This is a genomic window from Paraburkholderia sp. BL9I2N2 (assembly GCF_004339745.1).
GTDB lineage: Bacteria > Pseudomonadota > Gammaproteobacteria > Burkholderiales > Burkholderiaceae > Paraburkholderia.
The window spans coordinates 172,143-229,262 of record NZ_SMGP01000001.1 but is presented as its reverse complement, the minus strand read 5'-3'; the positions used below and the strand labels follow the sequence as shown (position 1 = coordinate 229,262).

Below are 57,120 nucleotides of genomic sequence, written 5' to 3'. Positions count from 1 at the left end.
CTGAAGACGCTCAAGCAGAAGGCCGAACAGAAGCTGGTGCAGTTTCCCGGCCTGTTCGACCGTGACGCGATGCTGGCGAGCCGCACCATGTACGAGTTCGACAACGTGGTCACAGCGCCGCTGCACGGCTTTCGCGATACCGACGACTACTGGAGCACAGCGACCACGCGTCCGCTGCTGCCGCACATTCAGGTGCCGACGCTGGTGCTGAACGCGCGCAACGATCCGTTCCTGCCGGCTGAGGCGTTGCCGTCGCGGCATGAAGTGTCGGCGGCCGTGGAACTCGACCAACCCAAGCACGGCGGCCACGCCGGCTTTATGACCGGGCCGTTTCCGGGCCGCATCGACTGGCTTTCGCGGCGCGTGTTCGGCTATCTGGAGCGACACCTCGATCATGGATGACATCGTCAAGCAGGCTTTGGCCAAGTGGCCGAATGTACCGAGTTGCACAGGGTGGCTGATGCTGGACAGGCGCGGCAACTGGCGCATGCGCGACGAGGCCGCGCAGGCGAGCGGTTCGCCCGGTGTGCCGATCCGCCACGAAGCGTTGCTCGGGTTCATCAACCGGAATTACGACGCCGACGAGCGCGGCCAGTGGTTTTTTCAGAACGGCCCGCAGCGCGTGTATGTCGAGTTGGGCTATACGCCGTGGGTGGTGAGGTTGTCGGCCAATGCCGATGCTGGCGGCGCGCTCGCCTTGCAGGATCAAGCGGGCGGCGCGTTCGAGCCCGCAGCCGTATTGATCGATGAAGAAGGCGGGATTCTGTTTACCGATAGCGCGACGCCGCCGAGAATCGCCGTCTTGCACGACCACGATCTCGAGGTGTTTTCCGACCATGCAACGCTGGCGGACGACTCCATGAGCGGGGAGTTTCGCTGGAACAATCAGGTTGTGTTGCCGCTGCAGGCTGTGCGGCGAGGCGATGTTGCTGCGCGGTTCAAGTTTGTGCCGAGTCCGGCAGCCGCTGGCGCTTAAACACTAGGCTGCGCGCTGGGCTAACTCTTCTCGTCCAGCCGCTCCTCCTTATAGCGGCTCTCCATCTCATGCAGCCTCGCGTCGACGGTCGCGAGGTCGTAGTAGCCGATCGTCTTCAGATCTCGCGCGTCCTTCAATTGCCGGATCGCCGAAGGCCACGCTCCCTCGAGCGCGAATTTCTCGGCCATCGCACGATGCTGTGTCAACGCATCGCCCGTGCCCGCGCTAGCCTGGGCGAGATACAGCCACCAGGCCGGTTGATCGGGCTGGGCGCGAGTCTCCTTTTGCGCAAGCGACTGAGCACTGGCAAAGCGGCGCAAGGTCAGCAAGGTGCGGATATGCATGTCGATTGCGGCGTTCGATTGCGGCCAGCGCTTCTGCGCCAACTCGGCCAGACGCGCGGCCTCGTCGTCGCGGCCGGCGCGCCGCGCGATGTCGGCGGCCAACACGTCGAGGCTCGGCGAACTGCGCGCCGTGCCGCCCTCGGCCTGCTCGCCCGTCGCGAACGCGGCGCGGGACGACGCCAGCGACGCTGCCGCGTCGTCATAACGCTCAAGCAGCATCTGCCCATACGCGATGCCGTACCAGTTCGCCGCGACGTTGACCGCCGTGCGGTCCTCGATCTCTGAGCGCAAACGCGAAATCTCGTCGCCGTACTCGCTGCGCGAACGGTCCTGCAGCAGGCGCGCGCGCGCTCGCACAAAACCATATTCGGCCGATTGATGCGGTTGCCGGTAAGGCGCGCGGCGCGCACGGTCCTCCATGTCGGCAATCCGTTCGCCCGTCAGCGGATGGGTGCGCGCATACGCTGGAATGCCCGTGTCGCTCATCGCGGCACGATCGAGGCGGCCGAAGAAGGTCGTCATCGCGTAAGGATCGTAGCCGGCGCCGGCAAGCAGCAGAAAGCCGACGCGGTCGGCCTCGTGCTCGGCGGAACGTGAGAAACGCAACTGGTTGTCGACCGCGTACGCCTGGCCGCCGATCGCAATCGCGCTGCCCAGGTCGCCGCTGTGCGCGAGAACGCCGGCAAGCACGCCGAACAACAGGCCGGCGAGCGCCGCATAGGTGCTGCGTTCGCCGGTCGTGATCATGCGCGAGATGTGCCGTTGCAGGACGTGTCCCATTTCGTGACCCAGCACCGATGCCAACTCGGACTCGGTCTGTGTGGCCACGATCAGGCCGGTGTTCACGCCGATAAAACCGCCAGGCAGCGAGAAGGCGTTGATCTGCGGGTCGCGCACGGCAAATAGATCGAAGTCCGGACGATATCCGCCGATGTACAGCGCGCTCGCCGCCGCGGCAAGTTTCGCGGCAACCGAGTTCAGATAGTCGCGCACCAGCCAGTCGTCGAGATAGTCGGGGTCGCGGCGCAACTCGCGCATCACGCGTTCGCCGAGTTTGCGCTCGGCCTGCGGCGTGAGCGAGCCCGAGCCGCCGCTGCCCAGATCGGGTAATTGCTGCGTGACGATCGGTGCACGCCAATTGGTGTTCACACCGGTATTGCCGGAGAAGCGGCTCTGCGCGCCGCCGTACACGCCGAACACGCCTTGCGCGATCTCGGGCGGCACGAGCGGATCGGCGTAGGCATCGGCCGGGCCGCTGACCAGCGGTGGTTCGGCGGGCAACGTGTTGAGCGCCATGCTCGATACGCCGTGCGATTGCGCGAACGCGCCCGGCGGCGCTGCCAGCGCGACAGACAACAACGCAGCAAGGAACCGTTTCGCACGCATCGCGAGGTCGATATGACGAAGTCGGAAAGCGACGCCCGCCGCTCGGACTAAGATAGCGGGCATAGGGCAATTGTAATCAGTCGTCGCGGGAATTCATGTGATTCGCGTCATTGCGATTCGGGCGTCCCCGGTGATGCCTCGCCGCCCACGCCGACGGCGGGTGATGACTGACCACGTTTTTGCCCGCGCAAACGCAGTGCCGCCGCCGTGCGGCTTTACCGCACTGCTATGATAGGCGCCCTCTGAAGGAGCCCAACCATGCCTGAACTCACTCATTTCGACGCTGCCGGCCAAGCGCATATGGTGGACGTCGGCGGCAAGCAGGAGACCAAGCGCATTGCGATTGCGCGCGGCTCGATTCGCATGCTGCCGGAGACGTTCGCGCTGATTCGCGACGGCAACGCCAAGAAAGGCGACGTGATCGGCATCGCGCGGATCGCCGCCATTCAAGGTTCGAAGCGCACCGCCGATCTGATTCCGCTGTGTCATCCGCTGGCGCTGACGCGCGTCAAGGTGGATTTCGAACTCGATGACACGCTGCCGGGCGTGCATTGCACGGTTCAGGTCGAAACGCTGGGACGAACGGGCGTGGAGATGGAAGCGCTGACCGCCGTGCAGGTCGGGTTACTGACCGTGTACGACATGTGCAAGGCGGTGGATCGCGGCATGACGATCACCGATGTGAAGGTGCTGGAGAAGCACGGCGGGAAGTCGGGGGACTGGGTGGCGGATTGATGACCGTTTGCGTCATCGCCCCGCTCCATCTTTAACGCTTTGAAGCAAACGCGGCGGCTCACTCCTCGTCGCTGTCGTCGTCCTCATTGACGTCGTCCGACGGTATGCCGTAGCGCTTGACCAGTTCCGCCTTGAAACCGGTCAGCGTTTTCTGTTCGTCGCAAAGCTCGTACAGATAGCTCAGTTGCGACGGCCAGTCCTTCAGTTCCGTGGCGAAGATTTTCAGGCGTTCGACCGTATCGAGTGCCGCCGCCTGATCGCCGCTCAACGCCTGCAGCACCGCATACCGACGCAACACGGTTTCGCCCGGCAGCAGCGCCATCGCCTGTTTGTGCATGGCGAGCTTGTGTTGCAGATCCATCGAATTCATCGGCAAGAGCGTCGCGAGACCGTACTCGCCCCACGCCTGGAACAGGAACGACGGGTCCGCACGATACTGTTCGGCAGGACGCTGGCCGTAGTACAGCACCTCGGCGCGCGCGTAGTCGCGATAGACCGGATACAGTGCGGCCAGCCCACCGAACACCACCACGGCAAACGCGCCGAACGACAGGCGTGCCGGCACGAGGCGCAGCGGCCGCGTTTCCAGCAGGCCGAACACGAACATCGCCGGCAACAGGAAGAACATGTACTGCTGCGGATATTCGACCAGCGCGTGCATGACCAGCACGCCGATCAACGCAATGCCGAACACGCGCGCCGAGCTTTGCGGCGCGCGCACTACGCGTATGAGCCAGGTAATCAGCCCGAACAGCACGATCGCGAGGCCGATCAAGCCGGTCTTCGCCAGCAGGTCGATAAAGATGTCGTGCGAATTGTTGGCAATCTCGACGCCGCCGAGCGTCTTCGCGAACTCGTACTGATAGCTCGGAAATTCGCCCCAACCGACGCCCAGCAACGGATGCGTCTTGAACATCGTCCAGCCGTACTTCCACAGCGCGAGGCGCGGCGCGATCTGGCCTGCATCCTGAAAGCGTTCCGCGGCGGACTGGCCGAGCTCCAGGTGATAGTGAACGTTGGCCCAGCGGATCAGCGCATTGATCACGAAAAACAGCACGGCCAGCGCGATCGGAATGATCCATTCGCGATTGCTGCGGCGTAGCTGCAACTGATTGCGGGTCTGCGCGAACGCCATCCAGAAACCCGCCACGACGATCACGCCCATCTGCAGCCACGGACCACGCGACACGGTCAGCGCGAGGCCGACCGCGAAAATCGTCGACACGAGGAACCAGATGCTGATGGCAATCCGCCGCGTCTGCACGAGGAACAACGCCCCCGCCATCGCAAACGCGATATAGGTGGCGAGGTGATTGGCCTGCGCCATATTGCCAAACGGCCGGCGCTCGACGGTCACGTTATAGGCGACCACGAGCGGCGACACGCGCACTTCGAGGTGAAACAACTGGATGATCTGGCAGAACACCGCAAACAGCCCGCCGACGATCAACGCCCCGGCCGCCCAGCGCAACGCGGTCTCGTTAAGCTTGGCGCGCGTGAAGCCGTAACCGGCGTGCGTCGCCATGAAGGCCGCCAGCAGATAGCCGCCGCCGAGCCAGTTCATCGACGGCTGCGACACCGGCAACACCACCGACTGCGCCACCAGCAGCAGCCCGAACAGCAACGGCACCAGCGCGACCACCGGCGACGCGAACGTCACACGCGGCTTGGCGCTCGCCACCAGCAGCACGACGCCCGCGCCGGTCAGCAGATACAGCGCGAGCGCGGTGAATTCAGCGTAAAAGGTCGGAATCGGATACGTATGGTTGACAACTGCATAAGGCAGCACCAACGCGAGGGCCAACAGAATGAAAGACAGATAGCGCGCGAAAGGGGTGGGCATCGAGGAACCGGTGGGCGTCAGCAACCGGCGCACTATACAAAAAAATTCTCCCGCTGTGCGCCGGCCGGGCTGAAATATCCCGAAAATCAGCCTTTTACGTGTGGACGGCTGCGACGCCGCCCCGCTCTCGCGGTCATCGCGCTCATGTCGCAGTCGTTCATGAACGGCACTCCGGTGGGGCGAGATTCGACGGCAAAGTGGGCGCGTCGGCGGGTGCCGGCCCGGCGCCTGGCGCCGGCAGCGAGGACGCCGCCTTGCCGCCCGCGAAACATTCCCACGTAAGCGCGCCGGCCTGCACCCCGCCCTTGCTCAACGCGATGCGCGCAGTCGGCCCATCCACGTTGTCAGGCACCGATGGCACGAGCGTGAGCGTGTTCGAGCCCGCGGGCGCGACGCGCGTCGAGAAGGCGACAGTGATCTGGCCGGTGTCGTCGTCGACCCGAATGGACTCGACGTTGCGGGTGGCGGGCGGCGACGCATAACCACCGCTGAACGCGTTGCCGCTCGCGGCGTTTTCGGACACGGCCAGCCGCGCGGACGCCGCCAGCGACAGCCCTTCGCCGACGCGGCTGCGAGCCAGATAGTCCTGATACGCGGGAATCGCATACGCGGCGATCACGCCGACGATCGCCAGCACGATCATCAGCTCAATCAGCGTGAAACCGAAGCCAAGGCGTCGGCAGGCGCGCGCAAGCCGCGCGGACCAGCCCGCTCGGCACAATTCTGAGCGCGTGGACAGTGAGGACTGGGAGTAAGGGGAATAAGGCAAAGTGACGATCATCGGCAGGCTCCTGAAACGAAAAACGCCTGCCCCACGGATCGGGAACAGGCGTTTCAATCGTAGCCAGCGGCATTCGCGTCAGACAGTCAGCCGAACGGCCAACGCTGCAGCGCGGTTCGATTCAAGCCGGCGGCGGCTCCTGTCTCAAGCCGCCGCGCGATGGGCGTTGCGGCGCTTGAGCAGGTAACCGAGTACCACCACGAACAACGCGCCCGCGATGCTCATGCCGTATTCGGCCCACGGCGAATCGAGGATCGGCCAACGGTCGCCGGCCGGGTCGTTGATGATCAGGCCCCCCGCGATCCAGCCCAGCAACGCGGCGCCGAGCGTAATGACGATCGGAAAGCGGTCGAGCAGCTTGAGAACCAACTGGCTGCCCCAGACGATCAGCGGAATGCTCACCAAGAGGCCGAAAATCACCAGCGCGAGACGGTGCTCGGGATCGGCGGCCTCCGCCGCGCCCGCGATCGCGATCACGTTGTCGAGGCTCATCACCGCGTCCGCGACGATGATGGTCTTGATCGCCGACATCAGCTTGTCGGCCGGCTTGATGTTCTCATGCGGGTCGTGCGCCGGCGCCATCAGACGCACGCCGATCCACAGCAGCAGCAGGCCGCCCGCGAATTTCAGCAACGGCACATCGAGCAGGGCGACCGCGAACGCAATCAACGCCACGCGCAGGACGATGGCGCCCACCGTCCCCCACAGCACGCCCTTCGTGCGTTGGGACGGCGGCAAATTGCGGCAGGCCAGCGCGATCACGACGGCATTGTCGCCACCCAGCAGAATGTCGATGACGATAATCTGAATGACGGCGCCCCAATGGAGCGTGGCGAAGAACTCGAGCATGATTGAAAGAATAAGAAGAAATCCGACGCGCGGCCAATAAAAAAAGCGGAGGAGTCTACACTCCCCCGCTTTTTGAACCGCACGCTCACGAAAGGGCTTCGTAAGCGTATCAAAAAACGCGCCGTGACAGCGCGCGAATTTCGATTTACAGCATTGCCTTCAGAAGACGCGCCATTTCCGACGGGTTCTTCGTGACCTTGATGCCACAAGCGTCCATGATTTCCAGCTTCGCTTCAGCGGTGTCAGCACCGCCCGAGATCAGCGCGCCGGCGTGGCCCATGCGCTTGCCCGGAGGCGCCGTGACGCCAGCGATGAAGCCGACCACCGGCTTCTTCATGTTGCCCTTGATCCACTCAGCAGCGTTCGCTTCGTCCGGACCACCGATCTCGCCGATCATGATGACGGCGTCCGTTTCCGGATCGTCGTTGAACATCTTCATCACGTCGATGTGCTTCAGACCGTTGATCGGGTCGCCGCCGATACCGACTGCCGACGACTGGCCGAGGCCGATCGCCGTCAATTGGCCGACTGCTTCGTACGTCAGCGTGCCCGAACGCGACACGACGCCGATGCGGCCCTTGCGGTGGATGTGACCCGGCATGATGCCGATCTTCAGTTCGTCCGGCGTGATCGTGCCCGGGCAGTTCGGTCCGAGCAGCAGCGTCTTGCGGTTTTCGGCACGCATACGAGCCTTGAGCTCGATCATGTCACGGACAGGAATGCCTTCCGTGATACAGATCGCCAGGTCCAGATCGGCTTCGACCGCTTCCCAGATCGCAGCAGCAGCGCCTGCCGGCGGAACGTAAATCACCGACACGGTCGCGCCCGTTTCAGCCTTGGCTTCAGCGACGCTAGCGTAGATAGGAATGCCTTCGAAATCTTCGCCGGCCCGCTTCGGGTTCACGCCTGCAACGTACGCTTCACGGCCGTTTGCATATTCACGGCAAGCACGCGTGTGGAACTGACCGGTCTTGCCGGTGATGCCCTGCGTGATGACCTTGGTGTCTTTGTTAATCAGAATCGACATGTATTGACCTCTGTTCGTTTGGCGTCGCGCTGTTGCGCCGCGCGGCGGGATGTTCTCCGCCCGCGTCGCTCACGCGCCGCCATTCGTAATCCTGGTTAATTCTGGCAAAAGCCCCGCGGACTCGGCTTACGCCTTGCCCGAAGCAGCCGCGACGACCTTCTGAGCCGCTTCTTCCATGCTGTCCGCCGCGATGATCGGCAGGCCGGATTCAGCGAGCATCTTCTTGCCGAGGTCTTCGTTCGTGCCCTTCATGCGGACCACGAGCGGCACCTTCAGCGAGACGGCCTTCGACGCCGCGATCACGCCTTCCGCGATCACGTCGCAGCGCATGATGCCGCCGAAAATGTTGACCAGAATCGCGGTCAGGTTCGGGTTCTTCAGCATGATCTTGAACGCTTCCGTGACCTTCTCGGTCGTGGCGCCACCGCCCACGTCCAGGAAGTTCGCCGGTTCGCCGCCGAACAGCTTGATGGTGTCCATCGTTGCCATTGCGAGGCCAGCGCCGTTCACGAGGCAGCCGATGTTGCCGTCGAGCGAGATGTACGCGAGGTCGAACTTCGAGGCTTCGACTTCAGCCGGATCTTCTTCGTCCAGATCGCGATACGCGACGATTTCCGGGTGACGGAACAGTGCGTTCGAATCGAAGTTGAACTTGGCGTCCAGTGCGATAACCTTGCCGTCGCCGGTCAGGATCAGCGGGTTGATTTCGGCCAGCGAAGCGTCGGTTTCCCAGAACGCCTTGTACAGGCCTTGCAGGATCGCGCGCGCTTGCGGGATCGATGCGTCGGGCACGCCGATTTTCTTCGCGAGGTCGTCAGCTTCGGCGTCCTTCAGGCCGGTCGACGGGTCGACTGCAACCTTGTGGATCAGCTCGGGCGTCTTTTCCGCGACTTCTTCGACGTCCATGCCGCCTTCGCTCGATGCCATCACGACGATCTTCTGCGACACGCGATCGATCACGAGGCCGACATACAGTTCCTTCTTGATGTCAGCGCCTTCTTCGATCAGCAGACGATTCACCTTCTGGCCTTCCGGGCCGGTCTGGTGCGTGACGAGCTGCATGCCGAGGATCTGGTTCGAGTATTCACGAACCTGTTCCAGCGACTTGGCAACCTTCACGCCGCCGCCCTTGCCACGGCCACCCGCGTGGATCTGAGCCTTCACGACCCATACCGGGCCGCCGAGCTCTTCCGCGGCCTTGACCGCATCATCCACCGAGAAGACCGGCTTGCCGCGCGGTACCGCGACGCCGAATTTCCGCAGGATTTCCTTACCCTGGTACTCGTGAATCTTCATGCGTGATTCCCTTCAGTCTGAGAGTTGGATTGAACTTCGTTTCCGCTGCCGTCGTTCATGCCGGACGCGTTGCCGCCCTCGCCTGTCTGGCGGACTGCCCCGTCGCCTGACGATGCCGCGCGATCCGCTGTATACGGAGCGCGGCCATACCAGCGCGGATAAAACTGCTGCACCGCCTCGCCGTCGAAACGCAGCGCGTGGCAGCGTCCCAGCTGGAATGGCGGTTTATCGTTGGAATGCTCGCCTGTGCTGTTAGACGATCCGTCTCCTGAACCTGCGTTCGCGCCCGACGCGCCGTCACCGGTGTTCCACACTTCGCCGGCGAATGCCTGAATCGCGGCGGTCGGCAGGATCGCGCACAGCTCGGTGAGATGCGTGCAACCCGCCGTGCCGCCCAGCAAACGGGCAGACTCACGACGGAAGTTTTGGCGGAGATTGAGCCCGATGAGGGCACGGTAGGCGGGATTGCTGACTTGGCACAAACCAGGATAGGGCACCCAGTCGGACGACGCCTCGGCGTCGACGACATTGAGCTTGCGATCGATGGTGATGCGAAGCCAGAGTTCATGGATCGGCTGACCATTGGGCCGGACGCCCGACGCAAGCACCACATCGCGCGGTTTTTCGTCGGTCAAGCACGCTTCCACATCCCACAGGCCATCGGCTCGCTCATAGGCTTCCGCTCTGATTGCGCGACGATGGCGCAACTGACGGGACACTGGCGGGGAGAGCGGCATGCGGGAAGGAAAGGCCGGATTGGAAAACCCACGAATTTTAGCATACTGGGTATTTGGGACAGGTCCGATTGCGCACGGCCGCGCCGCAGGCGGCTGAGCGCGGAAGTCGCTGTCTTAAAGGGCTTGCGCGCCAATAAAGCCGCCGCGCTTACTCGCCCGCCCAGTCTTCGTCGATTCCCTTGAGGATTTTGCCGATCGTGGCGCCCGAAAATCCGCGCGAGGCCAGAAAGCGCGTCTGCTTCGCCCGTTCGGTGGGCGTTTCGGGAAGCCGGCCGAATTTCTTCTGCCAGACGGCGAGCGCACGAGCCAGTTCCGTTTCGCGCAATTGCGCGCTGGCTTCTTCGACGAGCGTCTGGTCGACCGAATGCTGCTTCAATTCGCCGACGATCCGGCTCGCGCCCAATCGCGACGAGCGCCGATGAATCAGACTTTCGGCGAAACGCGAATCGGACAGCCAGTTTTCGGCTTCGAGTGCGTCGAGCAAGGTGTCGAGCGAGTCGGTTTCCTCGACGAACGGCTTCAGCTTGCGCGCCAGTTCGGTGCGGCTGTATTCACGGCGGGACAGATAGCCGAGCGCGCGGCCTTTTAGCGACCGTGCCGGACGTTGGGATTTTTTGGCTTCGTCTTGCCCGGGTTTCGCTTCGCCTGGGACGCGACGCGAGCGAGTGTAGGTGGTTTCGGAGGGATCCGAGCCTACGGGCGGGGAGGATTCAAACTGCGCGCGCTGCGGATTGCGGCCCGCAGCGCGGTCATGTGCGTCGAACGATTCGAATGGATCGAACGACTCGTCGTCTTCATCACGCGGGCCGTCCGCGTGGCGTCCGGAATCGGACAACGGCCGGCCCTTGCGTATCACGTGATGGTTACTCTTCTTCGTCCGCGACTTCAGCGCCTGCGCCGGTCACGGCTTCAGCCATGGCATTCACGCCCAGCGATTCACGGATACGGTTTTCGATCTCGCGGGCGATATCCGGATTTTCGCGCAGGAATTCACGCGCATTGTCCTTGCCCTGACCGATACGTTCGCCGCTGTAGCTGTACCACGCGCCGGCCTTGTCGACGATCTTGGCCTGCACGCCCAGGTCGATGACTTCGCCCTGACGCGAAATACCTTCGCCGTACAGGATGTCGAAAATCGCTTCGCGGAAGGGTGGAGCAACCTTGTTCTTCACCACCTTCACGCGCGTTTCGTTGCCGATCACTTCGTCGTTCTTCTTGATCGAACCGATACGGCGAATGTCCAGACGCACCGACGCGTAGAACTTCAGCGCGTTACCGCCCGTGGTGGTTTCCGGGTTGCCGAACATCACGCCGATCTTCATACGGATCTGGTTGATGAAGATCACGAGGCAGTTCGTGCGCTTGATCGTGCCGGTGAGCTTGCGCAGCGCCTGCGACATGAGACGCGCTTGCAGACCCGGCAGCGAGTCGCCCATTTCGCCTTCGATTTCAGCCTTCGGCACGAGTGCCGCGACCGAGTCGATCACGATCATGTCGATCGAGCCCGAACGCACCAGCGCGTCGGCGATTTCGAGCGCCTGTTCGCCGGTGTCCGGCTGCGAAACCAGCAGGTCGTTCACGTTCACGCCGAGCTTGCCCGCGTACTGGATGTCCAGCGCGTGTTCCGCGTCGATAAACGCCGCCGTGCCACCGAGCTTCTGCATTTCGGCGACGACCTGCAACGTCAGCGTGGTTTTACCGGACGACTCCGGGCCATAAATTTCGACCACCCGGCCACGCGGCAAACCGCCGACGCCCAACGCGATGTCGAGGCCGAGCGATCCGGTTGAGACCACCTGGATATCTTCGACCGCCTCACCTGCGCCGAGCCGCATGACCGACCCTTTGCCGAACTGCTTTTCGATCTGCGCGAGTGCAGCAGCGAGTGCCTTGCTCTTTTCAGCAGTCAGTCCAGCCGAGCCTTTCTTGCTTTCTTCCATGAATCGTCCTTTGCTATGATGAACGGCGTCTGAGGCGGATGTGCAGCCCCGAGTTTCAACCTACTCGTGAAGGACAGCACACGAAACCCAGACACTGTATAAAAAAACAGTAGTTTTGGCAAGCACGATTCTCATGCGAACGCGCATTTTTACTGTCGCGCTGCCCAACTACCCACAATAATTTTCGGAGACCGCTGTGCGCCGGGGGACACCCCGCGGTGCCGGCAAGGCCAGGCTTGCGCACCATGCGAATTCTGATTGCCGAAGACGACAGCATACTCGCGGACGGTCTGGTTCGATCACTCCGCCAATCGGCCTATGCCGTCGATCACGTGAAGACCGGCGTCGAGGCCGACACTGCGCTGTCGATGCAAACGTTCGACCTGCTGATTCTCGATCTGGGCCTGCCGCGCATGTCCGGCCTCGAGGTGCTGCGCCGCCTGCGCGCGCGCAATTCCAACCTGCCGGTGCTGATCCTGACCGCCGCGGACAGCGTCGACGAACGTGTCAAGGGTCTCGATCTCGGCGCCGACGATTACATGGCCAAGCCCTTCGCGCTGAACGAACTCGAAGCACGCGTGCGCGCCCTGACGCGGCGCGGCGCGGGCGGCGGCCCGACGGTGGTGCGCCACGGCTCGCTGTCGTTCGACCAGGTCGGCCGGATCGCCTATGTCAATGAGCAGGTGATCGATCTGTCGGCGCGCGAACTGGGTTTGCTCGAAGTGCTGCTGCAACGGATCGGCCGGCTGGTCTCGAAGGAACAGCTCGTCGATCACCTGTGCGAATGGGGCGAGGAAGTCAGCAACAACGCAATCGAGGTCTACGTGCACCGCCTGCGCAAGAAAATCGAACCGAGCGGCGTGCGCATCATCACCGTGCGCGGTCTTGGCTACTGCCTCGAGAAAGCGGCGTCGCCGGCGAGCACGAGCGCGAACGCCACGACGACGCCCCCGCCCGCCGAGCCCGAGCCGCCCGCCTCGCCGCCGTCCGGCGCGATGCCGGCGAGCCATCACTACAAATAGAGGTCGCCCATGTCCGCGCGCGCAGACCGCGCTACGGCGCACGCGGCGGACCTCGACGAGGCGCGCGACGAGCGCTACGCCAATCCGTTCGCCCCGCCCGACGAAACCGAAGCCGCCGCCGAGGCGCGCCCGCGTTCGCTATTCGGCGAGATCCTCGACTGGATGCTGGCGCCGCTGCTGCTGCTTTGGCCGATGAGCCTCGCTGTCACGTATCTGGTCGCCAAGTCGATTGCAAACGGCCCGTTCGACCGCGCGCTGGAAACCGACGCGTACGTGCTCGCGCGCCAGATTCATCCGGTCAATGGCGTGGCGGAACTGACGCTGCCCGACTCCACGCGCGACTTTCTGCGCGCGGACAATGTGGACAGCGTGTTCTATCAGGTACTCGGCACGCGCGGCGAACTGGTGGGCGGCGAGCGCGACATGCCGCTGCCGCATGAGGAAGACCGGCCGCAGCCGGGGCTCGTCGAATTTCGTGACGACGTGCTGCGCGGCAACGATATCCGCGTCGCCTATACGACCGTCGAGTTTCCGCAGACGCCCGGCGCGCAGCCTGTGCTGGTGCAGGTCGCCGAAACGCTCGACAAGCGCAGCCAGCTCGCCAACGACATCATCAAAGGCGTGATCCTGCCGCAGTTCGTGATCCTGCCGCTCGCGATCCTGCTGGTGTGGTTCGGGCTCTCGCGCGGCCTCGCGCCGCTGCACGCGCTGCAGGCGCATATCCGCGCGCGCCGCCCGGACGACCTGTCGCCGCTCGAGGCACGCCGCGCGCCGCCGGAAATCGAGCCGCTCGTCACCTCGTTCAACGATCTGCTGACGCGCCTCGAACAGAACATGGAGCTGCAAAAGCGTTTTATCGCCGATGCCGCGCATCAGATGAAAACGCCGCTGGCCGGCCTGCGCACCCAGGCCGAACTGGCGCTGCGTCAGGACGCCTCCGCGGAAGTGCATCGCTCGCTGGAGCAGATCGCCACCAGCTCGGAGCAGGCCGCGCGGCTCGTCACGCAACTGCTGGCGCTGGCGCGCGCGGAGAACCGCATGTCGGGGCAGATTTTCACGCCGGTCGAGGTGACCGAAGTCGCGCGCCACGCCGTGCGCGACTGGGTTCAGGCCGCGCTCGCCAAGCAGATGGATCTGGGCTACGAAGCGCCCGAGGAGCCCGTCGAAGTGGACGGCAATCCGGTCATGTTGCGCGAAATGCTGTCGAATCTGATCGACAACGCCATCCGCTATACGCCGCCGGGCGGGCGCATCACCGTCAGGGTCAGGCATGATGCGCCGGCGCGGCTCGTGTATCTGGAAGTCGAGGATACCGGGCTTGGCATTCCGGTCGCCGAGCGTTCGCGGGTGATCGAGCGCTTCTACCGGATTCTCGGCCGTGAAGGCGACGGCAGCGGCCTCGGACTCGCGATCGTCCGCGAGATCGCGACCATGCACGGCGGCGAGCTGACGATCGGCGACAACGTCTACCAAACCTCGCCGCGGCTTGCCGGCACGCTCGTACGCGTCAGCTTGCATGTGCACGAACGGGCCGGGACTTACCCTAACGCAACTTGAACACGCAAACTTGCCATTTCGATATTGAGATAACTTGAGAGCAAATTAGCCGGTCTTGAGGCCAGATCGCCGCTGTTGGACAAAAACCCACAACACACGCAAAGCTGCAATTTCACCCCGCCACGTCAGTAGGCCGTAAGTTTCCACTCCAATAATCGGTTCCACGGGAACGCCGTTACCGGCGAACCGCGTGCATATCAATATTGGAGACGACATATGGCTACCGTTGGCGGGCAAATCTCGCACGTGCCGATGACGCGCGAAGAGAAGCGGGTGATCTTCGCATCGTCGCTGGGTACGGTTTTCGAGTGGTACGACTTCTATCTGGCCGGCTCGCTGGCGGCCTTCATCAGTAAGAGCTTCTTCTCCGGCGTCAATCCGACAGCCGCGTTCATCTTCACGCTGCTCAGCTTCGCGGCCGGCTTCGCGGTCCGGCCGTTCGGCGCGATCGTGTTCGGGCGCCTCGGCGATATGGTCGGGCGCAAGTACACGTTCCTCGTGACGATCGTGATCATGGGCCTGTCGACGTTCCTCGTCGGCTTTCTGCCGGGCTACGCGGCGATCGGCTTTGCTTCGCCGGTGATCTTCATCGCGATGCGGATGCTGCAAGGCCTCGCGCTCGGCGGCGAGTACGGCGGCGCCGCTACCTACGTGGCCGAACATGCGCCGCCCGGACGCCGCGGCTTCTACACGGCCTGGATCCAGACGACCGCCACGCTCGGCCTGTTCCTGTCGCTGCTGGTGATTCTCGGCGTGCGCACGGCAATGGGTGAGGACGCGTTCGGCGCCTGGGGCTGGCGCATTCCGTTCATCGCCTCGATCATCCTGCTGGGCGTGTCGGTGTGGATTCGTCTGCAACTGCATGAATCGCCGGTGTTCGAGCGCATCAAGGCCGAAGGCAAGACCTCCAAGGCGCCGCTGACCGAAGCCTTCGGCCAGTGGAAGAACCTGAAGATCGTGATCCTCGCGCTGATCGGCCTCACCGCCGGCCAGGCCGTGGTCTGGTACACGGGCCAGTTCTACACGCTGTTCTTCCTGACGCAGACGCTGAAGGTGGACGGCAGCAGCGCCAATATCATGATCGCGATCGCGCTCCTGATCGGCACGCCGTTCTTCCTGTTCTTCGGCTCGCTGTCGGATCGTATCGGCCGCAAGCCGATCATCATGGCCGGCCTGCTGATCGCCGCGTGCACGTACTTCCCGCTGTTCAAGGCGCTGGCGCACTACACCAACCCGGCGCTGGAAACCGCGACCGCGAAGGCGCCGATCGTCGTGATCGCGAACCCGGACGAGTGCTCGTTCCAGTTCAACCCGGTCGGCACCTCGAAGTTCACGAGTTCCTGCGACATCGCCAAGAGCGCACTCTCGAAGGCCGGCTTGAACTACGAGAACGTCGCCGCGCCGGCGGGCACGCTGGCGGAGATCAAGGTCGGCGATACGGTGATCAACACGTATGACGGCAAGGCCGCCGACGCCAAGGATCAAGGCAAAGCGTTCGACAAGACCCTCGCGACGACGCTGAAGACCGCGGGCTATTCGCCGAAGGCCGATCCCTCGCAGATCAACTGGCCAATGACCGTGGTGATCCTGACGATCATGATGATCTACGTGACGATGGTCTACGGACCGATCGCGGCGATGCTGGTGGAGATGTTCCCGACGCGCATCCGCTACACCTCGATGTCGCTGCCGTATCACATCGGCAATGGCTGGTTCGGCGGGTTCCTGCCGGCCACCGCTTTCGCGATCGTGGCGGCGAAGGGCAATATCTTTTCGGGACTGTGGTATCCGATCGTGATCGCGCTCATTACCTTCGTGATCGGCATGCTGTTCGTCCGGGAAACCAAAGACTCGGACATCTACGCGAAAGACTGAAACGTCTGATGACCGGAACAGCTTCTTGAAAAAGTTGTGCGCCGGGGGTTGACAGCCTCCGGCGCCATCCGCATAATCTCGCTTCTTTCGGCGAATTAGCTCAGTTGGTTAGAGCGACGGAATCATAATCCGCAGGTCCGGGGTTCGAGTCCCTGATTCGCCACCAGTTGCAAGAAAAAGCCGCTGATCCGCAAGGTTCAGCGGCTTTTTTGTTTTGGCTTTCCGAACTGCAACTACAGCAACTTCAAGGAGGTTTCTTGATGACGTTCCGCACCGCCACGCTTGCCGTGGCCACCGCTTCCATCGCGTTTCTCAGCGGCACCGCCGCACTCGCCGCTCAGGCTCAGACACCGCCCGACAGCCAGTGGCGCGCGAGCGCGACCACGCTGTCCACGCTCTTGCAGGACGGCTACAAAATCGTCGCCGTCGTGAATGGCGCCCATGGCAGCGCGGGCCCGGCCGACACGATTTTCGTCCAGCGCGATCAGAGCGCCTTCAAATGTATCGACCCGCAGCAGCCCGACGCGAAAACGAGAACATCCGTCGCGCCGCCTGCATGTTTCGAGTTGGTGCCGCCGTCGGGAGCGTCAGGGACGCCCGAGTCGAAGTAGTCGCCACGCGGCGTGCGGAAGCGCGCCGTCAACGCCCCCCACTTAACCCGATCGCGCGCCGGCTATCACCGATCCACCAGCCGGCTCAGATTGCCCCGTACGCGTTGCAACAACGCGATCAACTGCTTCGCTTCCTCTTCGGTGAAGCCGTTCAGCGCTTCGAGCGCGACTTCGTCGCCGACTTTGCGCGCCTTGCCGAGCGTGCGCTCGGCCTTCGGCGTCATGTGCACCTGGCGCTCGCGACGGTCCTGCGGATTGGCAGTCCGCTCGATCCAGCCGCCCTCTTCCATCCGGTCGAGCAGACGACCCGCCGAAATCGGCGCGACTTCGAGCAGGTCCGCGAGGCGCGCCTGATTGGTGTCGCCGTAATGCGCGAGGTAGGCCAGCACGCGGCACTGCGCGCGCGTCAGATCGACTGAAGACTTCGCGAGGTCGTCGAAACGCTTGCCCGTCAGGCGGCCGACGTCGGAAATCAGAAAGCCGAAGCGCTCATCGAGTTGGGTTTTCATGCGCGGATTATACGAAAGGCTTTCGTTTTTCAGGGTTGAAACGGGCGCAATTCACGCTCCGCATAATTCCCGATGGCAGACGCGCGCGCAACCGATATACTAAGCATGCTTACTATATCGACGACCCCGCTCATTCATGTCTTCCGACAACCCGGCGGCCAGCGCCGCCGCGCCGCTCAACCGCCCGATGATCACCATCTCGATCATGCTGGCGACGTTGATCCAGACGCTCGACAGCACGATCGCCAACGTGGCCCTGCCGCATATGCAGGGCACGCTGTCCGCGTCGCAGGATGAGATTACGTGGGTGCTGACCTCGTACATCGTCGCCGCCGCGATCGCCACGCCACTCACCGGTTGGCTGTCCGACCGGCTGAGCGTCAAGCGCCTGCTGATCTTCGCGATCGGTGGCTTCACGGTGTCGTCGGCGCTGTGCGGTTTGTCGGAGACGCTCACGCAAATCGTCGCGTCGCGTTTGCTGCAAGGGATTTTCGGCGCGTCGTTGGTGCCGCTGTCGCAATCCATCCTGCTCGACATCAACCCGCGCGAGAAGCAGGGCCAGGCCATGGCGGTATGGGGCATGGGCGTGATGGTCGGGCCGATTCTCGGGCCGACGCTCGGCGGCTGGCTCACCGACAGCTACAACTGGCGCTGGGTGTTTTTCATCAACGTGCCAATCGGCGCGTTCGCGCTGTTCGGCGTGGCGACCTTCCTGCCTTCGCGCGAGCCGAAACACGACGCGAAGTTCGACGCGTTCGGCTTCGCCACGCTTGGTCTCGCCATCGGCGCATTGCAGGCCATGCTCGATCGCGGCGAGCAACTCGACTGGTTCGGCTCGAACGAAATCGTCATCGAGGCGCTGCTTGCGGCCATCAGCTTCGCGTTTTTCCTCGTGCACACGGCCACCGTCGGCAAGAAATCGTTCTTCAAATACGAGTTGCTGAAGGACCCGAACTTCGCCACGGGGACGTTTTTCATCTTCGTGATCGGCGCGGTGATGTATGCGACGCGCGCGTTGCTTCCGCCTATGCTGCAGAACCTGATGAATTATCCGGTCGCGACCACCGGCCTCGTCACCGCGCCGAGCGGCGCGGGCACGATGGTCGCGATGCTGATCGCCGGGCGCCTGCTGAGGCGGATCGACGCGCGGCTCCTGCTGCTCGCGGGCTTCCTGATCTCGGCGTTCGCGCTGTGGCAGATGATGCATTACACGATCGTGCTGTCGGCATCGGACATCGTCTGGCCTGGGGTGATTCAGGGCTTCGGACTCGGTCTCGTGTTCGTGCCGCTCAGCGCGCTGACCTTCTCGACGCTCACGCCGGAACTGCGCGCGGACGGCACCGCGACGTACAGCCTGATGCGCAATATCGGCAGCAGTATCGGCATTTCGATCGTGCAAACGCTGATGACGCGCAACACGCAGGTCTCGCATGCGGACCTCGCGGCGAATATCACGCCCTTCAATCCCGCTATCCAGCCAATGCTCAATAGCGGATCGAACTACGACATGGCCGCATTGAACGTGTCGATCACCCAGCAGGCGTCGATGATCGCCTATCTGAACGACTTCAAGCTGATGTTCATGGCGACGCTGCTGGTTATTCCGCTACTGCTGTTGATCCGCCCTGCACACAAGGCGGCGGATGCGTCGGTGGCGCACGCCGCGATGGATTGAAGCGCGACGGCTGACGCGGCGCTGAACCGGATCGTCGCCGAGCGCCGCCGCGACGCCCACGCCTAAGCCTCGATCCGCCCGCGCGTCACACCCAACAGCCCCGCCATCGCCGCATGCGCCGCAGCCGCGTCGCGATCGCGAATCGCTTCGAACACCGCCGTGTGCTCGGCCAGCGACGCATTGAACACGTCCGCGCGTTTCGCGTTCAGACGCAGTTGCGCTTCGAGCGTGCGCTCGATCAGCGTGCCGAGCGGAATCAGCAATTCATTGCTGCACGCGGTCAGCACGCTCAAATGAAACTGCAGATCGGCACGCACCCATTCGTCGACATTGCGCGCCGCCACCATCGCCGCATGGGCCGCGGCGAGTGCGTAGAAAGTCTCGTCCGTGTGCGAGGCGGCCGCCAGACTCGCGGCGTACGGCTCGATCATCTCGCGCATTTCCTGCAGTTTGAGCGCGAACGTCATTGGCTCGGCGACCCGCGAGTACCAGTCGAGCACGTCGACATCGAGCAGATTCCACGCGCGTTTCGGACGCACGCGCGTGCCCACGCGCGGACGCGATTCGATCAAGCCTTTCGAAGTCAGCGTACGCAACGCCTCGCGCAACACCGTGCGGCTCACGCCGAACGTCTCCATCAACTCCGCTTCGCGCGGCAGGATGGAATCGGGCGCATAGTCGCCGCGCAGAATCGCGGTCGCCAGCAGATGGGCGACACGCCCATGCAGATCGTGCTGAATAGCTTTCTCCTAGCGGCCTCGCGGCGCTATCGATATTGGAACCGAGGCCGGAACGAGCGCGATTATCCGGTATCTCAACCTTCAGATCACTGCTTCGACAACGCCATGCCGAGACGCCGGTCTTGCCACTATATGGCCAATAGTACTATTAATAGTACTTAAACGCGCTTTGTTGTAGCATGTGAATCCCCGGAATATTTCGCAGACGCCCAAGGCCGATGCTTTGCATGGGGCCGGAGTAAGCGCTAAAGCGCTAACTCCGGCCGACAAAGGAGACGTACACCATGAAAATCACCAAGCTCGAAACCTTCATCGTTCCGCCGCGCTGGTGCTTCCTGAAAATCGAAACCGACGAAGGCATCGTCGGCTGGGGCGAGCCGGTGGTCGAAGGCCGTGCGCACACGGTGGCGGCCGCGGTGGAGGAGCTGTCCGACTATCTGATCGGCAAAGACCCGCTTCTCATCGAAGACCATTGGCAAGTGATGTATCGGTCGGGCTTCTATCGCGGCGGCCCGATCACCATGAGCGCGATCGCCGGTGTCGACCAGGCGCTGTGGGACATCAAGGGCAAGCATCATGGCGTGCCGGTTCATGCGCTGCTCGGCGGCCAGGTGCGCGACAAGATCAAGGTGTATTCGTGGATCGGCGGCGACCGTCCGAGCGATGTTGCCAACAACGCGCGCGCCGTGGTCGAGCGCGGCTTCAAGGCCGTGAAGATGAACGGCTCGGAAGAACTGCAGATCATCGACACCTTCGACAAAGTGCAAGGCGTTATCAACAACGTCGCGGCCGTGCGCGAGGCGGTCGGACCGAACATCGGCATTGGCGTGGACTTCCACGGCCGCGTGCACAAGCCGATGGCCAAGGTGCTGGCGAAAGAACTCGACCCGTACAAGCTGCTCTTCATCGAAGAGCCAGTGCTGTCGGAGAACGCCGAAGCGCTGCGCGACATCGTCAACCAGACCAACACGCCGATCGCGCTGGGCGAGCGTCTGTATTCGCGCTGGGACTTCAAGCACATTCTGTCGGGTGGTTACGTCGACATCATTCAGCCGGATGCGTCGCACGCGGGCGGCATTACCGAGTGCCGCAAGATCGCGTCGATGGCGGAAGCCTACGACGTCGCGCTCGCGCTGCATTGCCCGCTCGGCCCGATCGCGCTGGCCACCTGCCTGCAGATCGACGCGGTGAGCTACAACGCGTTCATCCAGGAACAGAGCCTCGGCATCCACTACAACCAGGGCAACGACCTGCTCGACTACATCAGGAATCCGGAAGTCTTCAAATACGAAGACGGCTTCGTGTCGATTCCGCAAGGTCCGGGCCTCGGCATCGAGGTCAACGAAGAGAAGGTGCGGGAGATGGCGAAGGTCGGCCATCGCTGGCGCAATCCGGTGTGGCGTCACGAGGACGGCAGCGTCGCCGAATGGTAATTGCGTGAAGGAACGCCGCCCATGGGCGGCGTTTTTGTTTTTGCGTCGACGTTCATGTTTGCGTGTTCCGCGGCCCGTGGCGCCGGCAGAAAAACCAACAAGAGGACAACCTCAGTGGAGACAACCCACATCCAGACGCAAGCGACGGCCAAGCGCCACCGCCTCCTTGCGATGCTGTTCATCACCGTCGTCATCACGTATCTGGACCGCAGCAATCTGTCGATCGCCGCCACCGCGATCGCGCAGGACCTGCAACTCGATTCGACCCAGATGGGGTTGGTGTTTTCCGCGTTCGGCTGGTCATACGCACTGCTGCAAATTCCCGGCGGCATGCTGGTCGATCGCACGCGGCCGCGGCTTCTGCTCGCGCTGATCATCGGACTGTGGTCGCTGGCGACCATTCTGCAAGGCTTCGCCAGCGCGTTCGCGATGCTGCTTTCGCTGCGCGTGCTGCTCGGGGCGCTGGAGGCGCCCGCCTATCCCACGCTGAACCGTATCGTCACGACCTGGTTTCCGGATAGCGAACGGGCTCGCGCGATTGCCAGCTATACGTCCGGCCAGTATGTCGGGCTCGCGTTTCTGACGCCGGCGCTGGTTCTCACGCAACAGCATTTCGGTTGGCAAGGCGTGTTCTTTCTGACCGGCGCGATCGGCGTAGCGTGGGGGCTGGTTTGGTACGCGCTGTACCGTGAACCGTCCGAGGCTAAGGACGTCAACGAAGCCGAACTCGAAACGATCCGTGCAGGCGGCGGACTCGTCGAACTCGGCGACACACGTCGTCCCCGCGCGCGCTACAGCGCCGCCGACTGGCGCGCGGTGCTCGGCAATCGCAAGCTGTGGGGCGTCTACATCGGGCAGATCGCGGTGACCTCGACGCTGTGGTTCTTCCTCACCTGGTTTCCCACCTACCTCGTCAAGTACCGGCACATGGACTTTCTGAAGGCCGGCTTCATGGCGGCCGTGCCGTTTCTCGCTGCCTTCGTGGGCATTCTGGGTTCGGGCCTGTTGTCGGACTGGATGATCCGGCGCGGCGTGTCGGCCACGCTCGCTCGCAAGGTGCCGATCGTGACAGGCCTGCTGCTGTCCACGGCGATCGTCGGCGCAAACTATGTCGAGTCGCCCGCGATGGTGATCCTCTTCATGGCGATCGCGTTCTTCGGCAGCGGTTTTTCGTCGATCACATGGGTGCTGGTGTCGTCGATGGCGAAGAAGGAACTGCTCGGCCTCACCGGCGGCATGTTCAACCTGATGGGCAATCTGTCGTCGATCTGCGTACCGGTGGTGATCGGCTTGATCGTCAGGAACAACGACTTCCGCCCCGCGCTGGTGTTCATGAGCTGCGTCGGCGTGGTCGGCGCACTGTCGTATCTGTTCCTCGTGGGCAAGATCGAACGGATTCGTTAAAGCGGCCTTATCCCGCGCTTCGCGGCGCGGCCCGCGCGCTACGGTGACGTGGCGCGCGGGCCGTCGCAGTAACGCAACATCCCGGACCAAGTGGACTGAACCAAGCGTTTTCCGGGCTCTTCCCTGCTTCGTGGCATTCCTCGCAAAGCCTCCTCCAGAAAGGCTTTCAAGCCGTTTGTTCGGCATCAGACAGACTCATGGCCCGCTCCTTGCTGAAATGCATTCAAACGACAAATGCATCGGGGAAAATATGGGCGAATTCCTTCCAGACTATCTGCTCCGCGAACAAGCCGCCGTTGGTGCGTTGGTGGTGTTCGGCGTGCTGCGCATCCTCGGCGCGGCGCTCGCATTCGAACGCGGCTGGCGCATCTCGGTCGTCGAGAAATGCCTCATCGGCGCCGCGGTGGTGTACTGCCTGCCGCAACTGTTCGATCTCCTCACGCATATGTATGGCGCGCGCGCCGCGGGCGCCGAACTCGAAGGCAAAGCTGCGGGCTGCGCCACCGCGCTCTTTTGCGCGCCGATCCTCGGACACCGGCTCGGCCTCGAATAAGCGGAGGCTCACATGCGGCTGGCCGAGCGGCTCATGAGGCGGGCGCAACCCGCGTTTCGCGCAGGCGACGTCCTGAAACTCGAGTCAGGCGGCCGCCCGATGACCGTCGCCTGGAGCGGGCCGGTGCTATTCGCGCCGGGCAACTGGCTGATCTGCCAGTGGTTCAGCGAAGCCGGCGAGTTGCAGCAGGAGATGTTTCCGGACGAGACACTAGAGCGGGCGAGCCACGCACTCGCCGCCTGAAAAGAGTAGTAACGGATTGCTGGCCACCGCCAGGCGACCGTGTGTATTGCGCCGCACGCTTTTGCTGTGCGGCGCTTTTTTATGTGGTTGACGTGGCGGTTGCGGCACGTTGCAGAGCTGAACCCATGCGGACGCGGTTGCGGTTCAGTCGCCGTCGATCATGCTGCTCGCGTTGCGCATGACCTCGCGCCACGGCATCAACCGAGCGCCGCGAACGCCGGTACGCTATGCGACAACGCGGCCGCCGCGACGAACACGCCGATCATCGCCAGCGCTTCGAGATACAGCACGTTGACGAAGGTGTGAGCATCCATCGTCGAGGCCGTGCGGCGCAGGCGCGGCAGCGCCAAAAAGCGGTTGAGTCCGCCGAGCACGAGCGCGAGCGCGACCAGCGCAAGCTTGAGCGTCAGCACATGACCCCACGTGCTGAGTTCGATCGCCTCGAACGAGCCGCCCGAACCCCGTATCGCGTTGAAGATGCCGGAGAGCAGCACGAGCGCAACCGCCACCACCGACACGTTCGACACCTGAGTCGCCGTGCGGATCAACATGCCGCGCGCGGTCGAAGTGCCGAGCGCCGGCAGGACCGCGAGCCCCGCCGCCATCGCCAGACCGCCCCACACGCTGGTGACGAGCACATGCAGCGTTTGCATGGCGATCGCGGCCGAGGCCGGCCCGGCATCGGCTGCGTGACCCAGCGATGCCTTGCCCGCGGCGATCGCGATCACCGCGAGCCACAGCAGCGCGTTACGCAGCATGCCCGTACGACTGGCCATCGCCGTGCCGAGCAGCACCAGCGCGCCGGCAAACGCAAGGCTCCAGCCGTAACCGACATGGGTTTGCGTCAGCACGGTCGGCACTACGCCGATGGCGGCTGGCAACGCGACACCGCTCATCGACGCCGCCTGATACAGCAGCCAGCCGAGATCCGCGAGTACCAGCACGACGGTGGCCGTCAGCATCGAGCGTTGCGCGCGCAACCACGCGGGACGCGCGGGCGAGATCTTCTGCTGGGCGTCCTTCGCGAGCCACGCGCCGAGCAACGCCGAACCGACGGCAAACGCAAACGCGACGTTCATGAGCGCGGCCATGGCGACCTGCCCGATCCAGAGTCCGTCGATGCTCATTTGACGATAAACGCAAAGTCGCCTTGGGTACGGTGGCCGTCCGTGGCTACCGCGATCCAGTGCACCGCATAGCGGCCGGCATTCAACGACGGCAGCGGCAGATGCATGACCTTGGCGTCATCCTTATCGACCTGCGACTCGGCCGGCGCGGCCGCCTTGCCGCTCGTGTCGGCAAGCGCGATCCTGCTGAAAGCCGGCTCGAGCGGCTCGGTGAAATGGATCGTCACTTCGGTGGGCGCGCTGACTTCGGCGTTGGCCGCCGGCTCGCTCGAGGTCAGATGCGCATGGGCGAATGCCGTGGACGTCGCAAGCAGCGCCGCGGCGCCGAGCATCGAGGCTCGTAACGCCGGGCGGGAAAAATTAAGTAGCTTCATGTAGGGCCGATAGCGGATGATCAGGAAAACGGTGGGCGTCGGACCCGGGCACATCGAGGCCGGACAAAGCCCGGCGCGCCCGGAAGTGTACGCTTCGATGGTTCGCGCGGGCGTCGGTTCAACCTGGTTTATGGATAGATCGGCCGGGCCCGAGGCTTGCGCCGTTGATCGCGCAGACGAATTTGGGATAACAGGCGAGTCGCTCGAAGCTGTCGTGCGCGTCAAACTGTCGCATGGCTGTGACAGCCGGAACCTTCTCTAATGAGCCAAATAGTCACCATCACCCTTCGATGATAGAATGCTGCGTCGCCGCAGCGCCGGCTGCCCTTCACACCGAGCCGCTCGAAGTTCGGTCAGGTCCCCGATTTTGATGGAGTTACGCGTGTCTTCAAGACGCATTTTCCGCCCGTTGCTCGCCCTTCTGCTGATCGGCTCCGCGGGCGTTTATAGCGCTGCGAAAGCGCAGACTCAACCGAAGGCCCCCGATACGATGGAAGCGCGCGTGCAAGGCTGCACGGCCTGCCACGGCTCGCATGGCCAAGGTACCGACAACGACTACTTCCCGCGCCTGGCGGGCAAGCCGGCCGACTATCTGTACAACCAGCTGCAGAATTTCCGCGAAGGGCGCCGTAAATATCCGCCCATGAACTACCTCGTCACGTACCTCTCGGACGACTACCTTCATCAGATCGCCACGTACTTCTCGCAACAGCGTCCTCCGTATCCGCCGCCGGCCAAGCCGACGGTGTCGTCGAGCACGCTCGCGCGCGGCCAGCAGATCGTGCTGAACGGCGACGCCTCCAAGCAGATTCCGGCTTGCGCGGCTTGCCACGGCAAGGGTTTGACCGGTATGGAACCCGCTATCCCGGGTCTGGTCGGTCTGCACTCCGACTACATCAGCGCCCAGCTCGGCGCATGGCGCTCAGGCTCGCGCCATGCCATCGCGCCTGATTGCATGCACACCATCGCCACGCGCCTGACCGACGATGACGTGAACGCCGTCGCTTCATGGCTTTCCACGCAACAGGCTCCGCAAAACCCCGTGCCGGCTCCGGCCCGCTCGATGAAGACTCCGCTTGCCTGCGGCAGCGAACCGCAATAAGGCACCGGGAGAGACACTCAAATGAAACGCAAGTCTTTGTTCGCCCTCTCGGCAGTCGTCGTCGTTGCGGCCGCCGCACTCGTTCCCGTCCTGTGGTCGGGCGGCGACCATCTGCATAACGGCACGGCCATGGCGGCAACGCCCGCCGACCAGGCCGCGCTGATCAAGAAGGGCGAGTATCTCGCCCGCGCCGGCGACTGTATCGCCTGCCACACGGTGCGCGGCGGCAAGCAGTTCGCCGGCGGTCTGCCCATGGCCACGCCGTTCGGCACGATGTTCACGCCGAACATCACGCCTGACGACCAGTACGGTATCGGCAAGTGGACGCAGGACGACTTCTACCGCGCCATGCACACCGGCCGTTCGAAAGACGGCAGCCTGCTGTATCCGGGCTTCCCGTTCACCAGCTACACGAAGGTCACGCGCGCCGACTCGGACGCGATCTACGCGTACCTGCGTTCGGTCACGCCGGTCAACGTGGCGAGCCGTCCGCATGAACTGAAATTCCCGTTCAATCAGCGCAACATGCTGATCGGCTGGCGCACGCTGTTCTTCCGTGAAGGCGAGTACAAGCCGGATCCGACCAAGTCGGTCGAATGGAACCGCGGCGCGTACCTGATCGAAGGCCTCGGCCACTGCGGCATGTGCCACACGTCGATCAACGCCATGGGCGGCCCGGTGAGCTCGGCGGCGTTTGCCGGCGGCCTGATCCCGCTGCAGAACTGGTACGCACCGTCGCTCACGTCGAACAAGGAAGCCGGCCTCGGCGACTGGGAAACCAAAGACATCGCCGATCTGCTGAAGACCGGCGTGTCGAACCGCGGCGCGGTGTTCGGTCCGATGGCTGAAGTGGTCCACAACAGCCTGCAGTACATGTCGGACGCGGACATCAACGCGATGGCCACGTACCTGAAGACGATTCCGCAGAAGAGCGAAGCGCCTGAACCGCTGCAGCTCGAAACGTCGGAAAAGTTCGGCGGCGAACTGTTGAAGCAAGGTCAGAAGATCTACGCTGACAACTGTGCGAAGTGTCACGCGGAAAATGGCCTCGGCATGCCGCCGTCCTTCCCGCCGCTCGCGAACAACCAGTCGATTCAGATGCCGTCGGCGGTCAACCCGATCCGTATGGTGCTGAACGGCGGCTACCCGCCGAGCACGGATGGCAACCCGCATCCGTATGGCATGCCGCCGTTCGCGCAAGCGCTGTCGAATCAGGAAGTCGCGGCGGTTGTGACGTACATCCGTATGTCGTGGGGCAACCACGGTACGGCCGTGTCACCGCAGCAAGTGTCCGATCTGCGTTCGGCGCCGCTCGACTAAGCAGCGTTCGTAGCATCCGGGGCGCGGCCTGCGAAATTCGCGGCCGCGCCCTTCGCTTTTTCAGGACCGGTATCATGGGGCATGATTAAGCCTTATGAAATCGCGCAGGAGAGAAGAATCGTGCATGTCGGGGAGCGTTTCAACAGCATTACCCACCTCGTCGGCGCCGTGCTGTCGGTGGCGGGTCTTGCAACGCTCGTGACGATGGGCGCGCTCGACGGCGACGCGTACAAGGTGGTCAGCTTCAGCGTGTACGGTGCGATGCTGTTCGTGCTGTATGCTATCTCGACGCTTTACCACAGCGTGCGCAATCCGCGCGTGAAAGCAGTTCTGCAGAAATGCGACCATTCGGCGATCTACCTGCTGATCGCCGGCAGCTACACCCCGTTCACGCTCGTCACATTGCGCGGACCGTGGGGCTGGTCGCTATTCGGCGTAAGCTGGGGGCTTGCCGCTCTCGGCATCGTGCAGGAATTGACGCTGGGGCGACGCACCCGCAGCGTTTCGATGGTGCTGTATGTCTTGATGGGATGGCTCGCGCTCGTTGCCGTCCGCCCGCTGGTACAAGCCTTACCGGCAGCGGGTACCGCCTGGCTCGTGGCCGGCGGAGTCATCTACAGCGCCGGCATCTACTTCTTCATCAACGACGAGCGCATCCGGCACGGACATGGTATCTGGCACCTGTTCGTACTGGCGGGCAGTCTGTGTCAATTCGTCAGTGTCGCGCGCTACGTCGCGTGACACCCCACGGCGGCGAAATGCAACTTAAGGCCAGTCAACGTGTCTGCATAGCGCGTTGAAGCATTCGGCACGCGTTTCCCGCGTGCCGCCGATTTCTCTGCGAACGGAACTGGGCTTCGGCCTCGAACACGCCAAGCGGGTGTGTTCATGCGGCATTTATGCCTGCCGGGTCCATGTGTGCCGTTCGCGAAACTGCATTGCAAAGATCTTTTATGTCTTTTGATTCCCTCGGCTTGTCCGAACCGTTGGTCCGCGCTGTACACGAACTCGGCTACACCACTCCGACTCCGATCCAGACGCAAGCGATTCCCGCCGTGCTCAACGGCGGCGACCTGCTGGCCGGCGCGCAAACCGGCACCGGCAAGACCGCCGGCTTCACGTTGCCGATCCTGCAACGTCTGAACTCCATGCCCGCCGTTGCAACCGGCTCGGGCAAGCGCGCGGTGCGCGCGCTGATCCTCACGCCCACGCGTGAATTGGCCGCGCAGGTCGAAGAAAGCGTGCGCGCCTACGGCAAGTATCTGAAGCTGAAGTCGACCGTGATGTTCGGTGGCGTCGGCATCAATCCGCAGATCGGCGCACTGCGCAGCGGCGTGGATATTGTCGTCGCGACGCCGGGACGTTTGCTCGACCACATGCAGCAGAAGACCATCGACCTGTCGCATCTCGAGATTCTCGTGCTCGACGAAGCCGATCGCATGCTCGACATGGGCTTCATCCACGACATCAAGCGCGTGCTGGCGAAGCTGCCGCCGAAGCGGCAGAACCTGCTGTTCTCGGCCACCTTCTCCGACGAGATCAAGACGCTCGCCGACAATCTGCTCGACTCGCCGGCGCTGATCGAAGTCGCGCGCCGCAATACGACGGCGGAAACGGTCGCGCAGAAGATTCACCCGGTGGATCGCGACAAGAAGCGCGAACTGCTCACGCATCTGATCAAGCAACACAACTGGTTCCAGGTGCTGGTGTTCACGCGCACCAAGCACGGCGCCAACCGTCTTGCCGAACAACTGACCAAGGACGGCATCAACTCCCTGGCGATTCACGGCAACAAGAGCCAGTCGGCCCGTACGCGCGCGCTCGCCGAATTCAAGGACGGCACGCTGCAAGTGCTGGTCGCGACCGACATCGCCGCGCGTGGCATCGATATCGATCAGCTGCCGCACGTGGTCAACTACGATCTGCCGAACGTGCCGGAAGACTACGTGCACCGCATCGGCCGCACGGGCCGCGCGGGCGCGACGGGCGAAGCGATCTCGCTGGTGTGCGTCGACGAACTGCAATTGCTGAAGGACATCGAGAAGCTGATCAAGCGTCCGGTGCCGCAGGAAGTGATCGCCGGTTTCGAACCGGACCCGACCGCAAAGCCGGAACCGATTCTGCGTCGCGGCCAGGGTGGCGGCGGCGGTGGTGGCGGTCGTTCGCCGCGTCAGGGTCAAGGCGCACCGAAACGTGACGACGGTCGGCGTGACGGCGCGGGTTCCGCGAAACCGGCGCAGCGCTCGGGTCAACGCCCCACAAACGGTCAACAGCAGCCGAAGCCGCAAGGCGCGAAGCCGGCCGGCAACGGCGGCCAGCCGCGTCGTGACGGTCAGCGTCACGACGACCGGCCGCGCGCCGTCGCGCATGAAGGCAGCGCCGCGCAGCACGCGCCGCGCAAGCCGCAGGGCGCGAAGCCGCAAGGCGGCAATCCGGGTGCGTTGCTGGGCGGCGCGAAGCCGCGCAACGACGCGCCGCGCGGCGGCCATCCCACGCGCAGCGGCCAGCGCGGCCGCTAAGCGTCGAAACCGCCCGCTTGTTCGCCGTAGTCCTTGCGTTTGAGGACTACCGGCCGGCACCGGCGGCGGCTTGCTTCAGGTGCTCGATCTGCTGTTCCCATCGGTCGAGCACCACCTCTCCCTCCCCTTCCAGCTCGAACGTAATGCCGCTCGTCAGGCGCGCATAACGGACGCTTTGCGCGTCCGCCGTGTCGATCGAACCATGCAGATAGATGAGCCCACTGGCGTCGCCAGCGACGCTCGCTAGCGGCGTCATGAGCAACTGCACCTGATAGAACGCCTCGTCGCAAACAAAGGTGAGCGCTGCGCGGCCGCTCTGCGCAATGGCGCGCGTCGCCCTGGCTTGCGGCCACAGCGCAATGCATAGCGTGCGCGAATCAGGCGCATACAACTCGCCGACGCCGAGCAGCGACGTGCGCACATGGCCATTCGAATCGACGCTCAGCAGCGACGCGGTGAAACCCATCTTGCTGGCGAGCGACGAACCGTCGAACAACGCGCGCACGGCATCGGGCCATTCATCGAACACGTTCTGTTCGAGCGGACGTTCGGCTGCGGGGGAATCGCTCATGGTGTCGATCCGGTGAGAAGTGAGCCAGCCTGCATCATGCCTTGAAAAGCAAATGACCCGCATGAGCGGGCCATTTGCAACACCAGGCATTTACGCCAGGCGATCAGCGAAAGAACACGTGCTGCGTGATTTTGGCAAGCGGGTAATGCACGCCTGGCTGAATCCGCGCGGGCAGATCGAGCGGCTTGAGCAGCATCTTCACACACATGTCGGCCGACAGATTGCGCCGCACCAGCGCATTGATCCGCGCCGCGCGCTCGCGGTTATAAGTTGAGTCGTGCACACGCTCCGGATAACGAGTCGCGAAGACGTGGCGCAAGGCAATCTCCGAATCTTCGTTCTTGATCTCCATGACGCGGCGCATCAGCGCACCCAGCACCGCAAGCCGGCCGTTGCCTTCGATCTTGTTGTACTTCTTGAAGTACTTGAAAAAGTGTTTGTAGTGACGCACTTCGTCGGTGCGGATGTTGTCGGTGATCTGCTTGAGGACCGGCTCGTCCGAGCATTCACCGATCGCGCGATACAAGGTCGCCGTGCCGGTTTCGACCACGCAGCGCGCGACCATCTCGAGCGCGCGGGTCTTTTCGAAGTCCTCCACTGAACAGGTCAGCGAATACTCTTCCATGAAATTACGAAAGGCCGTGTCCCAGTCGAATTCGGGCCACACGTAAGCGATATACGTCTTGAGCGCGCGGCCATGCTGCAATTCTTCCGGCTCCCACTCCTGGTTGAGCCAGGCCGAGACTTCAGGATCGCCGTTGAAAAACGTGCTGAGATTGCTGGTGTACAGATCGGAGCCGCTTTCGATAAACGAAGACGCGCACAGCAGCAGCAGCAAATCTTCGTTGGCGACGGCCTTTTGCCGATCAATGCGGGTGAGGTCGATGTCCTCGATCCGCCAGGGCATGACATGGTTCAGCTCTGTGTGCATCGTGTCTTGCTCCGAAAGCTGTATCGACTCGCGGAGCATGCTCGAAACCGCCCGCTCTCGGCCGGGCCGGTCCGCCGTGTCTGATACAGCGCCTTGAATTAGAGTTAACCCCTTGTATCTTGCATCTTAGTCGGTGTTTCGCAACTCTGCAGATAACCCAGCACAGACCATGCCGAGCCGCCGCAGTTCCAATTGCGGGATAGTCCAAACATTCGGTCGGACAAAGGCGCGGTGCGCGAGGCACAAAAAAAGCCAGCTCGAAGAGCTGGCTTGAGTCTGTCGATGCCTCGTCAAGCAGGTTTGGCGGGCACGGCGGCGCTTCGATCAAGCGGCGCGAGGCTCGCGATCAGGCGATCTGAACGCTTTGCATCAGTCGTACGCGACGCATGCGCCAGGCAACGACTACGAGCGAGAGGCCCGACAGCACCGCGGCGATTAACACGTAGTAACTTGGCGCAAGTTTGTCGCCGGTCAAATGAATGAACGTCTCGACGATCGTGGGCGCGAAGCCGCCGAAAATCGTCACGCCGATGCTGTAACCGATTGAAAGGCCCGTCGAGCGCACCTGCGTCGGAAAGATCTCGGACATCAATGCAGGCATCGGGCCGGAATACGCCGCCTTGAAAATGCCCGCCGTGCCCTGCAACAACAGCAACCACCCGATGGTCGGATGAGACTGCAGCAACGCGAACATCGGATAGATCAGCGTCCCCATCAGAATCGACGTGGTTAGCATGATGCGAATCCGGCCGATGCGATCGGACAACGCGCCCATCACCGGCGAGAGCAGGAATTGCAGGCCGCCGTTGAGCACCACCACGCCGAACGATGCCGCTGCCGGCATGTGCAGCTGCTTGACGGCGTACATCGGCATGTAGAGCTGCAGCACATACACGCCCACCGTGGATTGCGCGACGATGCCCACCGCGAGCAGCAAATTGACCCACTGGCTGGCGAACGACGCGTCCTTGTCTTCGCTCACCGTCGAGCGAGCCCCGGCCGCTTCGCGCGCCTCGCGCAGCGCGAGGAACTCCGGCGTCTCGTCGAGATGCGAGCGGATGTAATAGCCCACCGGACCGACCAGCAAACCGAACACGAACGGAAGGCGCCAGCCCCAGTCATTCAGTTGCGCGGGCGGCAGCCACGCCGTCAGCAGCGAGCCAAACGCGGCTGCGGTGATCGCGGCGAGCCCCTGGCTCGCGAACTGCCAACTGGCGTAGTAGCCGCGGCGCGACGCGCTATGCTCGACCATGAAGGCGGTCGCGCTGCCGAACTCGCCGCCCACCGCGAAGCCTTGCACGAGCCGCGCGAGCAGAATCAGGATCGGTGCGGCGATGCCGATCGACGCATACGGCGGCATCACCGCCATCGTGAAGGTGCCGACCATCATCAGCGCGATGGCGAACGTCAGCGCCGCCTTGCGGCCCTTGCGGTCGCCGTAAATGCCCAGCACAACCGCACCCAGCGGCCGCATCAGGAACGAAATGCCGAAAGTGGCGATGGCGAGCAGCGTGGAGAGCCACTCGTCCTGCATCGGGAAAAACTGTTTGGCGATGATGGTCGCGAAGTAGCCGTAGACTAGGAAGTCGAACCACTCGAGCGCATTGCCGACCGACGACGAAAACACGATCCGCCGCACCATCGCTTTGGAAAGCGGCGCGGGCGCGGAATGAGGGGAAGCTGTCGCCGAGGGCGACGCGTGGGTCTGCATGATGTCTCCTGCTCTGTCTGATGCTCGATGCCTGGCGTGCGGGAAGCCCGCCGGCAACCGGTGTATTTGATTCGCGCGATGCTTTGCGAGGGCAGTCGAGAAAGCGCGCCGAGTGCGGTCGCCGCTGTATCGCCTCCGCACGCGGCGAAGCACCGCCTCAGGCGGCACGGCGCGTCGCGCGTGGATGCTTTCCTAGAACCCCGCAGCCAAGCCGTCACGGCGGCTGTCGCTGGCCGCCACATAGCCGCGCTCCGGATCGTTGCGATCGAGCTTCCAGATGTACTGGCCGGAGCCGAAGTCCATATACGGATCGTCGACCGACTTGATCGTGTGGCCGAGCTTCTGCAAGGCCTCGGCGGTCTTCGGATCGAGCGTCGATTCGATGTCGATCGTGAAGTCGCGATTGACCTTCCAGCGCGGTGCGTCGCACGCGGCCTGCGGCTGCTGACCGTAGTCGAGCATCCGCACGATGGATTGCAGATGGCCTTGTGGCTGCATGTCGCCGCCCATCACGCCGAAGCTCATCACCGCTTCCTGCTGGCCGTTCACCTGCTGCGTGAGGAACGACGGGATGATCGTGTGGAACGGCCGCTTGCCGCCTTCCACCACGTTCGGCGATTTCGGGTCCATTGAGAAACCACAGCCGCGGTTCTGCATGGCGATGCCGCTATCCGGCACCACGATGCCCGAGCCGAAGCCCATGTAGTTCGACTGGATGAAGCTGACCATCATGCCGCGCTCGTCCGCCACCGACATGTAGATGGTGCCGCCGGCCTTCGGCATGCCGAAGTCGAACTGCGTGGCGCGCTTGTGATCGATCAGTTTGGCGCGCGAGGTGAGGTACGCGTCGTCGAGCATCTGCTCGGGCTTGACCTCCATGGAACGCGGATCGGCGACGTAGCGGTAGACGTCGGCGAAGGCCAGCTTCATGGCCTCGATCTGCAAGTGCTGCGATTCGACGTTGTCGACCGCCAGTTCCTTCACATCGAATTTTTCGAGGATGCCTAGTGCGATCAGCGCCGCGATGCCCTGCCCGTTCGGCGGAATCTCGTGCACGGTGTAGCCGCGATAGTCCTTGCCGATCGGCTCGACCCAATCCGCGCGATAGTTACGCAGATCGTCGGTGGTCAACGCGCCGCCACCTTCGCGGGCGAACGCGGCGATCTGCTCGGCGATCTCGCCTTCGTAATACGCGCGCGGGCCCTGCTCGGCGAGCTTGCGCAGCGTCTTCGCGTGGCCGGGGAAGCGCACCAGTTCGCTCACTTCCGGCGCGCGGCCGCGCGGCATGAAGGTTTGCGCGAAGCCCGGCAGGTCCTTCAGTTCCGGCACGGCGGCCGCCCACTTATAGGCGACGATGCTCGCCACCGCGTGACCGCGCTCGGCGATCTCGATGGCCGGCTCCATCAGGTCGGCGAACGGCAGCGTGCCGAATTTCTGATGCAGCGCTTCCCAGCCGGCGATCACGCCGGGCACCGTCACCGCGTCCCAGCCGCGCTTGGGCTGCTTCGCGAGTCCGTTTTCCTCGCCATATTTGCGCTTGAAGTAGTCGACGTTCCACGCCGCCGGCGACACGCCCGAAGCGTTCAGGCCGTGCAGCTTCTTACCGTCCCACACCAGCGCGAACGCGTCGCCGCCCAGCCCGCACGATACCGGCTCGACCACCGTGATGGCGGCTGCTGCCGCGATCGCCGCATCGACGGCATTGCCGCCTTTCCATAGCATGCGCAGTCCAGCTTGCGCGGCGAGCGGATGCGAAGTCGAAACGATGTTGCGCGCGAATACAGGCAGACGCGGCGTCGGGTAAGGGTTTTGCCAGTTGAAGCCAGTCATGTCGAACACTCTCGAAAGCGCGGCCCGGCTTGTGGAAAACGCCGGAAACCATTGAAAAACAGATCGAACGCGGGGATGAGACGGGGTGAAGCGCGAATCAACCGCGGAACCTTGGATTGCATCGTGATCCGGCTCAAAAAACAAATTCATTTATCAAATGAATAAATGCGTAATTCGCCTGAATAGATCGACGCGCGGTCGTCTCGTATCCTATGCATGTCGCACGAGTTGGCAGACAAGGCGCGCGATGGTCTTACAATACGCTCACCCCCGTTCACGCTTCACTCGCTTACCCGGCTCAGCTTGGCGGGCCGGCGGCGGGCAACGCAGACAAGAAACCCACGAACCGAGACACATGACCCGAGACCCCCGCCTGACTCTCAATGCCCGGCAACAGGAACTGCTGGAGTGGGTGCAACGCGACGGCTTCGTGACCGTGGACGACCTCGCGGCCCACTTCGACGTGACGCCGCAGACGATCCGCCGCGACGTCAACTGGCTCGCCGACATGAACCTGTTGCGCCGCTATCACGGCGGCGCGAGTCTGCCTACCAGCTCCGAAAACGTCTCCTATACGGCGCGTCAGCGCATGTTCCATGACGAGAAGCGGCGTATCGCGGCGCTAGTGGCCACTCACATTCCCGATCAGGCCTCGCTCTTCATCAACCTCGGCACCACCACCGAAGAAGTGGCTCGCGCGCTCAATCGGCACCGCGGCTTGCGCGTGATCACCAACAATCTGAACGTCGCGAGCATGATGAGCGGCTATCCGGATTGCGAGGTGCTGGTGACGGGCGGCATCGTGCGGCCGTGGGACAAAGGGATCGTCGGCGAACTGGCGATCGATTTCATCCGGCAGTTCAAGGTCGACTTCGCGATCATCGGCACGTCGAGCATCGAAACGGACGGCACGCTGCGCGATTTCGACACGCGCGAAGTGCGCGTGGCCGAGGCGATCATCCAGCATGCGCGCACCGTTTTTCTCGCCGCCGACAACTCGAAATTCGGCCGCCCTGCGCTGGTTCGCCAAGGCCATCTCGATCAGATCGACGCCTTGTTCACCGACATCGCGCCGCCCGCCGAAATGATCGAGACGCTCGCAGCCGCCAACTGTCAGGTGTATATCGCCGACTGACGCCAGGCGTTCTCCGCCATGCTGCAGCGCACGCAAAACTTCGAGTGAAATCAAGGATTAGGCCGCGACTCCCAACCGCCGCTGAGACGCCGAATTGTCAAAGGGAGAATTTACTGGGGCGGATTTGGTGTTTAACGTGCGGTTGACTACACTCCAGGTTCCCCGGCGTACGTTCCGCATTCTGCGTAACGCCGGTACGTGAAGCTGTCGTGTGAATCCGTACCTCCCGCCTGATCCTTTGCGGACCTTACTGGCATGAGCCAGTCGCCGGCAAGGCCGTCCGCGTTTGCTTGACATGGAGAGAAACGATGCTGAGTCCGCATGAATTCGCCACGTTATTACTCGTCAAGGACGCTCCCAATCAAGTCGACATGGAGCGAGAAGAACTCGACGCCCTTCTGGAACGCCAGTTGGTTCAACTCGAACGGCTCGCGTCGGGCAACGAACAATGGCGCGTGACTGAAAGCGGCGATAACGCATTGCGGGCCATCAAGCGTCTTTCCTAGTTGTGCTGGTTTCATCGCGTCTTGCGGCCGGACGGCGCAGTTGGCGTCCGGCGCTGTGACGGCGTGTGTGCCGCGCTTTCATCGCGCGTGCTCTTGCTGCTTTGAAATCTTTCTCTGTGTGAAAAGCAGGACGCCACCCGGCGTCCGCTTTATTGTGCCCAAATCATTTACACAGTAAATTGACGCGACGGACTTTCTGCCCTCGCGCATGCCCAAAACCCTCTCTCCCAACGATATCCAGCAATTCCGCGAGGCCATGCGGCGCGTGGCCGAGAACGCGTTCGCCACACGCGGCGCCGAGGGTGTGACGATGCGCGAACTGGCGAGAGAACTGGGTTGCAGCGCCATGACGCCCTATCGCTACTTCCGCGACAAGGACGAGATTCTCGCGATGGTGCGCGCCGCGGCGTTCAATCGCTTCGCGGCGCGCCTCGAAGCGGCCGCGAAGACCGCCACCGAAACGGATCACTCCGTGGTGAGCGAAGCGTACGTGGCGTTCGCGCTCGACGAACCGCACGCGTATCGGTTGATGTTCGATCTGGCTCAGCAGGCAAGCGACTATCCGGAACTGGCCACCGCCTCGCAGCGCGCGTGGCGCATGCTCGGCACGCACTTCGAACGGCTGGTCGAAGCGGGCATTCTGGAAGGCGATCCGCAACTCATCGGTTACGCGTACTGGGCGAGTCTGCATGGCTTCACCATGCTGGCGCTGGCCAATCAGCTGCCATTGCCACAGGCGCAGCAACCTTCCGGCGCCGGCAATATGCCGACGCGCGAAGCCGTGTTCGCACAAATTCGCCGCATGTTGTGGCGCGGCGCGCAGCCGCAGCGCGGCTAGCGCTTACTGCGCGCGAAGCGGACCGGTTCAACGAAAAGCGACAAGCGAATTGAACGACGGCGCTCGCGCTTAGGCCTCAACCGTTGCGCAAAGTCGGATCGACGGCCGCGCGCCAACTCAGCGCCTTGGCGCGCTGGTCGGTAAAGAACGTCACCCACTGGTTGCGCAGTTGCGGATCGGTGCTCGCGCCCTCGCTCGCGTAACGCTGCGCGATCGACGTCTGGAACGCGCAGAAATCGTCCTTCGACAGCTTGCCGCCCCGGTTCGCCACGTACGCGTCGAACATCGCCGCGTAGACGCCTTGCGCGTCGTTACCGTAGTCGACCGGCTGGGCACTGCACATCTGCTGCAACGACACGAACGACGGCGCGCCCCTCGTTCCGCTCAGGCTCGGCGAACTGACACACCCCGCGAGAAGCGTAGCGGCGCCGATCATCAAAAGTCCACGCATGAATTCACCTCGAAATGGCTGCTGCCAAGAGTATCGTCCGTGGCCGCGCGTTGCGCCACTACCCGGACAGCCGTTAGAGGAGCGTCCAAACAAACCGAACTTTACTTTTTCGAATATGTTCATTAAAGTTCGAAAACGAACACGATCAGTTCGATAGTTTTTCCAAACGATTTTCTGGATACGACGCAGGGGACACAGCAGGTGACGCAAGGCTCGAGATACGATTTGCTCGTCGTGGGCGGCGGGATCAACGGCGCAGGCATCGCTCGCGATGCGGCGGGCCGCGGCCTGTCCGTACTGCTCTGCGAACAGGACGATCTGGCGGCGCATACGTCGTCGGCCAGTACAAAGCTGATCCACGGTGGCCTGCGCTACCTCGAATACCGCGAGTTCGGGCTGGTTCGCAAAGCGCTGCAGGAGCGCGAAACGTTGCTGCGCGCCGCGCCGCACATCATGTGGCCGCTGCGCTTCGTGATGCCGCACATGCCCGATCTGCGCCCGGCCTGGCTGATCCGCGCCGGTCTCTTTCTGTACGACCATCTCGCCAAACGCGAGCTGCTGCCTGGCTCGCGCGGCATCGTGATGCGCAACCATCCGGCGGGCGCACCGCTGGTCGATTCGATCAAGCGCGGTTTCGTGTACTCGGACGGCTGGGTCAACGACGCGCGCCTCGTCGTGCTGAACGCGCTCGACGCGCAGGAGCACGGCGCGAAAATTCTCACGCGCACGAAACTGCTGAGCGCCGTGCGCGCGGGCGGCGAATGGCGCGCGCAACTCAAGCGCCCGGACGGCACGATTCTGGACGTGCGCGCCGGATCGATTGCGAACGCCGCGGGCCCGTGGGTCGGCGAACTGCTGCAAGGCGCGCTCGGCCGCGCCGCGACGCACAGCGTGCGGCTCGTGAAAGGCAGCCATATCGTCACGCGGCGCCTGTTCGAACACGACCACGCGTATATCTTCCAGAATCCGGACAAGCGCATCATCTTCGCGATTCCGTACGAACACGACTACACGCTGATCGGCACGACGGATCTCGAATATCGCGGCGACCCGTCGCAAGTGGCGATCAACGCTGAAGAAACGCAGTACCTGTGCGAGTCGATCAACCGCTATTTCAAGCGGAAAATTTCGCCGGCCGACGTGCGCTGGACCTATTCGGGCGTGCGTCCGCTGCTCGAGGAAGAAGGCGCGGACAACCCGTCGGCAGTCACGCGCGACTACTCGCTCGAACTCGACGCGCCAGCCGGCGAAGCGCCGCTACTGTCGGTGTTCGGCGGCAAGATCACCACCTTCCGCAAACTGGCGGAAGAAGCCGTAGACAAACTCGCGGACGCGCTGCAGCACGGTGCGTCTTCGTGGACGGCCGGCGCGCCGTTGCCCGGCGGCGACATTCCGAACGCCAACTTCGAGCGCTTTCTCAGCGAATTCAAGCAACAGCATGCCTGGTTGCCGGCCGATCTGGCGCATCGCCTCGCCCGCGCCTACGGCACGCGCGTCAAGCATGTGGTCGGCAATGCGCGTTCCGTGGCCGATCTCGGCCGCGCCTTCGCACCGGGCCTCTACGAAGCGGAACTGACGTACCTGCGCGATACCGAATGGGCGCGCAGCGCGCAGGACGTGCTGTGGCGCCGTTCGAAACTCGGCTTGCACGTCGAACCCGGCACGCTCGATTCGATCACACGCGATATCGACGCGTGGTTCGCTCGCGAACCCGAGCGACAGAGCGCATAGTCAGACATCGCCCACGCGACGCGCTCGCTGCATCTGACCAAACCGGATCGATTCACCCCTCGGCTGGACCAGGCGGGGCCGCACCATCACGTGTTGCTGCCCGCTTAAAACAACAAGCCGTTCCCGTCGCCGGCTATCCGTCCGGCGATTCATAAAACGCATGGAGAAGAGACAATGCAGGACCAGTACATCCTCGCGCTTGACCAAGGCACCACCAGCTCGCGCGCGATGCTGTTCGACCGGCTCGGCAATATCGTGTCGACCGCTCAAAAGGAATTCCAGCAAATCTATCCGCGTCCGGGCTGGGTCGAACACGATCCGCAGGAAATCTGGTCGACCCAGGCCGGCGTCGCCGCCGAAGCCGTGACGCGCGCCGGCATGAACGGCACATCGATCGCCGCGATCGGCATCACCAATCAGCGCGAAACCACCATCGTGTGGGATCGCGAAACCGGCCATCCGATCTACAACGCGATCGTCTGGCAGGACCGCCGCACCGCCGACTTCTGCGACCAGCTGAAGGAACAGGGCCTCGAAGAGAAAGTCCGCGCCAAAACCGGCCTGCCGATCGACTCGTACTTCTCGGCGACCAAGATCCGCTGGATCCTCGATAACGTCGAAGGCGCGCGCGAAAAAGCCAAACAGGGCCGCCTCGCGTTCGGCACCGTCGACAGTTGGCTGGTGTGGAATTTCACCAAGGGCGGTTTGCACGTCACCGACGTCACCAACGCGTCGCGCACGATGCTCTTCAACATCCACTCGCTGAAGTGGGACGACGAACTGCTCGAGGCGCTCGACATTCCGCGCAGCATGCTGCCGGAGGTGCGGGCTTCGTCGGAAGTGTACGGGCCGACCAAGACCACCGTGTTCGCTTCGAAGATTCCGCTCGCGGGCATCGCCGGCGACCAGCATGCCGCCCTCTTCGGCCAGATGTGCACGGAGTCGGGCATGGTGAAGAACACCTACGGCACGGGCTGCTTCCTCGTAATGAACACCGGCGACAAGCCGATCGAATCGAAGAACAATCTCGTCACCACGATTGCCTGGCAGATCGGCGACCAGATCAATTACGCGCTTGAAGGCAGCATCTTCATCGGCGGCGCCGTGGTGCAATGGCTGCGCGACGGCCTCGGCATCATCAAGAACGCCGCTGAGATCGAAACGCTGGCGCGCAGCGTGCCGCATTGCGACGGCGTGTATCTGGTGCCCGCCTTCGCCGGACTCGGCGCGCCGCATTGGAATGCGCGTGCTCGCGGCACGCTGTTCGGCGTGACGCGCGGCACGACCTCGGCGCATATCGCGCGCGCCGCGCTCGACTCGATCGCCTATCAGTCGCTCGACGTGTTGAAGGCGATGGAAGCCGACTCCGGCATTCGCATCGGCGAATTGCGGGTGGACGGTGGCGCGTGCGCGAACAATCTGCTGATGCAGTTCCAGGCCGACATTCTCGGCGTCGATGCGGTGCGCCCGCAGGTAGCGGAAACGACCGCGTTGGGCGCGGCTTATCTGGCCGGTCTCGCGGTGGGTTATTGGAAAGACGTCGACGAACTGCAAAACCAATGGAAGCTGGACCGCCGCTTCACACCCGCCCTGCCGCACGCCGACGTCAAGGAATGCCTCGACGGCTGGAAGCGCGCGATCCGCGCCGCGAAGGCCTGGGCCGATACGCCCTGAGCGCGTCTTTTACCCCTTCTCTTTCGACAATAAAGAAGCCGCTTATCCGGCGGCTTCCCTAACAACTATATTTCGGATAACCAACGATGTCTCCTTACATTGCTGAATTCATCGGCACGGCACTTGTGGTGCTGCTCGGCGACGGCGCCGTCGCCAACGTGCTGCTCGCGCGCACCAAAGGCAAAGGCGCCGACCTGATCGTGATCGTCATGGGCTGGGCGATGGCCGTGTTCATCGCCGTCTACGTCACCGCGTCCTTCAGCGGCGCTCACCTGAATCCCGTCGTGACCATCAGCCTCGCACTGGCCGGCAAGTTCGCGTGGGCCAAGGTGCCCGGCTATATCGCGGCGCAGATGCTCGGCGGCATGGCCGGCGCGCTACTCGTGTGGATGGCGTATCGCCAGCACTTCGCGAAAGAAGGCGACGCCGACGTGAAGCTCGGCGTGTTCTGCACCTCGCCCGCGATTCGCAGCGTGCCGCACAACCTGCTCACCGAAATGATCGCCACCTTCGTGCTGATTCTGGGTGTGCTGTATCTGGCTTCGCCGCAAGTCGGTCTCGGCGCGCTCGACGCGCTGCCGGTCGGCCTGCTGGTTCTCGGCATCGGCATCTCGCTCGGCGGCCCGACCGGTTACGCGATGAGTCCCGCTCGTGACCTGTCGCCGCGTTTGATGCACGCGCTGCTGCCGATTCCGGGCAAGCGCGACAGCGACTGGCACTATGCGTGGATTCCGGTTTGCGGTCCGTTGCTGGGCGGTGCGGCGGCAGCGTGTCTGTATCTGTACCTGCATGTGCATTGAGCTGGTCGCGCAGATAAAACGCGCCTGAGCATCGACGGAAAGCGGCGGCGCCGCTCACGCGGCGCCAAAGCACGTATCATGATGCTTTCACTCTCCGCGCATGAGCTTGCAATTGCCTTTCCCATGCGCTTCGCTTTCCGTTTCCAGGCATGATCGACCACCTCATCTGTGACTGCGACGGCGTGCTCGTCGACAGCGAAATCATCGCTGACCGCGTGATGCTCGAAACGCTGACCGCTACCTTCCCCGGCCTCGACTTCGAACCCATCGTCAAGACGGCCTTTGGCCAGCAAACGTCGCGCTTTCTCGAAAGCATCGAGAAGTCGTTCGATATCACGCTGCCCGCGAATTTTTTCGACACCATCGAGCACAACGTCGAGCTCGAACTCGCGGCTTCGCTCAGCCCGATCAACGGCGTGCGCGATGCGCTGCGACGCGTCACGTTGCCGGCCGCCGTCGTCTCGAACAGCCGCATGGCGCGCGTGAATGCGTCGGTGCGGCGCGCCGGTCTGCAGCAGATTTTCGGCGAACGCATTTTCAGCGCCGAACAGGTGGCGCGGCCGAAGCCCTATCCGGATGTCTATCTGTTCGCCGCGAAGACGCTGGGCGTGGAACCGTCACGATGCGTCGTGGTGGAAGACAGCGTGGCCGGTTTGAATGCCGCGCGCGCGGCGGGATGAAGACGATCGCTTTCGTCGGCGCGAGCCATATTCCCGATGGCTACGCGGACGCGCTGCGCAAGATGGGCATGACGCGCATCATGCAGCATATGGATGAATTGCCCGCGTTGGTCGAAGCGGGCGTACGCGGCGAGTTCGGCGACGTGCAGTCGTAGTCATTCACGTCAACCGTTCGCGACAATAGAAAAGCCGGCTGCAAAAGCCGGCTTTTTCGCATCAACGTTGCAAGCGAGTGCGCGCCTCATCTCACACGCGCGCACGCCTCGCCCATCAAGCCTCGTCAGCCACGCATTCGCGCGCCTGCGCCAGCGTCTGACGAAATTCCACCAGTTCGGCGATGGTCAGCATCGGCAGATCGTGTTGCGCGGCGAAGCGCTCCACATCGGCGCCGCGCGTCATCGTGCCGTCCGGGTTCATTAGTTCGCACAGCACGCCAGCCGGCTTCAAACCCGCGAGAATCGCAAGGTCGACCGTGCCTTCGGTATGGCCGCGACGCGCCAGCACGCCGCCGGGTTGCGCACGCAACGGGAACACATGGCCAGGGCGCACGATGTCGGCGGGCTTCGCCGTGTCGGCGATCGCGGCGCGAATCGTCGTCACGCGATCGAGCGCGGACACGCCGGTGGTGACGCCGTCGCGTGCTTCGATCGAAACCGTGAACGCGGTGCCGTGACGGCTTTCGTTGTTGACAGCCATCGGCGGCAGTTCGAGCGCACGGATTTTCTCGTCGGGCAAACACAGGCACACGATGCCGCTGCATTCGCGGATCAGCAACGCCATGGTTTCGACGGACAGACGCTCGGCGGAAACGATCAGATCGGCTTCGTTCTCACGGTCGTGGTCGTCTTGCAGAACGACGGCGCGGCCATCGCGCATGGCTTGCAACGCGGCGGCGATACGCGGCGGAACGGCTTCGGTGTCGAGCAACGGGAGATCGAGGAATGCGCTATCCGCAATCGTCGACGGAGCGGGAAAAGTAGCAAAGGTCATGATTGAAACGCTCATCGCAAAAGTTGGGCGAGAAACGTTTCAGGGCATTGCAAACAGACAAAGACGCGCCGTTGAACGCCGCGCAAAGCGACGCTCGCGCACCGCCTCAACCTGCAAGCGGCGCCACGGAAACGAACATGACTATCTGCACATCTTCTTCCATCCGGACTCTAACCGTCGGCTCTGGCTTCTCACCAGATCTGCTGACCCCACTTCAATCTTTCCTGTTCGGAAGACCGCACTACGTGGGCGCTCGCGGGCTCACCGGCTCACGCTTTTGCGTTGCCCGCATACCGCCGGTGGGGAATTTCACCCCGCCCTGAAGACGCACTGATTGCCGGATCGACCGGCTGGCAAAGCATACAACAGTCGCGCCGCACGTGCAGCGCAACCCTACTGATCAGACGGAAATCTCTGACTTCGACCACATCGGTCCGCAAACGATGCCGGTCACACCGGCGCGGCCTCGCGCTGCGGCTCGTGGTGCGCGGGCACGTCCCAGCGCGGCGGCGTTTCCGCCTTCAGCGTGACGCGAAACGCGCGCGCTTCCGTGTCGCCGGGATTGCGCAGGCTATGCGGCTGGTCGGCGTCGAACACGATCGCGTCGCCGGTGGCCAGCAACTGGCGTTGATCGTGCACGCTGACTTCCAGCGTGCCCTCGCTCACCACCAGATTCACCGTCGTGCCCGGCGCGCGGCGCGTGCCGGCTTCGGTGTGCAATGGTGCGATCCGCAACTCGTGAAACTCGGCGGCGGTCGGCTCGGCGTCAGGATAAAGCGGCCGCGCGGAATAGCGTCCATTCGAACTGACGACGCGCGACGAGCGCTCCGCCGGCAAATGCTCGAAGCCGTTGGTAGCGTGGCGCCGCAAAAAGGCCGCCACCGACACCTTCAACGCGGCCGCCACTTTGCATAGCACCTTGATGGACGGCACGCTGCGCGCCGACTCGATCTGCGCGAGCATCGCGCGCGACACGCCGGACGCGCGGGCCAAAGCGTCGAGCGACAGTTGCCGCTCGGCGCGCAAACGGGCGAGATTCACGCCGACGAGATGTTCGAGTGCATCGAAGGGTTCAGCGGCACGCGGCGACGCATCGGTGTCAGCCGTGGGATCGCGAACCAGCGCAAGCGGGGAATGCATGATTGCCTCCAGGAGCGCCGCCGGACGGCGGGCAAGCGGTTAGTGGAAGCAAGATAGCATCGCGCCCCGCCGTGCCCAACGAAGTTATCTTCACACTGTTATCAGCATTGCGGAGGACGTTTTCCGCAATGCTTGTGCCAATTTTTCATAAGGGCACGGGCGCAGGCGATTCACTGCCTCATTTGCCCTCACGCCCGCTGCGCCACCGTCGGTGCCGGCGCATCCATACGCGCAGCGAACCACGTCAATAGCAACGCCGCCACGCTGACTCCGGCCGCCACCCACGGCAAGGTATCGAGCGAATGGCCGTGATTGATCACCAGGCCGCCGAGCCACGCGCCGCCCGCATTGCCGACGTTGAACGCACCGATGTTCAACGTCGAAGCCAGATTCGGCGCCGCAGCCGCCTTTTCGACCACACGCATCTGCAAGGGCGGCACGGTGGCGAACGCAGCAATGCCCCACACGAAGATAGTGACCGCCGCTGCAATCTGCGAATGGCTGGTGCGCGCAAAGATCGCCATCACCACCGCGAGCGCGACCAGAATGCCCATCAGCGAAGGCATCAGCGAGCGGTCCGCCAGCTTGCCGCCCACTGTATTACCGATCGTCAGGCCCACGCCGAACAACACCAGAATCAGCGTGACGCCGCGCGGCGAAAAGCCGCTCACCTGCTCCAGAATCGGCGCGATATAGGTGAACACGACGAACACGCCGCCGAAGCCGAGCACTGTCATCGCGAGCGCGGTCCAGACTTGCGGGTCCTTCAACACACGCACTTCGTGACCGAGGCCGACCGGACCAGCGTCATGACGATTCGGCACCAGCGCCGTAACCCCCATGAGCGACAGCACGCCGAACGCGCTGACGATCCAGAACGCCGCGCGCCAGCCGAACTCCTGGCCGACGAACGTGCCGAACGGCACGCCGAGCACGTTCGCCAGTGTCAGGCCGGTGAACATGAGCGCAATCGCGCTGGCGCGCTTTTCGGCCGGCACGAGCGAAGCCGCCACCACCGCGCCGATGCCGAAGAACGACCCGTGCGCGAACGACGTCACCACGCGCGCGATCATCAGCACGGAATAGCTGGACGCGATCGCGCACAGCGTATTACCGACGATGAACACACCCATCAGCAACTGCAACGCCAGCTTGCGCGGCATCTTGCTGGTCACCACCGCGAGCAGCGGCGCGCCGACCGCGACGCCGAGCGCGTAGCCGCTCACCAGCAAGCCCGCCGAGGGAATCGACACCGCCAGATCGTGCGCGACCTCGGGCAGCAGGCCCATGATGACGAATTCCGTCGTGCCGATCGCGAAGGCGCTGATCGCCAACGCCAGTAATGGAATGGGCATTTTTCTACTCCAGGATTTAAGGTTGAGCGTGATGCAGCGCCGTCACGAATTCGACGACGACGCCCGGCGCGAGCGCCACGAATAGTTGCGCCTGAGCCTCCTGCGGCCCCATCTGCGGCACATGGGCGGTTTGGTGATCGACGCCGTGCGCATGCAGGCGACCGAGCAGCGCCCGCCATTCGGCGGCGCTCTCCAGCCGGAAGGCGATGTGGTCGATACGCGGCGCCGTCCGACCGGTCGCGGCGGGCACCGTTGCGTCGATCAGGTGAATCAGCGGGCGGCCGTTCGCGTATAGCCAGTAGCCGTCGACCGAAAACGGCGGACGCGCGCCTTGGGTCAGCCCGGCGACATCGACGAAAAAGCGTCGGGCGGAGTCGAGCTCGGCGGTGACGATCGTCGCGTGATCGAGTTGCATGGCTTGGGCGGAATCAGGGTTTTCCATGACCGCAATTGTCGAGGCTGAGTGTCGATTTGATAATTGGCGTAGCATTTGAAGCATTTTCAAATCTCTTTTGAAAGATTCGCCATGGACAACCTCGGTGACATCCGTCTGTTCGTTGAGGCCGCGCAGCAGGGCAGCCTGTCTGCGGCGGGCCGCAAGATGGGTCTGACGCCGGCCGCCGCCAGCGCCCGCCTGGCCAAACTCGAAGCCGGCCTCAAAGCGCGCCTGTTCGAGCGCACCACCCGCCAGCTCAGGCTCACCGACGAAGGCCGTCTCTACCTGAATTGCTGCCGTCAGGCGCTGCAATCGCTCGACGACGCCGAAGCCGCCCTGCAAGCCGGCCAGGGCGTCGTCCGTGGCAAGGTGCGGGTTTCGGCGACCTCGGATTTCGGCCGCAATCTGCTGATGCACTGGCTCGACGAATTCAACGCGCTGTATCCGGAAGTGACCTTCGCGCTGACGTTGTCGGACTCGCTGTCGAATCTGGTGCAGGAGGACATCGATCTGGCGATCCGCTTCGGTGTGCCGCAGGACAGTTCGCTGGTCGCCCGCAAGCTGGCGCCGAACCGGCGCGTGCTGTGCGCGTCGCCGGACTACATCGCGCGCAAGGGCGAACCGAAGGATCCGCACGATCTCGCCAATTTCGACTGCATCGTGCTGGGCACCGCCTCCGGGCTGGCGAACGAGTGGCGCTTCACGCGCGGCGACGAGGTGCAGCACTACACCGTGCCGTTCGAAGCCGCCCGCGAGACCAATGACGGTGCCGTCGCCCGCGAATGGGCGCTGCGCGGTTACGGCATCGCGATCAAGTCGATGTGGGACGTGGAGGCGGATCTACGCGCCGACGGCCTGAAGATCCTGCTGCCGGAATGGCGTTATCCGGACGCGCCGCTGCACGCGCTCTACCATCGGAACCGCTTCATGGCGCCGCGCGTACGCGTGCTGCTGGATTTCCTGAGCGAGCGTTTCGCGCAGGTGTCGGACGAACTGGAAGGTCTGCTGGGCTTGCCGCCGGACGGGCCACACGGCCAGGCAACCGGGGAAACCGCGTCGCGCGAAGGGCTATAATAATGAGCTACGCTGCAAACGTGCCCCGACGCTGCCCGATAGTGGCCTGAAGCGCCGCCCCGCGGCCCGCTCGCACGTTTCGCCCTGTTCACCTTTTAAACGACGCCCCCAGGTTAACCACTGCGACCGGCGAAATTCGATGACCAAGAAAGTTTATGTAAAGACTTTTGGCTGCCAGATGAACGAGTACGACTCCGACAAGATGGTCGACGTACTCGGCGCGGCTGAAGGGCTCGTGAAGACCGACACGCCGGAAGACGCAGACGTCATTCTGTTCAACACGTGCTCGGTGCGCGAAAAAGCGCAGGAAAAAGTGTTCTCCGACCTCGGCCGCGTGCGCGAGCTGAAGGAAGCGAATCCGAATCTGATCATCGGCGTGGGCGGTTGCGTGGCGAGCCAGGAAGGCGCGGCGATCGTCGCGCGCGCACCGTACGTCGATCTGGTGTTCGGTCCGCAAACGCTGCACCGTCTGCCGCAAATGATCGACAAGCGCCGCGAAAGCGGCCGCGCGCAAGTCGACATCTCGTTCCCGGAAATCGAAAAGTTCGATCACCTGCCGCCGGCTCGCGTCGACGGCCCGAGCGCGTTCGTGTCGATCATGGAAGGCTGCAGCAAGTACTGCAGCTATTGCGTTGTTCCGTACACACGCGGTGAAGAAGTGTCGCGGCCGCTCGACGACGTGCTGACCGAAATCGCCGGCCTCGCCGACCAGGGCGTGCGCGAAGTCACGCTGCTCGGCCAGAACGTGAACGCCTACCGCGCCGGTCTCACGCTGGGTTCGTCGGACATCGCCGATTTCGCCACGCTGATCGAATATGTCGCGGACATTCCGGGCATCGAACGGATTCGCTACACCACGTCGCATCCGAAGGAATTCACGCAGCGCCTGATCGACACCTACGCGAAGGTGCCCAAGCTCGTCAGTCACCTGCATCTGCCGGTGCAGCACGGCTCGGACCGCATTCTGATGGCCATGAAGCGCGGCTACACGGTGCTCGAATACAAATCCGTGATCCGCAAGCTGCGCGCGATCCGCCCTGACCTGTCGCTCTCCACCGACATGATCGTCGGCTTCCCCGGCGAGACGGAAGAAGACTTCGACAAGATGATGGCGCTCGTGCACGAGATGAAGTACGACACCAGCTTCTCGTTCATCTACAGCCCGCGCCCCGGCACGCCGGCCGCGAATCTGCACGACGACACGCCGCGTGAAGTGAAGCTCAAGCGTCTGCAACATTTGCAGGCCACCATCGAGGAAAACGTGCAGCGCATCAGCGATTCGATGGTCGGCAAGATCGAGCGCATACTGGTCGAGCGCCCGGCGCGCAAGGATCCGAACGAACTCGCCGGCCGCACCGAGAACAACCGGGTGGTGAATTTCCCGGCACCGGTGGCGTCGCACGCAAGGCTGATCGGCCAGATGGTCGACGTGAAAATCGTCCATGCGTACCCACATTCGCTACGTGGCGAGCTCGTGCTGGTTCATGACGACGCTCCGGCCACGACCCATTAAAGCGACGCCAACGCGCGTAGCGAAACCGACAGGATCGACCCACCGCCTTGAAGACCACTCAGCAGCATCTGGAATTCACCGCACCGCGCGAAGACAACGCGCGGCTCGCCAACCTCTGCGGCCCGCTCGACGAAAATTTGCGCCAGATCGAGCAGGCGCTCGACGTGACGCTGCAACGCCGTGGCCACCGCATCACGATTCGCGGGCGCGGCGCGAAACTCGCGCTCACCGCGCTCGAGAACTTCTACAACAATGCCCGCGAGCCGCTGTCGGTCGACGACATCCAGCTCGCGCTCGTCGAAGTGCGCCACCCGGCGCGCCATCGCACGAACGGCAATGGCAATGGTCATAGCGACGCAGCGGGCGACGCGCGTTTCCCCGGCAATCCGGATCATCCGTTCGACCAGCCCGCCGACGCCGGCGACGACGACCTCGAAGAACTCGGCCCGAAGCTGTACACGCGGCGCGCCGACCTGCGCGGCCGCACGCCGGCGCAGCGCGAGTATCTGAAGCAGATCATCTCGCACGACGTGACCTTCGGCATCGGCCCGGCCGGCACCGGCAAGACCTATCTCGCGGTGGCTTGCGCGGTGGACGCGCTCGAGCGCGACCAGGTCAAGCGCATCGTGCTGACCCGTCCGGCTGTCGAAGCGGGCGAGCGTCTCGGCTTTCTGCCGGGCGATCTGGCGCAAAAAGTCGATCCGTATCTGCGTCCTTTGTACGACGCGCTGTACGACCTGCTCGGCTTCGACAAGACCGCCAAGATGTTCGAGCGGCAGATGATCGAAATCGCGCCGCTCGCGTACATGCGCGGCCGCACGCTGAACCACGCGTTCATCATCCTCGACGAGGCGCAGAACACCACGCCCGAACAGATGAAGATGTTCCTCACGCGGATCGGCTTCGGCTCGAAGGCGGTGGTCACCGGCGACACGACTCAGGTCGACTTGCCGCGCGGCCACAAGAGCGGGCTGATCGAAGCGCAACAGGTGCTGGCCGACGTGCGCGGCATTGCGCTCACGCGCTTTACCAGCGCGGACGTGGTGCGGCATCCGCTGGTCGCGCGAATTGTGGAGGCGTACGATGCGCATTCGCAGAAAACCGCCAGTCCGGCGGATTCGCGCTAAGCGCCCGCAGCCGCAACGAACGCACTACAACGAAACCGCATGAGCCGCGCCCCGAAACTGACGTTGAATCTGCAATTTCCCGCCGCCAAAACCTGGCCGGAACACAAGGCGCTGCTGCCGCGCACCACGGTGGCCGGCTGGATCAAGGCGGCCCTCTTCGCGGACGGCGAACTGACGGTGCGTTTCGTCGATGCCGAAGAAGGCCGCACGCTGAACCGCACCTATCGCGGCAAGGATTATTCGACCAACGTGCTGACCTTCGCGTACGCCGAATCGGAAGACGATCCGGTGACGGGCGACCTGATCCTGTGCTGTCCGGTGGTCGAGAAAGAAGCCGCCGACCAAGGCAAGCCGCTCATCGCGCACTACGCGCATCTGCTCGTGCACGGCACGCTCCACGCCCAGGGCTACGACCACGAAGTCGAGGAAGAAGCCGAGGAAATGGAAGCGATCGAAACGGAAATCCTCGCCAAGCTCGGCTTTCCCGATCCCTACCAGTAGGCGTCGATCACCCGCACGTCGCAAACGTCCAACCAGTTCAAAACCCATCGTGAGCACCTCTTCCCCCGAAGCCGACACCCGAACGCCCTGCCCGGACTATCCACCGGCACTCGGCGAATCGCGGCTCCTGACGGACGAGGAACTGCGCGCGTCGCTCGAATGCACGTTGCGCGACTGGGACCGCAAGAGCGACCTGTGGCTGTTCGGCTATGGTTCGCTGATCTGGAATCCCGGCCTGCCCACCGTCGAAGCCACCCGATCGAGAGTCCACGGTTATCACCGCGGGCTCTACCTGTGGTCGCGCGTGAATCGCGGCACGCCCGAGCAGCCGGGTCTCGTGCTGGCGCTCGATCGCGGCGGTTCGTGCACCGGCATCGCATTCCGGCTCGCGGCCGAAGGCTCCATGCCGCATCTCGAAGCACTCTGGCGTCGCGAAATGGCGATGGGTTCATACCGCCCGGCGTGGCTGCCGTGCGTGCTCGCCGACGGCCGGCGCGTCGATGCGCTCGCCTTCGTGATGCGCCGCGACGTGCCGAGCTACACCGGCAAGCTGCGCGACGACGTCGTCAAAACCGTGTTCGGCTGCGCAAGCGGGCGCTACGGCACCACGCTCGACTACGTCAGCCGCACGGTCCATGCGCTGCGTGAGAGCGGCATGCCCGACCGCGCGCTCGAAGCGCTGCTCGAACGGTGTCGGGAGGAGAGGCGCGAAGCAGACTTAAAAGCAGCCCAGAAAGCAGACCGGAAATAACCGTCACGAACGGCGCTTTTTTTCCTGAAAACGCTTTTCCGCGCGTAATCAGTTAGGATTGACCTACGCTCGCCCTCACGGCGGAGCCGCTTCACCCGAGCTTCACTCATCGCCCAGCCGGGCGGGACACGGTCCTGCCATGTGCCTGGTGTATCCTTAATGCTCTGCAACAGCGCGCCCAGTCTTGCCGGGCGCACTACCATGAACGACACGTATCCCAGTCGACGCCAAACCGACAAACCGCAGGAAAAACGCTCACTCCTCGAGCGTCTGACCGATTTCATCTCGCCTGAGCCCGACTCGCGCGCCGAACTTCTGGAAATACTGCAGGACGCGCACGAGCGCAACCTGATCGACGCCGACTCGCTGTCGATGATCGAAGGCGTATTCCAGGTGTCCGAACTGAGCGCGCGCGACATCATGGTGCCGCGTGCGCAAATGGACGCGATCAACATCGCCGACAATCCCGCCGAATTCATCCCTTACGTGCTGGAAAAAGCGCACTCGCGCTATCCGGTCTACGAGGGCAATCGCGACAACATCATCGGCGTGCTGCTGGCCAAAGATCTGCTGCGCTACTACGCCGAAGAAGAGTTCGACGTGCGCGGCATGTTGCGCCCCGCCGTGTTCATCCCCGAATCGAAGCGCCTGAACGTGCTGCTGCACGACTTCCGTGTGAATCGCAATCACCTCGCGGTCGTGGTCGACGAATACGGCGGCGTGGCCGGCCTGATCACGATCGAAGACGTGCTGGAACAGATCGTCGGCGATATCGAAGACGAATACGATTTCGACGAGGAAAGCGGCAACATCATCGCTTCACCGGACGGACGCTTCCGCGTGCGCGCGCTGACCGAAATCGAACAGTTCAACGAGGCCTTCGGCACCCACTACTCGGACGATGAAGTCGACACGATCGGCGGACTCGTCACGCATCACTTCGGACGGGTGCCGCATCGTGGCGAAAAAGTCCGCCTCGACGATCTGATCTTCGAGATTCTGCGCGGCGACGCCCGCCAGATTCACATGCTGCTGGTGCGCCGCGATCCGCTCGCAGGCCAGCGCGAACGCGAAGCGCAGCACGTGCAGACCTGAGCGGGTTCCGGCCGGTTCTTTCTGCGCTTCTTCAACTCGCTTTTCAACCCGCTTTTCAACCTCTCACGCCGACCGCGCAACAATGGCCGACCCGATGACTTCCCGTTCGCGCCGCGGCGTGAACGCTTCTACCGCCGAGCAAACCCGCAGCCGCACGCTGCCTCGCTGGCACTACCTCGTCGCGCTGGCCGCGGGCGCGGCCAATACCCTCTCGTTCGCGCCGACGCCGCACGGCGGCTGGCTCGAACTCGCGATCTTCGCGTTCTTTTTCGCCTGGCTCACGCGCACCACCGGCTGGAAGAGCGCGGCGCTGACGGGCGGCGCGTTCGGCTTCGGCAATTTCGTGACCGGCGTGTGGTGGCTCTACGTCAGCATGCATTTCTACGGCGGCATGGCCGCGCCGCTCGCCGCCGCGGCCGTCGTGCTGTTCTCCCTGTATCTGGCGGTTTATCCGGCGCTGGCGGCGGGCGTCTGGTCGTTCTGCGCGGGTCACGCGCGCAACGGCGCCGCCGCCGACGACACGCCGTTTTCGCCGACCTGGCATGGCGCGCTGGCGTTCGCGAGCGCGTGGGCGATCGGCGAATGGTTGCGCGGCACAGTGTTCACGGGCTTTCCGTGGCTCGCGAGCGGTTACGCTCAAGTGGACGGCCCGTTCGCCGGTTTTGCGCCGGTGGCGGGCGTATACGGCGTCGGCTGGATGTTGGCTCTGGTGGCCGCGCTAGTTGTGCAAGCGGTGCTAGCGTTGCTGTCCTCGCGCAAACCGGACCAGAGCGCCGATGCCAGCCGCAACGGCGACGGCGCGAAACCCGGCGTGGCACGCGTCGTCGTGCCGGGCGCGATCGCGCTGGCGCTGGTCGCAGCCGGCCTGCTGCTGCCGCTCGTGCAATGGACCGTGCCGGCCAACGCGCCGCTGACCGTGCGCCTGCTGCAAGGGAACGTCAAACAGGAAATGAAGTTCGAGGAATCCGGCATGCGCGCCGCGATCGATCAGTATCAGCAAATGATCACCTCGAAGCCGGCCGATCTGATCGTCACGCCGGAAACCGCCATACCGGTGCTTGCGCAGCAATTGCCGGCGCCCTTCGCCTCGGCGGTGCGCAGCTTCTCGGACTCGACGGGCAGCGCGATCCTGTTCGGCGCGATCGGGGGCACCATCACGTCGGAAGGCCAGGTGATCGACTATACGAACAGCCTGTTCGGCGTCACGCCCGGCACGCGCGATGTGTACCGCTACGACAAACACCACCTCGTGCCGTTCGGCGAATTCGTGCCGTGGGGCTTCCGCTGGTTCGTCAACCTGATGAGCATTCCGCTCGGCGATTTCTTCCGTGGCGCGCCGGTGCAGAAGCCCTTCATCGTGCATAACCAGCCGGTCGCCGTGGACATCTGCTACGAGGACATTTTCGGCGAAGAAATTGCGCGGACCATCCGCGAAAGCGATACGCCGGCCGGCGTGCTGATCAATTCGACCAATCTGGCCTGGTTCGGCGACACGATTGCGCTCGACCAGCATCTGCAGATCGCGCGCATGCGTTCGCTGGAAACCGGCCGTCCGATGCTGCGCGCGACCAACACCGGCATGACGGCCGCGATCGATGCGAACGGCAAGGTGCTCGGACGCCTAACTCCGTACACGATCGGCTCGCTCGACGTCACTGTGCAAGGCACCGCGGGCAGGACGCCTTACATCACGAGCGGCAATAACACCGTGCTGGCGGTTTCCTTGCTGCTGCTGGCGTTCGGCTTTGCGTTCGGCCCCGGCATTACGCGGCGCCGCAACGGCAAGCAATAAGCCGCGATTAAACCGCCTCGATCGCGCGTCGCCAATATGAAAAGCGGCGCGCGTGAATCGAGTCAACAAAAACCGCCGCAATAAAAAACGCGTGCCGCGGATTACCGCGAGCGCGCGTTTTAGTACCTATCAAGCTTTACTGGTTCGAAGCAATACGCTGCTGAATATGCTGCGCACGCGCCGGCGACGCCGGATGCGAACTCAACATGCTCGATTTACCGCCATCCAATGCCGAGAGCTTGTTGAATGCCGTCACCAATCCCGACGGATCGAGATTCTTCTTTTTCTGCAGGTCGAACGAATAATCGTCGGCTGCGCTTTCCTGCGTTTGCGAGAATTGCGCGTTAATCAGCTTCTCCGAAAAATCACCGAGCTGCGAACCGGACAGCGCGCCCGCCACGCCACCGGCTGACGACGCCACCGAACGCGCCGCCGAAGTCGCATACGCGACCTGCATCGCTTTCTTCGTGTGGCCGAGCGCCACGTGGCCCATTTCATGACCGACCACGCCGCGCACTTCGTTGTCGTTCATCATGTCCATCAGACCGCTGTAGACGCGCACGCAGCCGTTGGCCATGGCCCACGCGTTGACGTCCTTGGTCATGTACACCTTGTAATTCACCGGCGTGCCGTTGATGTTGTCGCCCAGTTGCGCGGCGATCTTGTTCAGGCGCTTCTGGTACTTGCTGTTCTCGGCGGCAATCTTGTTTTCACTGTCCAGCTGCGCGCACGACTTGTCGGTCAGGGCACGCACGTCGGCGTCGCTCAGCGTGGCAGCCTGAGTGGCCATCTGGCCGGACTTGATCAACGCCGACGGATCGACGCTGCTGACATTCGAGCATGCCGCAAATAAAGCACAGGCGGAAGCGGCAATGGCAAAGCGGTACGATTTCATGTGGAAGTCTCTCTGCGATGTTATTAATTCAGCGGCGCGCTTTTAATGCACCGCCTGTTCGCAACGGTTTCATACCGTCGGCAAAAGAAGCCGGATATGTAAATTGCATAAACCTGCATGAACACATTTGCGCCACGCGACAGACAAAAAAAATGCGCCTGACGGGCAGGCGCATTTTTACCACAACGTAAGCTTTAATTCATGTTTCTGGAAGCTTTGATGACACAATTTTGCAAACTGCACGATATTACTGACCACGCTATTCAAAACATCATCACCTCGCGGCCAATTAGCCGCTTATTCAGTCGGCCGGCATCGTATCGATGAACGACTGACGCAGTGAGAGCTTCTGGAAATGTTTGTCCAGATTCGGATACGGTTCGCGCCAGTTCAATTCCGGCATGCGGAAATCCAGATAACCCAATGCGCAACCCATCGCGATATCCGCGAGCGTGTAGTGATTGCCTGCGCACCACGGCTTGCTGCCCAATCCCTGTGCCATTGCGATCAGGGCTTCGTCGATCTTGCGCTGCTGACGCGCGACCCACGCGTCCACGCGTTGCTCCGGCGCGCGCTGCGTGCCTTCGAGGCGAATCAGCACCGCCGCGTCCAGCACGCCGTCGGCGAGCGCTTCCCAGCAGCGCACCTCGACGCGCTCGCGTCCCGACTGCGGAATCAGCTTGCCGACCGGCGACAGCGTATCCACGTATTCACAGATCACCCGCGAGTCGAACACCGCTTCGCCATCTTCCATTACGAGGCACGGCACTTTGCCGAGCGGATTGAAGGTGTGAATGCGGGTGTCCGGCGCCCAGACATTCTCGGGCACCAGTTCGTAGTCGATCTTCTTGTCGGCCAGCACGATCCGCGCTTTACGCACGAAGGGACTGGCGAGCGAACCGATGAGTTTCATCATTACCGTCTGCCTTTTCCTGAATCCGGCGAAAGTATAAGTGCTTGGCGCCGTTCACGAGCGCTCAGAAGCGTCACGCCGCCGCTTCGCGAGCCGCACGGGGACTCGCTGTGGACGGATTGCAACAGCGCCGCGCGCGTGTCTGCCGCCACTTTCGCCAGTATCCCGCGCAAAATAACTCCGCGCATGGGCGCTACAATCTCACGATGAACCAGCTGACCGAACCCACCATCGCCATCGACGTCCACCGCACGCGCCGTGAGCGCGTACTCGCCGCGCTGCGGGCAGCGGGTGGCGGCGTCGCCATCGTCCCCACCGCGCCGGAGGCGTTGCGCAATCGGGACGCGGACTATCCCTACCGGCACGACAGCTACTTTTACTACCTGAGCGGTTTCACCGAACCCGAAGCGCTGCTTGTGCTCGACGCCAGCGCCGCGCCCGGCGAGCCGGCTTCGGTGCTGTTCTGCCGCGAGAAAAACGTCGAGCGCGAGACGTGGGAAGGCTTCCGCTTCGGCCCGGATGGCGCGCGCGTGGCCTTCGGGTTCGACGCCGCGTTCGCCATCGGCGAAATCGACACGCAATTGCCGCGTTTGCTCGCCGACAAGCCGTCGCTGCATTACGCGCTCGGCGCCTCGGCGCAACTGGACGAACGGGTACGCGGCTGGCTCGACGCGGTGCGGGCGCAAAGCCGCGGCGGTGTCG

General features: G+C 63.4%; 54 protein-coding genes, 1 tRNA gene, 1 pseudogene and 1 riboswitch (2 of these 57 running past the window's edge). Of the genes and pseudogenes, 32 read left to right on the top strand and 24 right to left on the bottom strand.

What is annotated here, in order from left to right:
* Both B0G74_RS01060 and B0G74_RS01055 read left to right on the top strand, forming a co-directional pair.
* Positions 1-402 carry the 3' portion of an alpha/beta fold hydrolase gene (locus B0G74_RS01060; RefSeq protein WP_132373234.1) on the top strand. It extends 723 nt beyond the left edge of the window, so the window shows 402 of its 1,125 coding nt (coding positions 724-1,125); its start codon lies beyond the left edge, outside the window; it ends in the stop codon at positions 400-402.
* On the top strand, positions 395-976 hold the full coding sequence (locus tag B0G74_RS01055) for a DUF2946 family protein (RefSeq protein ID WP_132373232.1): 582 nt from the start codon (positions 395-397) through the stop codon (positions 974-976). Before B0G74_RS01060 ends, B0G74_RS01055 begins: the two co-directional genes overlap by 8 nt.
* Before the next feature lie 20 nt (positions 977-996).
* On the opposite strand, the gene B0G74_RS01050 is transcribed toward B0G74_RS01055, so the two are convergent.
* Positions 997-2,706: a M48 family metalloprotease gene (locus B0G74_RS01050; RefSeq protein WP_132373230.1), complete on the bottom strand. Its 1,710-nt coding sequence runs from the start codon at positions 2,704-2,706 to the stop codon at positions 997-999.
* Positions 2,707-2,964: 258 nt separating this feature from the next.
* Here B0G74_RS01050 and moaC point away from each other — a divergent pair, with 258 nt between their 5' ends.
* Entirely contained in the window at positions 2,965-3,441 is a 477-nt protein-coding gene (gene moaC, locus B0G74_RS01045; protein ID WP_132373228.1) for a cyclic pyranopterin monophosphate synthase MoaC, read from the top strand.
* Between the two features lie 58 nt (positions 3,442-3,499).
* Here the strand turns inward: moaC and B0G74_RS01040 are convergent, their stop codons facing one another.
* The 8 genes from B0G74_RS01040 to recA all read right to left on the bottom strand — a co-directional run bounded on the left by B0G74_RS01040 (position 3,500) and on the right by recA (position 11,914).
* Positions 3,500-5,284, bottom strand: a complete 1,785-nt coding sequence (locus B0G74_RS01040) for a Wzy polymerase domain-containing protein (RefSeq protein ID WP_132373226.1) — start codon at positions 5,282-5,284, stop codon at positions 3,500-3,502.
* 157 nt (positions 5,285-5,441) lie between these two features.
* Positions 5,442-6,065, bottom strand: coding sequence for a pilin (locus B0G74_RS01035; RefSeq protein ID WP_132373224.1), 624 nt, complete (start codon positions 6,063-6,065; stop codon positions 5,442-5,444).
* A gap of 144 nt (positions 6,066-6,209) precedes the next feature.
* Complete coding sequence (locus B0G74_RS01030) at positions 6,210-6,914, bottom strand: TerC family protein (RefSeq protein ID WP_132373222.1); 705 nt, start codon at positions 6,912-6,914, stop codon at positions 6,210-6,212.
* A 145-nt stretch (positions 6,915-7,059) separates the two neighbouring features.
* Positions 7,060-7,941, bottom strand: a complete 882-nt coding sequence (gene sucD / locus B0G74_RS01025) for a succinate--CoA ligase subunit alpha (RefSeq protein ID WP_085487621.1) — start codon at positions 7,939-7,941, stop codon at positions 7,060-7,062.
* Positions 7,942-8,067: 126 nt separating this feature from the next.
* Positions 8,068-9,237: an ADP-forming succinate--CoA ligase subunit beta gene (gene sucC / locus B0G74_RS01020; protein WP_020069250.1), complete on the bottom strand. Its 1,170-nt coding sequence runs from the start codon at positions 9,235-9,237 to the stop codon at positions 8,068-8,070.
* Entirely contained in the window at positions 9,234-9,974 is a 741-nt protein-coding gene (locus tag B0G74_RS01015) for a DUF2889 domain-containing protein (RefSeq protein WP_132373220.1), read from the bottom strand. Before B0G74_RS01015 ends, sucC begins: the two co-directional genes overlap by 4 nt.
* A 148-nt stretch (positions 9,975-10,122) precedes the next feature.
* Positions 10,123-10,830 (bottom strand): recombination regulator RecX, encoded by a 708-nt coding sequence (recX, locus tag B0G74_RS01010; protein ID WP_132373218.1) that lies wholly within the window; start codon positions 10,828-10,830, stop codon positions 10,123-10,125.
* Positions 10,831-10,837: 7 nt separating this feature from the next.
* Positions 10,838-11,914: a recombinase RecA gene (gene recA, locus B0G74_RS01005; protein ID WP_132373216.1), complete on the bottom strand. Its 1,077-nt coding sequence runs from the start codon at positions 11,912-11,914 to the stop codon at positions 10,838-10,840.
* Between the two features lie 245 nt (positions 11,915-12,159).
* On the opposite strand from recA, the gene B0G74_RS01000 reads away from it, so the two are divergent.
* From B0G74_RS01000 to B0G74_RS00980, 5 genes are all read left to right on the top strand, one after another.
* Positions 12,160-12,936, top strand: a complete 777-nt coding sequence (locus tag B0G74_RS01000) for a response regulator transcription factor (protein ID WP_132373214.1) — start codon at positions 12,160-12,162, stop codon at positions 12,934-12,936.
* Positions 12,937-12,945: 9 nt separating this feature from the next.
* Positions 12,946-14,493, top strand: a complete 1,548-nt coding sequence (locus tag B0G74_RS00995; RefSeq protein WP_132373212.1) for a sensor histidine kinase — start codon at positions 12,946-12,948, stop codon at positions 14,491-14,493.
* Between the two features lie 216 nt (positions 14,494-14,709).
* Positions 14,710-16,368 (top strand): MFS transporter, encoded by a 1,659-nt coding sequence (locus B0G74_RS00990; RefSeq protein WP_132373210.1) that lies wholly within the window; start codon positions 14,710-14,712, stop codon positions 16,366-16,368.
* An 89-nt stretch (positions 16,369-16,457) separates the two neighbouring features.
* Positions 16,458-16,534, top strand: a tRNA-Met gene (locus B0G74_RS00985).
* 94 nt (positions 16,535-16,628) lie between these two features.
* Positions 16,629-16,979, top strand: coding sequence for a hypothetical protein (locus tag B0G74_RS00980; protein WP_132373208.1), 351 nt, complete (start codon positions 16,629-16,631; stop codon positions 16,977-16,979).
* A gap of 65 nt (positions 16,980-17,044) precedes the next feature.
* Here the strand turns inward: B0G74_RS00980 and B0G74_RS00975 are convergent, their stop codons facing one another.
* The gene (locus tag B0G74_RS00975; protein ID WP_132373206.1) at positions 17,045-17,488 is read right to left on the bottom strand and encodes a MarR family transcriptional regulator; all 444 of its coding nucleotides are present in this window, start codon (positions 17,486-17,488) and stop codon (positions 17,045-17,047) included.
* 136 nt (positions 17,489-17,624) lie between these two features.
* Here B0G74_RS00975 and B0G74_RS00970 point away from each other — a divergent pair, with 136 nt between their 5' ends.
* Positions 17,625-19,163 (top strand): DHA2 family efflux MFS transporter permease subunit, encoded by a 1,539-nt coding sequence (locus B0G74_RS00970; RefSeq protein ID WP_132373204.1) that lies wholly within the window; start codon positions 17,625-17,627, stop codon positions 19,161-19,163.
* Between the two features lie 62 nt (positions 19,164-19,225).
* On the opposite strand, the gene B0G74_RS00965 is transcribed toward B0G74_RS00970, so the two are convergent.
* A complete protein-coding gene (locus B0G74_RS00965) occupies positions 19,226-19,903 on the bottom strand; it encodes an FCD domain-containing protein (protein ID WP_132373202.1) in 678 nt (225 codons plus the stop codon).
* Positions 19,904-20,187: 284 nt separating this feature from the next.
* Here B0G74_RS00965 and dgoD point away from each other — a divergent pair, with 284 nt between their 5' ends.
* From dgoD to B0G74_RS00945, 4 genes are all read left to right on the top strand, one after another.
* The gene (gene dgoD / locus B0G74_RS00960) at positions 20,188-21,336 is read left to right on the top strand and encodes a galactonate dehydratase (protein WP_116139217.1); all 1,149 of its coding nucleotides are present in this window, start codon (positions 20,188-20,190) and stop codon (positions 21,334-21,336) included.
* Positions 21,337-21,507: 171 nt separating this feature from the next.
* Positions 21,508-22,740: an MFS transporter gene (locus B0G74_RS00955; RefSeq protein ID WP_243658241.1), complete on the top strand. Its 1,233-nt coding sequence runs from the start codon at positions 21,508-21,510 to the stop codon at positions 22,738-22,740.
* A 250-nt stretch (positions 22,741-22,990) separates the two neighbouring features.
* The gene (locus B0G74_RS00950) at positions 22,991-23,293 is read left to right on the top strand and encodes a hypothetical protein (RefSeq protein ID WP_132373200.1); all 303 of its coding nucleotides are present in this window, start codon (positions 22,991-22,993) and stop codon (positions 23,291-23,293) included.
* Between the two features lie 12 nt (positions 23,294-23,305).
* Positions 23,306-23,536, top strand: a complete 231-nt coding sequence (locus B0G74_RS00945) for a YodC family protein (RefSeq protein ID WP_132373198.1) — start codon at positions 23,306-23,308, stop codon at positions 23,534-23,536.
* Between the two features lie 197 nt (positions 23,537-23,733).
* Here the strand turns inward: B0G74_RS00945 and B0G74_RS00940 are convergent, their stop codons facing one another.
* Together B0G74_RS00940 and copC are read right to left on the bottom strand one after the other, a co-directional pair.
* Positions 23,734-24,663, bottom strand: a complete 930-nt coding sequence (locus B0G74_RS00940; protein ID WP_132373196.1) for a CopD family protein — start codon at positions 24,661-24,663, stop codon at positions 23,734-23,736.
* Entirely contained in the window at positions 24,660-25,037 is a 378-nt protein-coding gene (copC, locus tag B0G74_RS00935) for a copper homeostasis periplasmic binding protein CopC (RefSeq protein ID WP_132373194.1), read from the bottom strand. The genes B0G74_RS00940 and copC overlap by 4 nt, the downstream gene beginning before the upstream one ends.
* Positions 25,038-25,407: 370 nt before the next feature.
* On the opposite strand from copC, the gene B0G74_RS00930 reads away from it, so the two are divergent.
* The 4 genes from B0G74_RS00930 to B0G74_RS00915 all read left to right on the top strand — a co-directional run bounded on the left by B0G74_RS00930 (position 25,408) and on the right by B0G74_RS00915 (position 29,978).
* Complete coding sequence (locus tag B0G74_RS00930; RefSeq protein WP_132376810.1) at positions 25,408-26,139, top strand: c-type cytochrome; 732 nt, start codon at positions 25,408-25,410, stop codon at positions 26,137-26,139.
* Positions 26,140-26,160: 21 nt separating this feature from the next.
* A complete protein-coding gene (locus B0G74_RS00925) occupies positions 26,161-27,459 on the top strand; it encodes a cytochrome c (protein WP_132373192.1) in 1,299 nt (432 codons plus the stop codon).
* Between the two features lie 120 nt (positions 27,460-27,579).
* Positions 27,580-28,200 (top strand): hemolysin III family protein, encoded by a 621-nt coding sequence (locus tag B0G74_RS00920; RefSeq protein ID WP_093635539.1) that lies wholly within the window; start codon positions 27,580-27,582, stop codon positions 28,198-28,200.
* Between the two features lie 212 nt (positions 28,201-28,412).
* Positions 28,413-29,978: a DEAD/DEAH box helicase gene (locus B0G74_RS00915; protein ID WP_132373190.1), complete on the top strand. Its 1,566-nt coding sequence runs from the start codon at positions 28,413-28,415 to the stop codon at positions 29,976-29,978.
* Positions 29,979-30,024: 46 nt separating this feature from the next.
* On the opposite strand, the gene B0G74_RS00910 is transcribed toward B0G74_RS00915, so the two are convergent.
* From B0G74_RS00910 to ggt, 4 genes are all read right to left on the bottom strand, one after another.
* Positions 30,025-30,549: a hypothetical protein gene (locus B0G74_RS00910; RefSeq protein ID WP_132373188.1), complete on the bottom strand. Its 525-nt coding sequence runs from the start codon at positions 30,547-30,549 to the stop codon at positions 30,025-30,027.
* 103 nt (positions 30,550-30,652) lie between these two features.
* The gene (locus B0G74_RS00905; protein ID WP_012434272.1) at positions 30,653-31,480 is read right to left on the bottom strand and encodes a ferritin-like domain-containing protein; all 828 of its coding nucleotides are present in this window, start codon (positions 31,478-31,480) and stop codon (positions 30,653-30,655) included.
* 346 nt (positions 31,481-31,826) lie between these two features.
* Positions 31,827-33,191, bottom strand: coding sequence for an MFS transporter (locus B0G74_RS00900; RefSeq protein ID WP_132373186.1), 1,365 nt, complete (start codon positions 33,189-33,191; stop codon positions 31,827-31,829).
* A gap of 192 nt (positions 33,192-33,383) precedes the next feature.
* Positions 33,384-35,021, bottom strand: a complete 1,638-nt coding sequence (ggt, locus tag B0G74_RS00895) for a gamma-glutamyltransferase (RefSeq protein ID WP_132373184.1) — start codon at positions 35,019-35,021, stop codon at positions 33,384-33,386.
* A gap of 355 nt (positions 35,022-35,376) precedes the next feature.
* Here ggt and B0G74_RS00890 point away from each other — a divergent pair, with 355 nt between their 5' ends.
* From B0G74_RS00890 to B0G74_RS00880, 3 genes are all read left to right on the top strand, one after another.
* The gene (locus B0G74_RS00890) at positions 35,377-36,156 is read left to right on the top strand and encodes a DeoR/GlpR family DNA-binding transcription regulator (RefSeq protein WP_132373182.1); all 780 of its coding nucleotides are present in this window, start codon (positions 35,377-35,379) and stop codon (positions 36,154-36,156) included.
* Positions 36,157-36,464: 308 nt separating this feature from the next.
* Positions 36,465-36,662, top strand: a complete 198-nt coding sequence (locus B0G74_RS00885) for a hypothetical protein (protein WP_132373180.1) — start codon at positions 36,465-36,467, stop codon at positions 36,660-36,662.
* 208 nt (positions 36,663-36,870) lie between these two features.
* Positions 36,871-37,500 (top strand): TetR/AcrR family transcriptional regulator, encoded by a 630-nt coding sequence (locus tag B0G74_RS00880; RefSeq protein WP_132373178.1) that lies wholly within the window; start codon positions 36,871-36,873, stop codon positions 37,498-37,500.
* Positions 37,501-37,576: 76 nt separating this feature from the next.
* On the opposite strand, the gene B0G74_RS00875 is transcribed toward B0G74_RS00880, so the two are convergent.
* Complete coding sequence (locus B0G74_RS00875; protein ID WP_132373176.1) at positions 37,577-37,951, bottom strand: hypothetical protein; 375 nt, start codon at positions 37,949-37,951, stop codon at positions 37,577-37,579.
* 201 nt (positions 37,952-38,152) lie between these two features.
* Between B0G74_RS00875 and glpD the strand changes: the two genes are divergently transcribed.
* The 4 genes and pseudogenes from glpD (at position 38,153) to B0G74_RS00855 (ending at position 42,991) form a co-directional block, all read left to right on the top strand.
* On the top strand, positions 38,153-39,682 hold the full coding sequence (gene glpD, locus B0G74_RS00870; RefSeq protein WP_132373174.1) for a glycerol-3-phosphate dehydrogenase: 1,530 nt from the start codon (positions 38,153-38,155) through the stop codon (positions 39,680-39,682).
* 174 nt (positions 39,683-39,856) lie between these two features.
* A complete protein-coding gene (glpK, locus tag B0G74_RS00865) occupies positions 39,857-41,356 on the top strand; it encodes a glycerol kinase GlpK (protein WP_132373172.1) in 1,500 nt (499 codons plus the stop codon).
* 86 nt (positions 41,357-41,442) lie between these two features.
* A complete protein-coding gene (locus B0G74_RS00860; protein ID WP_132373170.1) occupies positions 41,443-42,156 on the top strand; it encodes an MIP/aquaporin family protein in 714 nt (237 codons plus the stop codon).
* Between the two features lie 149 nt (positions 42,157-42,305).
* Positions 42,306-42,991 (top strand): annotated as a pseudogene (locus B0G74_RS00855) (HAD family hydrolase).
* Between the two features lie 115 nt (positions 42,992-43,106).
* Here the strand turns inward: B0G74_RS00855 and ribB are convergent.
* The 4 genes from ribB to B0G74_RS00835 form a co-directional block, all read right to left on the bottom strand.
* A complete protein-coding gene (gene ribB / locus B0G74_RS00850) occupies positions 43,107-43,826 on the bottom strand; it encodes a 3,4-dihydroxy-2-butanone-4-phosphate synthase (RefSeq protein WP_132373168.1) in 720 nt (239 codons plus the stop codon).
* A gap of 147 nt (positions 43,827-43,973) precedes the next feature.
* Positions 43,974-44,157: riboswitch (FMN riboswitch) on the bottom strand.
* A gap of 119 nt (positions 44,158-44,276) precedes the next feature.
* Positions 44,277-44,966 (bottom strand): XRE family transcriptional regulator, encoded by a 690-nt coding sequence (locus B0G74_RS00845; protein ID WP_132373166.1) that lies wholly within the window; start codon positions 44,964-44,966, stop codon positions 44,277-44,279.
* A gap of 188 nt (positions 44,967-45,154) precedes the next feature.
* Entirely contained in the window at positions 45,155-46,321 is a 1,167-nt protein-coding gene (locus B0G74_RS00840) for an MFS transporter (protein ID WP_132373164.1), read from the bottom strand.
* A 16-nt stretch (positions 46,322-46,337) separates the two neighbouring features.
* Entirely contained in the window at positions 46,338-46,736 is a 399-nt protein-coding gene (locus B0G74_RS00835; protein ID WP_132376809.1) for a VOC family protein, read from the bottom strand.
* A 111-nt stretch (positions 46,737-46,847) separates the two neighbouring features.
* Between B0G74_RS00835 and B0G74_RS00830 the strand changes: the two genes are divergently transcribed.
* The 7 genes from B0G74_RS00830 to lnt all read left to right on the top strand — a co-directional run bounded on the left by B0G74_RS00830 (position 46,848) and on the right by lnt (position 54,610).
* On the top strand, positions 46,848-47,831 hold the full coding sequence (locus B0G74_RS00830; RefSeq protein ID WP_132373162.1) for a LysR family transcriptional regulator: 984 nt from the start codon (positions 46,848-46,850) through the stop codon (positions 47,829-47,831).
* 139 nt (positions 47,832-47,970) lie between these two features.
* Positions 47,971-49,344: a tRNA (N6-isopentenyl adenosine(37)-C2)-methylthiotransferase MiaB gene (gene miaB, locus B0G74_RS00825; protein ID WP_132373160.1), complete on the top strand. Its 1,374-nt coding sequence runs from the start codon at positions 47,971-47,973 to the stop codon at positions 49,342-49,344.
* A 47-nt stretch (positions 49,345-49,391) separates the two neighbouring features.
* Positions 49,392-50,471 carry a PhoH family protein gene (locus tag B0G74_RS00820; RefSeq protein WP_132373158.1) on the top strand — a complete coding sequence of 360 codons (1,080 nt, stop codon included), beginning with the start codon at positions 49,392-49,394 and terminating at the stop codon, positions 50,469-50,471.
* Between the two features lie 39 nt (positions 50,472-50,510).
* On the top strand, positions 50,511-50,972 hold the full coding sequence (gene ybeY / locus B0G74_RS00815; RefSeq protein WP_132373157.1) for an rRNA maturation RNase YbeY: 462 nt from the start codon (positions 50,511-50,513) through the stop codon (positions 50,970-50,972).
* Between the two features lie 49 nt (positions 50,973-51,021).
* Complete coding sequence (locus B0G74_RS00810; RefSeq protein WP_132373155.1) at positions 51,022-51,723, top strand: gamma-glutamylcyclotransferase; 702 nt, start codon at positions 51,022-51,024, stop codon at positions 51,721-51,723.
* Between the two features lie 201 nt (positions 51,724-51,924).
* Positions 51,925-52,818 carry a transporter associated domain-containing protein gene (locus tag B0G74_RS00805; protein WP_091799238.1) on the top strand — a complete coding sequence of 298 codons (894 nt, stop codon included), beginning with the start codon at positions 51,925-51,927 and terminating at the stop codon, positions 52,816-52,818.
* Between the two features lie 82 nt (positions 52,819-52,900).
* Positions 52,901-54,610 carry an apolipoprotein N-acyltransferase gene (gene lnt, locus B0G74_RS00800; RefSeq protein WP_132373153.1) on the top strand — a complete coding sequence of 570 codons (1,710 nt, stop codon included), beginning with the start codon at positions 52,901-52,903 and terminating at the stop codon, positions 54,608-54,610.
* Positions 54,611-54,746: 136 nt separating this feature from the next.
* Here the strand turns inward: lnt and B0G74_RS00795 are convergent, their stop codons facing one another.
* Positions 54,747-55,505 carry a M48 family metallopeptidase gene (locus tag B0G74_RS00795; protein ID WP_132373151.1) on the bottom strand — a complete coding sequence of 253 codons (759 nt, stop codon included), beginning with the start codon at positions 55,503-55,505 and terminating at the stop codon, positions 54,747-54,749.
* Positions 55,506-55,806: 301 nt separating this feature from the next.
* Positions 55,807-56,421: a glutathione S-transferase C-terminal domain-containing protein gene (locus tag B0G74_RS00790; RefSeq protein WP_132373149.1), complete on the bottom strand. Its 615-nt coding sequence runs from the start codon at positions 56,419-56,421 to the stop codon at positions 55,807-55,809.
* A 203-nt stretch (positions 56,422-56,624) separates the two neighbouring features.
* On the opposite strand from B0G74_RS00790, the gene B0G74_RS00785 reads away from it, so the two are divergent.
* Positions 56,625-57,120 carry the start of an aminopeptidase P N-terminal domain-containing protein gene (locus tag B0G74_RS00785; RefSeq protein ID WP_132373147.1) on the top strand. 911 nt of this gene lie beyond the right edge of the window, so only the first 496 of its 1,407 coding nucleotides appear in the window; it begins with the start codon at positions 56,625-56,627; its stop codon lies off the right edge, out of view.

Bases quoted from the DNA above. Each gene is read 5' to 3' on its own strand.
- B0G74_RS00910 (WP_132373188.1), bottom strand. From the start codon at position 30,549: ATGAGCGATTCCCCCGCAGCCGAACGTCCGCTCGAACAGAACGTGTTC.
- B0G74_RS00845 (WP_132373166.1), bottom strand. From the start codon at position 44,966: ATGCATTCCCCGCTTGCGCTGGTTCGCGATCCCACGGCTGACACCGAT.
- B0G74_RS00955 (WP_243658241.1), top strand. From the start codon at position 21,508: ATGCTGTTCATCACCGTCGTCATCACGTATCTGGACCGCAGCAATCTG.
- B0G74_RS00830 (WP_132373162.1), top strand. From the start codon at position 46,848: ATGGACAACCTCGGTGACATCCGTCTGTTCGTTGAGGCCGCGCAGCAG.
- B0G74_RS01055 (WP_132373232.1), top strand. From the start codon at position 395: ATGGATGACATCGTCAAGCAGGCTTTGGCCAAGTGGCCGAATGTACCG.
- B0G74_RS01030 (WP_132373222.1), bottom strand. From the start codon at position 6,914: ATGCTCGAGTTCTTCGCCACGCTCCATTGGGGCGCCGTCATTCAGATT.
- ggt (WP_132373184.1), bottom strand. From the start codon at position 35,021: ATGACTGGCTTCAACTGGCAAAACCCTTACCCGACGCCGCGTCTGCCT.
- B0G74_RS00970 (WP_132373204.1), top strand. From the start codon at position 17,625: ATGTCTTCCGACAACCCGGCGGCCAGCGCCGCCGCGCCGCTCAACCGC.
- moaC (WP_132373228.1), top strand. From the start codon at position 2,965: ATGCCTGAACTCACTCATTTCGACGCTGCCGGCCAAGCGCATATGGTG.
- dgoD (WP_116139217.1), top strand. From the start codon at position 20,188: ATGAAAATCACCAAGCTCGAAACCTTCATCGTTCCGCCGCGCTGGTGC.
- copC (WP_132373194.1), bottom strand. From the start codon at position 25,037: ATGAAGCTACTTAATTTTTCCCGCCCGGCGTTACGAGCCTCGATGCTC.
- miaB (WP_132373160.1), top strand. From the start codon at position 47,971: ATGACCAAGAAAGTTTATGTAAAGACTTTTGGCTGCCAGATGAACGAG.
- B0G74_RS00900 (WP_132373186.1), bottom strand. From the start codon at position 33,191: ATGCAGACCCACGCGTCGCCCTCGGCGACAGCTTCCCCTCATTCCGCG.
- ybeY (WP_132373157.1), top strand. From the start codon at position 50,511: ATGAGCCGCGCCCCGAAACTGACGTTGAATCTGCAATTTCCCGCCGCC.
- B0G74_RS01035 (WP_132373224.1), bottom strand. From the start codon at position 6,065: ATGATCGTCACTTTGCCTTATTCCCCTTACTCCCAGTCCTCACTGTCC.
- B0G74_RS00945 (WP_132373198.1), top strand. From the start codon at position 23,306: ATGCGGCTGGCCGAGCGGCTCATGAGGCGGGCGCAACCCGCGTTTCGC.
- B0G74_RS01050 (WP_132373230.1), bottom strand. From the start codon at position 2,706: ATGCGTGCGAAACGGTTCCTTGCTGCGTTGTTGTCTGTCGCGCTGGCA.
- B0G74_RS00925 (WP_132373192.1), top strand. From the start codon at position 26,161: ATGAAACGCAAGTCTTTGTTCGCCCTCTCGGCAGTCGTCGTCGTTGCG.
- B0G74_RS00835 (WP_132376809.1), bottom strand. From the start codon at position 46,736: ATGCAACTCGATCACGCGACGATCGTCACCGCCGAGCTCGACTCCGCC.
- B0G74_RS00915 (WP_132373190.1), top strand. From the start codon at position 28,413: ATGTCTTTTGATTCCCTCGGCTTGTCCGAACCGTTGGTCCGCGCTGTA.
- B0G74_RS01000 (WP_132373214.1), top strand. From the start codon at position 12,160: ATGCGAATTCTGATTGCCGAAGACGACAGCATACTCGCGGACGGTCTG.
- B0G74_RS00950 (WP_132373200.1), top strand. From the start codon at position 22,991: ATGGGCGAATTCCTTCCAGACTATCTGCTCCGCGAACAAGCCGCCGTT.
- ribB (WP_132373168.1), bottom strand. From the start codon at position 43,826: ATGACCTTTGCTACTTTTCCCGCTCCGTCGACGATTGCGGATAGCGCA.
- B0G74_RS00980 (WP_132373208.1), top strand. From the start codon at position 16,629: ATGACGTTCCGCACCGCCACGCTTGCCGTGGCCACCGCTTCCATCGCG.
- B0G74_RS00990 (WP_132373210.1), top strand. From the start codon at position 14,710: ATGGCTACCGTTGGCGGGCAAATCTCGCACGTGCCGATGACGCGCGAA.
- B0G74_RS00885 (WP_132373180.1), top strand. From the start codon at position 36,465: ATGCTGAGTCCGCATGAATTCGCCACGTTATTACTCGTCAAGGACGCT.
- B0G74_RS00905 (WP_012434272.1), bottom strand. From the start codon at position 31,480: ATGCACACAGAGCTGAACCATGTCATGCCCTGGCGGATCGAGGACATC.
- B0G74_RS01015 (WP_132373220.1), bottom strand. From the start codon at position 9,974: ATGCCGCTCTCCCCGCCAGTGTCCCGTCAGTTGCGCCATCGTCGCGCA.
- B0G74_RS00940 (WP_132373196.1), bottom strand. From the start codon at position 24,663: ATGAGCATCGACGGACTCTGGATCGGGCAGGTCGCCATGGCCGCGCTC.
- lnt (WP_132373153.1), top strand. From the start codon at position 52,901: ATGGCCGACCCGATGACTTCCCGTTCGCGCCGCGGCGTGAACGCTTCT.
- B0G74_RS00795 (WP_132373151.1), bottom strand. From the start codon at position 55,505: ATGAAATCGTACCGCTTTGCCATTGCCGCTTCCGCCTGTGCTTTATTT.
- B0G74_RS00890 (WP_132373182.1), top strand. From the start codon at position 35,377: ATGACCCGAGACCCCCGCCTGACTCTCAATGCCCGGCAACAGGAACTG.
- B0G74_RS00805 (WP_091799238.1), top strand. From the start codon at position 51,925: ATGAACGACACGTATCCCAGTCGACGCCAAACCGACAAACCGCAGGAA.
- B0G74_RS00790 (WP_132373149.1), bottom strand. From the start codon at position 56,421: ATGATGAAACTCATCGGTTCGCTCGCCAGTCCCTTCGTGCGTAAAGCG.
- sucC (WP_020069250.1), bottom strand. From the start codon at position 9,237: ATGAAGATTCACGAGTACCAGGGTAAGGAAATCCTGCGGAAATTCGGC.
- B0G74_RS00975 (WP_132373206.1), bottom strand. From the start codon at position 17,488: ATGAAAACCCAACTCGATGAGCGCTTCGGCTTTCTGATTTCCGACGTC.
- sucD (WP_085487621.1), bottom strand. From the start codon at position 7,941: ATGTCGATTCTGATTAACAAAGACACCAAGGTCATCACGCAGGGCATC.
- B0G74_RS00880 (WP_132373178.1), top strand. From the start codon at position 36,871: ATGCCCAAAACCCTCTCTCCCAACGATATCCAGCAATTCCGCGAGGCC.
- B0G74_RS01040 (WP_132373226.1), bottom strand. From the start codon at position 5,284: ATGCCCACCCCTTTCGCGCGCTATCTGTCTTTCATTCTGTTGGCCCTC.
- B0G74_RS00930 (WP_132376810.1), top strand. From the start codon at position 25,408: ATGGAGTTACGCGTGTCTTCAAGACGCATTTTCCGCCCGTTGCTCGCC.
- B0G74_RS00860 (WP_132373170.1), top strand. From the start codon at position 41,443: ATGTCTCCTTACATTGCTGAATTCATCGGCACGGCACTTGTGGTGCTG.
- glpK (WP_132373172.1), top strand. From the start codon at position 39,857: ATGCAGGACCAGTACATCCTCGCGCTTGACCAAGGCACCACCAGCTCG.
- recA (WP_132373216.1), bottom strand. From the start codon at position 11,914: ATGGAAGAAAGCAAGAAAGGCTCGGCTGGACTGACTGCTGAAAAGAGC.
- B0G74_RS00995 (WP_132373212.1), top strand. From the start codon at position 12,946: ATGTCCGCGCGCGCAGACCGCGCTACGGCGCACGCGGCGGACCTCGAC.
- B0G74_RS00875 (WP_132373176.1), bottom strand. From the start codon at position 37,951: ATGCGTGGACTTTTGATGATCGGCGCCGCTACGCTTCTCGCGGGGTGT.
- B0G74_RS00840 (WP_132373164.1), bottom strand. From the start codon at position 46,321: ATGCCCATTCCATTACTGGCGTTGGCGATCAGCGCCTTCGCGATCGGC.